We start from the raw sequence: 57,671 nt of genomic DNA, 5'->3' as shown, positions 1-57,671 counted from the left end.
CAAATACACAGGGCCAGATAGAATGGCGCGCTTTGTGAGCCGTAGGTGGGAATGGGGTACATCGTATGCTGGGTCAAAGTCACCGGCGTGGCCAAGAAATTGGCTTCCTTGGCGGCATCACGGCTGAGCAGCTTCAGCAGCTGACTGAGATCAACGGATTTCTCTCCCTTTTGAATAGCGGCCGCGCCCTTTTGAATGGCTTCCTTCAGCGTCGGCCAGTCATTGGTGATCAGTGTTTGGGCGTCATTCAAGCCGCTTTGCAGGACCGGCATTTTGGTATTGGCCAGGGTCAGCGTATTGGTCAATTCATTTTCCACACCCGGCAAATCATTATTGATGAAATCAGTGGCACGCATCAGCTTGGTCTTCAGCGCCGGGAAGTCATTGCGGTACAAATCGGCGGCCGTCGTGATGCCGCTCTTGATCAGCTGCATGTGCCCATTCAGCAAAGAATTGGCATCCGTCAATTCTTTTTGCAGGGCCGGCAGCTGGGTTTGCATTTTTGTCAAAAATTCATTGGCCTGGGTAAGCAGCGATTTTGTTCCTTGCAGCAGTGCCGGCATGGCCGGCAGAACCTGATTATTGATCGTCGTCAGCGTCGTCCCGGCGGCGGCCAATTGGTTGCTGAAGGCTGTGATCAGTTTTTGTACGCTGCTGCTCAGATCGCTGGCCTGCAAGTCTTGGGCAGCCTGGGCAAACTGGCTCGCCGTTCCAGTCAGCGCAGCCAACCGCTGTTGAATCGCCGCCGTGTCCATACTCGGCAGGGCGGCACTCAAATCAGCGGCATCATGCTGAATCTTGGTCGCCAGAGCGGCCACTGTTCTGAGTTGGGTAATGGCCGCCGCCAAGGGGTGCTCCTCTCGGCCCGTCAACTGGTTATAACTGGTTTCCAACCGGGTTAGAGTATCGGCCAAACTGGTCGCATTCGCGGCGGTCTTTTCCTGCCGCTCCGCTAATGCCGTCAACTGAACCGCCATCGCCTGTTTCACCGCAGCCGTATCGCTGCTGCTATCCAGACTTTGCAGTTGATTTTGCAGCGTCGTTAAATCAGCGCTCAGCGCGGTATTGGCAGCCGCAATCAAAGTCAGCCCCGAATCGGCAGCATTTTGCACAATACCCAAGGCGGTCGTCACTTTCGGCAGCACCTCATCTTTGGTTGTCGCAATGGCTGCTTGAGCATTCTTGCCAAACTCATTCAGGGCGGGCAAGGTGCCATCAACTTGATTGATGACCGTCAGACCATTGCTGGTAACAGTGGCGGCCTTTTTCACCGCTGCCGATAGATCACTGAAGTGGGTCACCACCGTATTCAGCTGATCGCCGGCTTGCTGGACCTCAGGTAATTTGCCCTGGACCTGCGTGGCTAAACTGCCCGCATCGGCCACCAGGGGCAAGTAACCATTGGCTGCCGTGAGCTTTTGTGCCATTTGGTTGATCTCCGGTAAATAACCGGCCATATCATTGGCGGCTTGCAGCTTCTGGCGAATCTCAGGCATCTTATTTTGCAGCGCACCGACCTCGGTCAAATATTTTTCAATCGTCGGCAATTGATCATTGGTCGTGGTCACCAAACTGCTGAACCGGCGAATCAGGGGCAAATTGTCCCCCAGTGTGATGCCGGCCTTATTGAAGCCTGTGCCTACCGCTTCCGCCACAGTGGTGACAAACTGGTCAGAAATCGTACTCTGCAAAGTCGCCGCCCCCGTGCCGGTAATCTTGGGGGCAATCGCATTGATCTTTTCGTTGACGTAATATTCCAACTGCGGTTTATGGATCTTGCCCTGCACAAACGTCAGCAAGTCCGCTGAAAAGGTCTTGGGCACGACCACCCCGGCGTAATATTCGCCGCTGCGTACCCCGTCTTGGACCGCCCGTTTGGACTTAACGAAACGCCAGCCCAGTTTCTTGTTTTTCTTCAGCTGGCTCAATAATTCATCGCCAATGGCGACCTTTTTCCCCTGAAAGGTCGCGGGCTGATCGGCGGAGTACACCGCCACGGTCAAATCCTGGGTATTGCTGTAGGGATCCCACAACGCCCACACGTTCATCCAGCAATAGAGACTGGGAATCACCACCAGCGCGGCAATCAGCAGCGCGGCGAGCGGCGTTTTGCCGATCCGCTTCCAATCCAGTACGAAAAGCTTACCCACGTTCCGCATAATATCCTCCATATCATCCTCTTGTGTCACCCGATTGTGCCAGATTTAACTGCCCGGCGCAACTTTTGCGCCGGTATGCTGACAAGCGCTTTTAATAGCATTGGCTGTAAGCGCTTTGTATAATGAAGGCAAAATGGAGGCGACGATCATGGCACGCGGTTGGGCAGTTATTTGGCACAAGCACCACCGGGGGCTGTTTGTGTTTTTGGTTGGGACACTCTTACTGACAATGATTCAGATTGCGTCAATGTACAGTTGGGCCGGCAAGGAATCTCTGCCGGAATTTGTTAAACATATCAGCAGCAGCGGTACGAGTCCGTTCAGTGCAGTGTGGTGGCTGATTTTGTTGATTGTGTTCATGGGCGGCGATGCCAGTGCACTGCAAAAAGAGCTCAGTGCAATCGGTCTAACTGATCAGCAGCGCTGGCGCTTGATGAGCGTGTTTGCGGCTGCGTTGGCCGTTTGGTCTGCCACATTGGCGATTGCCGACCGGACCCTCACCTATTTGTATTATACCGATACCGTCACTGCTCCTTGGCCTTTGCCGCTGTTGGGCGTGACCGCTTGGCTGATTCACTTCGGCTATTACTGGCTGGCCGCACTGCTCTGCCTACGGGCAGTACAATGGCCTGAACGCTGGATACAGTATTTAGCCTACTGCCTGATCGGTTGGATCACGGTGCTTTTACTGATCAGTTTCTTCCCAGCAACGAATATGATTCGTTATCAGGTCACCACTTTTTTGAATCGAACCCCCATCCTAGTCCTAATCGTTGAATTCAGCGCAATCGCTGTTCTTTCTTGGCGGATTCAAGCGCATCCCTTACCGGTCAAGCAAGATCGGCTATTCCATAAAGTATCAAAACCAATGTGACCAGTCTGAATCAACATTTCGCACTTTGTTAATGCTGGCAGAAAAGTTGCCGGCTAGATGGCTATGGTATTCATCTGTACTGGGCGTTATTCTGATAACAAGCAGAACGGAGTGATTTCTATGCGTATCGGTTGGCGGGTTATTTGGCACAAGCACCACTGGAGCATCGTGATATTCATGCTGGCAACCCTGGCGCTCACTGGTTTCTCTGTGGCGGCCTTGTATAGCGCCGCGGCTGAGCAAGGCCAAACACTGCGAGAGTACGTCCGTCAGATCACTTTCGGTCAAACGAGTCCGTTTGCCAATGTATTGTGGTTGCTCATTCTCACGGCGGTAATTGCCAGCAGCCAAATTCATCAAGACTTGCAGCAAGCTGGCGTGAGCGATCAAGATCGTTGGCGTTTAATGGGGCAATTGGCCTTAGGCGGTGCCTTGTGGTCAGCCACTTTGGACATCGTCGAAACAACATTAATGTATCGCTTCTATACCGACACGGTTACTGCCGCGTGGCCATTGCCCTTGCTAGGGGCAGCTTATTGGCTGATTCATTTGGGCTTCTATTGGGCCGCATCCTTATTGACTTTGTGGATCGTCCAGTGGCCCCACGCAGTACGACACCGGTTGTATTATGTCTTTTTGGGTTTCTTAACAATCCAATTAATTGGCACCTCATTCCGTACAAACGCACTCGTCATTACTCTTTCGCATGCCTATACAAGTGTTGAACGCTTCTTGAATCGCACACCAGTGCTAGTTCTGCTGATCATGTTGGGTGTGAGCAGTCTCCTGGCTTGGTGGGTCCAGGACCACCCATTACCGGCTAGCCCCGTTGAACCCAGGCCACACCGGTCATCTAGTCATTAAAAAATCAGGCACCGCCTCAAGAGGGACGAGTGCCTGATTTTTTAATGGTCCTATCTTATTTTTTTACCGCCGCAATAGCGTCTTGAACCGCCTGCTGCTGCATCTTTGCAGTCAATTGTTCAACCAATTGCGCCTGCTGGGCTGCCGTCATCGTCGGGTTCTTCGCCCGGGCCGCGGCGACCTGGGCGGCAATGGCCTGCTGCATCTGGGCCTTTTGTGCCGCGGTAGGCTTTTGCAAGCCTTTCAGCCGCTTGGCCAAAGCTTTGGCCTGGGCCGTGGTCAACGTCGTCCAAGTCTTCGGAATGGTGAACGTGTTTGTCTGTTTAACGAATAGACCGTCATTTTCATTTCCGAAGAGCACACTGTAAAAGTTAGAACTATATCGCCACTCGGTCCGCTTTTTTGTCACCTGAGCCGCAGCAGAACTGCTCTGCTGCACGCGGTTCACCACCGCATAATCCGCTGTGGTGTGAGTCGTTTTATTGTCGTGTTTATAAATATAGACCTGCCGTTTGCCGTTCGTGCCGACATTTTGATAGAGCAGAAGCGGCAGCTGTTTGCTCGGTGACGCCGACGTGATCGTTTGCGTGGTCGTCGTTGTTTTTTGCGTCATGCCAAAGTGACTACGATCATTCAGCGTAATGAGCAGCAGTGCGCCCAGCATGACAATGCCGAAGACGGCGATGAAGATACTGCGCAGCGCGCTTTTCTTCATCATAATGAAGCTCAAGTAAAGCGCCAGAACGCCAATCCCAAGAATCCAGAGAATCATTCTGCCGCCTCCTTTCTATCTGCATCAGCCAGCTCGGCGACGTCCACATCCTTGGAATGTTCCTTCTTATTCAAGAAGAAAGCCAGGATGAAGCCCACGGCACTGAAGCCGGTGGCGATCCAGAACGCCGCGTGATAGCCGGACAAGGTGGCATTGAAGAAATCATGCTTGTAGGCCAGCGGGTCTAACTTCAAAAGGCTCGCCGCTGGTTTGGCACTGTTGGTGACGTTGGTCAAGACAGAGACCATGATCGCCGTGGTCATCGAGGTCGCCACCTGCCGCACGGTGTTGTTCACGGCCGTGCCGTGGCGAATCATTTCACCGCTCAAGGCGTTCATGCCGTTAGTCGTCAACGGCATCATGACCATGGAAACTCCAAACATTCGTACGGCGTAAAGTACCGTAATGTAGATGGACGGTGTTGTCGCCGTGATAAAGGCATAGGGGACGGTGGCAATGGCCAGCAGGAACAGCCCCAGTTGCGCCAAGCGGCGGGCACCGATGCGATCAAAGACCGCGCCAGTGACCGGGCTCATCAAAGCAATCAACAGCGCCCCCGGTAACAGGGTCAGGCCGGATTCCAACGCAGATTTGCCATGGATGATCTGCAAGTACAAGGGAATGACCATTTCAGCCCCCACCATGGCCATGTTGGCAATGGACCCCAGAATCGTGGATAACGTGAAGGTGCGGTTAGTAAAGACCCGAATCTGGACGAAGGGGTTCTTGAGGTGTAATTGCCGCATGGAGAACAGCGCAATTACGATCGCGCCCAGGGCAATGCTGCCGAGAACGATGGGATCACCCCAGCCCTTGTTACCCACTTCAGAAAAACCGTAGAGCAAGGCGCCAAACCCAATCGTGGATTCGATCAGCGATAGGACATCAATGGATGGATTCGTATTCGGCAGCACATCGCGCATAAAGAAGAACGATGCAATGAGCACCAGCGCCGCGACCGGGATGATCATCCCGAACAGTGTCCGCCAGCCGAAATTGTCAATGACAAATCCAGACAAGGTCGGGCCAATCGCCGGCGCCACCCCGATGGCGATCCCAGCTAAGCCCATGGCGGTACCGCGTTTTTCCATGGGGAAAATTGACAGCATGATGTTTTGCAGCAACGGCATCGTCACGCCGACGCCCAGGGCCTGCACCAGCCGGCCAATCAATAGCATCGGGAAACTGTTGGCCATAAAGGCAATGACCGTGCCCAATTCGAACATACTCATCGCCGCAATGTACAGCCATTTTGTTGGTACTTTAGCACTTAAGTAGGCAGAAACCGGGATCATGATCCCGTTCACCATCAGAAATCCGGTCGTCAGCCATTGGACGGTGGCGGTGGAAATATCGAAGGCCTTCATTAAAGTTGGAAAGGCCGTCGCCAAAATTGTTTGGTTTAATACCGTAATGAACACACCCGTGATCAACGTCACGACGAGCATCGCGACGTTGACGGGGCGGCCATTGTTATCTTTTACTTGCACACTCCAAGCCACCTTTTTCAGAAAAAATGTTGTACGACTACTTTACCACATTTTGTGATATTGACAAGACTAAATGTCACATTCATAATAGAAGACAGAACGTGAAAGGTGGCGCAAGTCATTGGATAATGTGATTATGAAGCTCAAGAGCCTGAATATCTCGATGGGGATTGGTGAAACGAGCCGGATTACCGGCGCCACCACGACCCAGATTCGGTATTGGGAGAAAAAGGGGCTGATCCACCCCATCCGCCATGAAGAAGGCGGCAATAAACGTTATAGCCTGAAAACCCTGACGAAAATCATCATCATCAAGAATTTCATCGACGACGGCTATACGCTGGCCAAAGCGGGGGAAATGATCAAAACCCATTATCAGGACGTCGACACCTTCCGCACCATTGTGTCTCAGCGCCTGGTGGGCCTGAGCCATACGGATAACGTGACCCGGGTCAATTTAGGGGAAATCGACAATGACCCCGGTTTCGATTTGGTGATCGAAACGCGGGGTCAGGACGTTAAAGTGTTGAAGCGGGCGCGGCAAGATTAATTCTTATTGAAAAAGCGGTTCAAACTCTTGGGGTACCGAGAGTTTGAACCGCTCAATTTTATTTGGTGCAGATTACGCGCGCAATAACACCACACCATGGGCCGGGACGGTCACGTCCTGGGACGGATCAAGCCGCGTTCCCTGCCACAATTCAGTGCATTGCTCAGTCGGTGCGCTCACCTGCTGGTCTTCATCACTGATATTGAAGAAGGCAAAGTAACGGTGCGCCGCACTTTGGGCCTGCCACGATATGATCGTATCTGTCGCCTGCTCTTCATGGGCGTCAGTGATTTCCTGGCGCATCGTCAAGACAGCCTGATTTGTGATCAAGGCCAGCTCATCGCCAGTCTGGGGCAAATCGCCGCCCAAGAAGAATGGCGCTCGCAACAGTGCCCACAGCGTCAGCATGGTCTTCTGCTCATCCGTCGTGAAGCGGGTGTGGGGCAGCTTGGTCCCACCGTCGACACTGCGCTGGCGGATCGCCCCCAGCGGCAGCATATCCGGATCAGGCCAGGTGCCCGGGCGGACCATGGGCGCCCACTTGGCGGCCACTGGGAACATGCCCTTCAACTGGCGCCACGTATCCCAGAAGTCATCGGTCAGCCGCCACATGTTGGCATTTTCCTGCAAGAAGTACCCATAATTGATATTCGCCGGACCAGGCGACAGGCTCAGGACGATCTCCCGGCCAGTCTTGTCAATGGCCTGACGCAACGCGTGAATCTCAGCCCGATGCATACCGTACAGGGTCGACTCGGCGATATCGTCGCACTTGATAAAGTCCACGCCCCAGCTGGCGTACAACGCTAGCAAGGAATCGTAGTACTCTTGAGCGCCCGGTTTGGTCATGTCCAGTCCGTACATATCCGAGTTCCAGGGACAAATATTATTGGCCGCAATGTCCCGGGCATGGTAGCCGCCAGCGGTAGTCACGTTTTGGGCCACAGCCTGGCGGGGAATGCCGCGCATGATATGGATGCCGAATTTCAGACCCAAGTCATGCACGTATTGCGCCAAGGGACCAAACCCTTGACCATTGGCCGCGGACGGGAAGCGGTTGGCAGCCGGGACCAAGCGGCCCCGATCGTCCATCGCCAAATCGGCAAACGCATGATAGACCGACGAATCGGCGTGGGGTTCGTACCATTGGATATCCACGACGACATACTCGTAGCCGGACTGTTTCAAATGGTTGGCCAGATAATCGGCGTTGGCTTTCACTTCGGCTTCGGTGACAGATGCACCGAAGCAGTCCCAACTGTTCCAACCCATAGGCGCGGTGGGCGCCCAGGATCGGAAGGCTTTTTCTGCCATGATTATTTTTCTCCTCTCGAAACGACGAAGACGATTCCGTAAGTCGGTACGTTTTCAGTCATTTAGATGCTACTTATCGTCAAACCAATGATTCAGAGGACAGTGTTTGTTCTTTAAACTAGCGCGAAAGCGGACATAGCAGCCGCACTGGGTGCAGGTGCCGTTTTGGAAAAAGGGGCATTGCGTACACACGGCCAGCCGGGCATCCCGCACCGCTGCGGGCACAATATTACCCACTTCCAGGGCTAATTGGTCCGCAATGGTTTCCGCGACTTGATTCGGATCGGTCTGGACCAAATCTCCGCAAGTCCAGCAGGGCACTCTATTGGACATGGACCGTCACGACACTCATCGGCGGGATCGTTACCGTCACCTGATGGGCATCATGGGTCAGCCCCGCCGTCATCGCTTCCGGCTGGACTACATCCGGTGCCTCGAAGTCATTATGGGCATCCATGGTACTGCTGTGCAGGATTTCCCCCTGGGCCGCGGTCACGGTGTGGGTCTGGAATGCGTACCGCACCTCTTCTGCCGCGGTTAAACCGTAATTCACCAGGGACAGCAGATACCCTTTATCCGTTTTTGATACTGAGGTGGTCACCGTATCTGGCAGGTCATCTTGGGTATTCAACGCCGTGGCGTCCTGGTGATCCAAAAACATCTTGAAGACGTAATACGTCGGCGTCTTGATCATCTTGGCGCCGTCCGTCAGGATCATCGCCTGCAACACGTTGACCATCTGGGCGATATTGGCTAAATGCACGCGGTCCACGTGGTGCTGGAAAATGTGCAGCGTCAACGCCGCCACACACGCGTCGCGAATGGTATTCTGCTGATACAGGAAGCCCGGATTCGTCCCCGGTTCCACGTCATACCAGCTGCCCCACTCGTCTACGACCAGACTCTTCTTTTTGTCCGGATCATACTTGTCCATGATGGCACTGTGCCGGGTAATCAGTTCTTCCATTTCATTGGCACTCTGCATCAGTGACACCCATTCCTGCTCCGGGAAACTCAGCGCTGCGCCTTTCTTCCCGCTCCAGGTGATTGAGGGCAGGGCGTAATGATGCAGGCTGATGCCGTCCAAGTAGTGGCCGGCGATTTTCATCACTTCATCGGTCCAGTGATAATCATCGTTGCTGGGGCCGCAGGCGATCTTCGTCAGCGGGTGCGCCGGATCATAATTCCGGACAAAGGTCTGGTAGCGGCGATACAAGTCTGCATAGTATTCCGGCCGCATGTTGCCGCCGCAGCCCCAGCTTTCGTTGCCAACGCCGAAGTATTTCACCGGCCAAGGGTCTGGGTGGCCATTTTTCGCCCGCAAATCGGCCATCGGCGAGGTACCGTTCATGGTCATGTACTCGATCCATTCCTGCATCTCCTGCACCGTGCCGCTGCCGACATTGCCGTTGATATACGCCGCTGCGCCGATTTGCTGGAGCAGTTCGAAGTACTCGTGGGTGCCGAAGTGATTATTTTCTGTCACCCCGCCCCAGTTATTGTTGACCATCGTCTTGCGCTGACTATTCGAGCCGATGCCGTCCTGCCAGTGGTATTCATCGGCGAAACAGCCGCCCGGCCAGCGCAGGACGGGTACCTGAATATCCTTCAACGCGGTGACCACATCATTGCGCAACCCATTGGTGTTCGGGATGTCCGAATCCGGCCCGACCCACAGGCCGCCATAAATACAGCGGCCCAGATGTTCAGAAAATTGACCATAAATATCCTTATTAATGCGGCCCAGCGGCCGATGATCGTCGATATAAACTGTTCCCATAATGTATGCAATCCTTTCTAATTGTCCCCCGGAGTACCAAACACAGGGAAGCCGTCGCTGTTCCAGATAAATGATTGGGTGTACGCATGCCGATCTGGATTGCCCAGAAAGCCGCCCTGCAAATGGGCATTATCGTATGGCCGGGCATGATAGACCAGAATGTCCTGCTGTTCGTCCGGACTGGTGGTAAACAAACGGGTCAGCCCGCTGGGCCACGATCGGCTGCTTCTCTGTCGTCACAATTTCCTCCCGAAAAGTTGTCCGAACAATTTGATTACAATCCATATGGTAACGAACGGTGTAAGCCATTTCAAGGGGTAAATGGCTAATGATTGTATTTGAGATTACCTATTTGGATAACTTAAGGCCAAAGAAAAAGGGCCAGCCATTAGCCAGCCCTGCCAATCTATTCGCCTGATGCCTGATCATGTGCCCCCAGCACTGGCCGCACCGAGTCGCCGGTGACCATTTCTGGCGGATAGATTTTAGCCTCCTCGCTGAAATCATGTAACGGATCCTGCAGCATTTTGATCATCAACTCGGCCGCATCCTGGCCCATCCGAGACTTCGGATGGTTGATGCTGGTCAAGCGGATGCCCAACCGCGATGCCAACAGGGAATTATCGAAGCCGACCAGCGAGACGTCATCGGGCACCTGCAAGCCTGCAGCGCGGGCGGCGTTGTACGCTACCAGCGCAATCTGGTCATTGTAGCCGACGATCCCGGTGGGCGGATCGGTCTCCTGCAAGATATGGGTGATCTGCTGTTTCAGCTTGGCTTCGCCGGTTTCGGATTGATACAGCAGCACCTCGCCGCGAATACTGCCCTGACTCTTCTGCAACGCTTCGCTGAAACCGTTCATCCGCAAAATGCCCTGCTGATCATCGGACTTGAAGACCCCGAGAATATGCTCGTGACCGGCGTCGATCAATGCCTGGGCAGCCATCACGCCGCCCTTGAAATCATCCATAATGAAATACGGAATGGTCTCGTTATTCGATTTAGCATCGATGGTCAGGATAGGAATATGGGCATCGGTAAACCGCTTGTAGAACGCCTCATTCTGAATCGTAAAGGCACTCTTCGTCGGTTCCACGATCACCCCTTGAATATCGTCATCCAGGAATTTCTCCAGATTCTTCCGCTCTAGCGTTTCGTCGTTTTGCGTGCTGGACAGCAGCATGGAAATAGCATTTGCCGACAGCTGACTTTCAATACCCGAGATGATGGCCGGGAAAATGTAGTCCGTGATGTGGGTGGTCAAGACCGCCACCGTCTTGGTGTGGGCCTCGCTGCGGTTCGCGTTGTGTTTGTAATCCGCGACGAAAGACCCGCCGCCTTGAATACGGTAGATAAAGCCCTGCACTTCCAAGTCAGATAGCGACTTGCGGACCGTGTGCCGGCTTACTTGGAATTGACTCATTAATTCAGATTCTGTTGGTAGTTTATCTTCGATCTGGTATCGTCCACCCGTGATCCACTCCCGAATGGTCGCGGTAACGATCTCGTATTTTTTCTCCATAACGATTTCTCCCATTGTGTCAACTTGTCAGTACAAATTATAGGGTACAATCGATTTGCTTGCAAGCGCTTTTACTGAATTTGTACCCCTTTTCTTCTATGATATAATGACGGATAGTAAGAAGGGAAGCGATCTGCACGTTCACTGAGGCTTTCAAAACATGGATTCAGCGGTTTCGGCGGCATCAGTTGCCGTTGTTTGCTGATCTCAGCGACATCGGTCTATACATGGACCAAGTGATCAGCGAAACAAATCGTTACACCATGATGGTCACCGGGACGGAAGTCACCAAGTCCATGGTGAACAGCTACGTCAAGCAAGGCTTGGTTTCCCGGCCCGACAAGAAACGGTACGGCCGCACTCAGTTAGCCCAGATCATCCTGGTGACGCTGCTCAAAACACTCTATTCACTGGATGTCGTCCATCACTATCTAACCACTTTGACTGCTGAGCTGTCCTGGGAAGAAGCTTATGATTTATGGGTACGGGCATACAACGCTCAGGCTGCGGCAGAAACTGACGCGGCTGTGCCGCTCACCACACCAACGGCTCAATCCGCATCGCCGGCCGTCCGCGAACTTGTGCACTTAGCCACCAAGGCCCTAGTTGCCCAGCGGGTCAGCGATGCCCTGGTACAGGCGATGTACACCGATGCAGACACCGGGCCGGCGGAAAAATAATTGACTCACAAGGCTTGCTTTTCATTCTGTCTTCCTGTAATATAGTTTGAGCGATAGCAAATGGGGCCTTAGCTCAGCTGGGAGAGCGCCTGCATGGCATGCAGGAGGTCGACGGTTCAAGTCCGTTAGGCTCCACTCAGGTTACACCACCGTCAGGATGCTGAATTTTAGTGTCTTGGCGGTTTTTTGCTGCTCAAAAAATCCCCCGCCGGGTTGGCGGAGGATGCTGATATTATTTAAAATAGGCCCGGGAGAAATCATACGTCTGGCCAAAGGCGTGGGTCTGCACACCCTTGAGCTGCGTATTGATCAACAGATTCGTCGCTGAGTGATACAGCGGTACAACGACGGCTTGGTCCAACAAGATCTTCTGGGCATCCTTCAGATCCGTATACCGTTGTTGGGCATTGGCGGCGTCTTTGCCCTGGGCATCTTTGACCAGCTGGTCATACTGTTTGTTGCTGAAGCCGCCATGGTCGTGGGTGTAGCCGGTGGTGAACTGTTGCAGCAGCACGGACGGATCGGCCTCAGCTTCCCAACCGCCAGTGTCCAGTTGGAAGTTATAGGACATTAACGAGGCAAACAGGGACTTGGCCGGAATATTTTGCACATCAACGGTCACGCCGGGCAGGGCGTTTTGGAAGGCGGATTGCAGGTACTCGGTTGTCCGCTTGCCCGCATCGGTGTCACTGCCCTTCAAGGTCAGTGTGAATTTATCCTTGCCCAATTTCTTCTTGGCCAGCGCAAGATACTTGCGGGCCTTGGCCTTGCTGTAATACGTCAGCGTGCCCAATTCCGTATTGACATCCTTGCCGTTGGCCGGGTTGCGCAGCGCCCCAGGGGCCAGATAGCCCACTGCTGGCACCGAGCCGTCCTTCAGTACCTGACCGGTCAGTGCCTTGCGATCCACGGCGTAGAACAGCGCCCGCCGGAAGTTGACGTTCCCCAGCTCCGGATGCCCCTCAGAAGTCGTATCAATTTCCACATTGCTGGTGCCATAGGAAGAAATGCGGTGATATGCTGGATCTTTAGCGTATTTCTCAATAAATTCACCCGATACCGGCGTGATATCCGCCGTCTTTTGATCAAAGGTCTGGGCCTGGGTAGCAGCATTCGTGACCACCGATACATCGACCTTGGTCAGCTTCACCTGTTTGGCATCATAGTAATGCGGGTTCTTGACGAAAGACCACTTGTCGCTGGTGCCGTTCCAATCCTTGATGATAAATGGGCCGTCAGCCAGGACGTATTGGGCTGCCGTGCCGTACTTGGCGCCAACCTTGTTAACAAATTTCTCGTTTTGCGGGAAATAATTGGTGCCCGTCAATTCCCGCAGGAAATAGGGATTGGCAATCGCTAATTTCACTTGCAGGGTATCGTCCCCCACTGCTTTGACCCCCAAATCGGTCAACGGCTTTTTACCGGCATTGATTTCCTCAGCATTGGCCAGGGAAAACAGCTTGGTCGCGTTCTGAGACTTGGTCTTAGGATCCACCGCCCGCCGCCAGGCGAAAACAAAGTCCTGGGCGGTGACCGGGGCACCGTTGCTCCAGGCGGCGTTCTTTTTAAGCTTGATCGTATAGGTCAGACCATCTTTGCTGACAGTGGGCTGGCTCTGGGCGATTGCCGGCACGACGGCGTCTTTCTTGCCCAATTTATACAACCCTTCCTGGAAATTGAAAATTTGACTGTCGCTGACCACGTCATAACTCTTCGCTGAATCCAGCTGGGGGATCTCGGCGGATACCAGGATCTTCAATGTTTTTTGCTGGCTGGCGGTACTGCTGGTACTGGCCGCGCTGCTGCCCTTGCTTTGGCTGTTGCACCCAGCCAAAACGACCGCTGCTGCCGCCAATATGCCAATCGCGCCTATCACAAACTTGTTCTTTACCATCATTTCATTCCTCCAAATTGTGCTGCCAACAAAAAAACTTTCACCGATTAGATTGTCTCGCCGAAACGGGCTCCGGCCGACAGCGGCTAGGGCATAAGGACCAGGATGCATAAAACCTAAGTGCGGGTTTTCTGCATCCTGGTCCTTATGCCTACGCCGCTAACCGTCGGCCTGCGCCCTCTAACAAAAAAACAGCCCACTTCTAACTTTTGTTAGTTAGAAGTGAGCTGCCCCACGGTACCATTCCACTTGATCGTCAAAAACGATCCACTCGACGGACGAAATCATCCGCGTGCGGGGTAATGGCCGCCAATCATCATAGCCTTGCCTAACGGTTCGGTATGCCAGGTTGCTAAGCCATATTCGCCGCGACTGGCTACCCCGCTCTCAGCAATCCGGGTTTTCTGTACAGTCCTGTCTTGGCTACTCACTTAGTCCGTTTTTCTGTTGCACTTTAATTGAGAAATAGCATAACACCATTTTGCGGAATGTCAACTGTCATTGAACTATCGAATCAGTCCTGGGCTTGATACGCTCCGGCCACAGCCGGCACAAACACATTGGCAGCCACTTGATAATATAACTGACCGTGGAAAGTCCGCAGGCTGGCCACGCGCCAACCGGAACCAGCAGGCAAGGTGCGGGCCAGCGCCTGGCCGTTGCGGTCAACCGTTTCCGTTGCGGCGGCGCCTACGCGAAACACCCCATGGGTACGGCCGTTGCTGATGTCTGCTTGGGTCGTGCTGATCCATTGATTGCCGCCTAGCAAATACGCACTGGTACCGTCGGCATTTTTTGCAATCCCATAGAATTGCCACTGGGAACCAGCGGGTAATTGCCGACTGATTGCGCCGTCCGAGTCAGTCGTACCCTGCCGCAAAGCAGCACCAGATGCGTTCACCGTCACCACGCCGCGCAGTTTCCGAAAGCCTTGCGTGCGGACCACATCTTTGGCCGCGACATAGCTGTCATTGGCTACACTGTAATACACATCGCCGTTGGACGTTACCAGCCGCCACGCAATCTGCCAGCCCGTTCCTTGGTTCAAATCAAAGGCGGCGTCTTTCGGTGTTAACTGATTAGTCTGGGCATCCCAGTGATATTGGGGCGCTGTGCCGCTGGCAATATAAACCGCCCCAGTGACGCTGGTGCGCGGGTCGGCTGGCTGCGGTGCCGGCGTTGGGTCAGGGGCTGGTACTGGCTGCGGCGCTGGAACCGGTGACGGATCCGGTACTGGTACGGGCTGAGGGTCGACTTTAGCCACCGTTAACTTGGTCACGTCGGTCCCCTTTTCACCCCCAAGCAGATTCCAATTCAGTACGCCATCAGTGAACGTATATCCCTCAACCGCCAGGTGATAAATCACCGTCCGCTGGAAGCCCGCGTCAGCGGTTGAAAAAGTGACCAGCCCCTGTTCATTACTTTGCTGGATATCAGCTTCTTGCTCACCGTTGACAATATTTGGAATCGCCCGGACAACGGCTTGCACCGGCTGCCCAGCTTCATCTACCAGTTGAAACTGTTTGACCCCTTTTAACAGTGCAAATCGATCAACGTCGATCTGTGCCGCCTCCTTCGCCGCTGTGAATACAATCGTCCCCGGAACCGCCTGCCACGCCTCGTCCCCCGCTTTGAGCTTGATGGCGTAGGACTTCCCGGGTTGGAACCCATCGGCGTCAGAAATCGTGATCTCTGAATTGGCTGCCGTGGGTGTTTCGTCCTGGGTGGCCGCCAATTCTTTCGTACTGATCGGCTTCTCCGGGGCCTGAGCATCGTAGAATTCAATCGTCAATGGCGTGCCATAACTGGCTGGGGCACCATTTTGCAGGCGAAAGCGCAGGGTCTCACTGATTTTTTGGCTAGGGGTCTCCTGCCCGGCTGGCTGCTTGGCCGCCGTTGGCTCCGCTGCCTGCTGGTCCACCGTGACCGGCGCATTATCCGCTGCTGCGGCACTGACCACCGCCGGACCCGGCCCCGCAGCTAATGTGCCCGCCAGTAATAACGCTGTGCCGGTCCGCAATAATCCATTTCTATTCGTCATAACGATCCTCCCAAAAATAGGTTGCTCAAAATTTGTTACGTTACAAGTATAGGTGACCTAATTGTCAGAAAGATGCGTACATGACCATATGCCTCATTACGAAGAAAACCCCGGCACACTTTGCTTGCAAAGCATGTCAGGGTCATCTGGAAACCGCAGCTAGTCTTGCGGTGCCGCTACGATCAAATGTTCATTCGTGAAAGTACTAAAGCCTAATTCATTCAATTCCCGGCCATAACCGGAGTTCTTCACGCCGCCAAAAGGTAATTCCGGTACGCTGCGCAAGGACTGGTTAATAAACGTCATGCCAGTCTCAATGCGGGCTGCCACCGCTTCTGCCCGAGCTTGGTCTTGGGAGAACACAGCGCCGCCCAAACCATAATTTGAATCGTTGGCCAAGGCCACCGCCTCATCATCACTATCGACCTTAAAGACCTCGGCCACGGGACCAAATATTTCTTGGCTGTACAACGGATTATCCGGCGTTAATCCAGTCAAAATGGTCGGCTGGACAAACTGACCAGGCAAATCAATCGGTTCATTGCCATAATAGACTTGGGCACCATTGGCCACTGCTTCATCAATTTGGCTTTGAATCTTCTTTTTCGCACTCGCTGACGATACTGGCGCCAATGTCGTCAACGGATCCAGGGGATCGCCGGGCTTGCGCAGGGCAAACGCTGCCTTCAGATGCTCCAAGAATTCATCATAGTGACTGGCTGCAATAACGAACCGCTTGGCGGACGTGCAGACCTGACCGCTATTGGCTAGCCGGGCGGCCGGAGCTAACTTGTAAACCCTGTTCCAATCCGCATCATCGAGGGCGATGAATACATCGGTACCGCCCAGCTCCATAGAGGACTTCTTCAAGTTTTTGCCGGCTTCCGCGGCTACGCTTGCGCCGCCCCGTTCAGAACCGGTCAGCGCAACGCCGGCCACACGTGGATCGGCAATGGCTTTACTGACCTGATCGTATGACATGAACAAGTTAGTCAGTGCACCGGCCGGAGCACCGGCACTAGTCACGAGTTCCTGAAATGCTGCAGCTGATCCCGGTGTGATGGATGCGTGTTTCAAAATCATCGGATTTCCCGCCATGAAGTTCGGTGCAAAGACCCGCATCACTTGATAGAACGGAAAGTTCCAGGGTTCCACCATTACCAATACCCCAGTCGCCTGCCGCACGTAGTACGCCTTGCCTTGGTTCGTTGGCAGCGGTTGCGGTTGCAGAAAGGCTGGTCCGTGTTCTGCATAATAATCGGCAATCGCCGCACACAAATCAATTTCGTCCTCCGATTCACCGATCAATTTACCCATGTCATGGGTCATGATTGTTGCATATTCAGTGCGTTTGGCACGCAAACGCGCGGCAATTTGGCGCAGGATCCGCGCCCGCGGAGCAGGATCGGCATCCCGCCATTGCTTGTATAGAGCGTGGCCGGCAGCCAACGCCTGCTCCAGCTCAGCGTCGGTCGCTGGATCATACGTCTGCAATACTTCGTTAGTATATGGATAAACGGTACGATATGCCATGATTGGACCCTCCAATTTTTATTGTGGTAGTAACCATTAGCCACTTGTTCCATTATAATCACTTCGACCGTCTTTTTGCAACAAACCGTTAAGATTGGTATATAAATATCCCAAAACGCATACAATGATTAATCGTTGTGTACGTCTTGGGATTTTTTTGAGCTTTATGTTCTACAACCGTTCTGGTCTAGGCCATTACCTGCCGCGTTGCAGCCAAACTTGCATCTGCCCGTCTGCCCGATTGGCCCAAGCGTAATACGGAATCAGGGTCAATTGCGTTTCTTCAGCGGGTACATCTGGGGCATCCGTGTACAAATCATCCGTCACGTCTTGTTCTGGTTCGCGCTGAGCAGCGACTTCGACGACTTCGACACCGTCCAAGAGACCGGCTTCATAGTGGCTTTCGGTCTTGGCACCGCGGTTAACCTTGTACAGCCACAGCGGGGCTTCGTTATCCTCTTGTTCAGCCGCATAGACGACCGGACCGCGTTGGATAGCGACCTGCCCGAAGTCCGCCCGGACCCGGTTGCTGGCCCGCATGAACTTCACGCTCATGTCCAGCTTCAAATCGAGAGTGACGTTCTCATCGTCGATGGTCAGAAATACAAATCCATCTTCATTGACGACATCGTCAGACCTGCCGTCCACCTTCAAGGCGTAATTGTTAGCTGACCAGCCCGGAATCCGCAGACCCAGCTTGAACGTCCGGCCATGAAGTGGCGGAAGCGGCCTATTTCAATGATCCGAAGGTCTTCATGCGCCACTTCAAAGCCACCACCGTCCTGTCACCGTCCGAGTACCGCTTGGCCAACAGCCGCATCCACTTGAATAACCCCAATGTCGATCCCCAGATTCCGATCCCTAAGCGGATCGCCGATAAAATCAATTACATCCCCGAGAATGGCGACATTCCCGAATAGTCAGTCAGAAAGGTGCTTACCTACTTATGAAAGTTCTCTTTAAACCCGTTGGCGGCCAGTCCCCGGTGGCCTGGCTCTTGCAGATCGGCCTGCTGGCCGTGGTTTGGGCCGTATTCAAAAAAACGATGACCCACACCACGGCGTTGCTTATCGCTGCGGTATTGATCATCGTTTTGTTTGGTAGTTTTGCGTTGACGAAACGGTTTGAGGAAAAGGAATAAGCGGGTTACGCAGAAAAACCGTCTTGGATGCTGTAGGTCACTTCAGCTGCCGTTGTTTGCAGTGTCTGGTGGTACGGAACGTTCAGATATTCGTGAATATAGGGGGCATCGCTGGTGATTCGATAGTGATCAGCAGCAACTTTTTCAGCTTGGCCGTTCACCACATGCAGCTGATTGGCATCGTCCACGTAGACGTAGGTTTTCTGACCAAAGCCGGTCAGATACGCCGCCATTTCTTCACCCATATCCCAATCAGCAGCACCCGTATCGCCCTCGGGAAATAGTCGAGAAAAAATACCGCCGTCTTTGGCAAATGCCGATTGGCCAAACCGATTGCGGGATAGATCCGGCCGATTCAAATTGGGCCCAGCAATGGAATAAGTTGACGCTGCCTCCCCCGGGGTCATGGGGCGATCAATTGTCGTGGCGTTGGCATCATACATGTAGAGTACCCCGACAGTGGCTCGGTACGCACCCTCTAGTAATTCTGCGTCACCTAAGTGCTCGTAAGCCATTAACGCGGATGCGGCGACGATACCGCCCCACAATGCATGGATCATATACGATTGTGCCTCCCACCAACGATCAGGGGCCTGAGCGCGAAAGTCATTGCTGAAACCAATGTTGGCTTTCAACAATTCAGCGTACCGGCGGGCCGCTGCCAGACTGTCTGAAGCAGCTAGTGCCCCGGTAGCTGGGCCAAACCCAGCGTTGTCATAGAAATGTTCCGTAATCGCCGCCTTATATTGCGGGCTATCCTTGGCGACCCGTTGCACTGCCCGCTGCCAACACGTATTGATCACGGTATACTCTTCGGTTAATCCTTTGTCTTTCAAGTCATGGAGCAGATCATTGATGTATAGGAAATACACGCCCAGCATCTGTGCTTCTTCTTTACCCCGCTGAATTGTGTGCATCTCTGGATCAACCCGCAACTCGAAGACTTGTGCCGCCCATTGCAAATACGTTTTAGCTGATTCCAAATGGAGCCACTCGGCAGGACACTTGGACAGCAAGTAATAAATGTGGCCGATGTATTCAAAATCCATGTCCCGATAGAAATCACCATACAAGTTGACTGGCTGAGTGAAATCACCATTCTGGAACCACTTATTGCGGACGTAATGTACAGCGCTGGCTTCCACGGCTTCGACTTGCCGAGCGGTATCAGCCGTGGGCTGCAATAGGTTGGATTGCAAGATGAAGCTCAGCTTACCCAGTGATTCCCCCTGGTTAGAAATGGGGCCAAAAGCGTAAGCCGGTTTTCCTTCGGCGCCTAAATAAGCATGATCCGTCAGCCACTGGGTGCGCCGCTGAATAACCTGATCGATAGCTGCCGTCACATTAAAGACCGCCATATCTTGCCGTCCGTCGGCCAATGTGAGGAGAAGTTCGTGTTCGCCAAGCCCCACTGGGGTGAATGTGACTTGGCCACCATGATACTTAACGGTGATATCCTCAGTTACCACGTCATCTGCTTTATACCGCACAGCAAGTGCCTGGAGGGCACTGCCCTGCGGCAATGTGATGCTGAATGTCACTGGCTTATCGGCAAAAGCCAACGGCGCGTATTGAATCTTTGGCTGGCCCAACGCCAAGGCTGTCGCCTGAAAATCATCAGCGTGATCAAAATCGGTCAATACGAATTGCCAATGCTTCGTTTCCCCTATAGCCAGCTGAATCGGCCGATGGGGATAAATCCAATCCTTTTTAGGCGCCCGGCTGGCGGGATATCCCCCGGCCAAAACGATCTCGTGAAACAGCAGCCCGTCCAGTGAGGGTGATACATTGTCGAAGAAACGATTGGTCCATTCGCTATAAGTGCCCACCGATTGCACTATCCCAGCGGTTTGGAACACCCCTAAGTGCGGACCAGCATTACCCCGTCGAATCGCCGCCAGTTTGGTAAAGTTCTTGGAGATCGACGGGAACACTGCGGCTGAGTCGTCCATATTGACCTGGACGTCTTTGTTGCGAAACATGATATAGGCCAGTGAGGCCCACACTGAGAATTGATCGACCTGAACTGCTTTGTCGGTCGTATTAGTCAAGGCTGCATCCCAAACCAGCCGATCGGTCTGGTCAGTATAAGTTAGAGCGACCTGGGCGTCCGGCAGAGTGTAGTCCACCGTGGTTTTATTCGCCGCCGCCATGATAGTCGGGGATAAATCAATGCTGCGATAGTCACGGCCATTGATTGAGAGTGAAAATTCACCAAAAAGCTTGTCATCATCGTGATAGCCGACGGATGTGAGATAATCCGGTGAGACCACCCAGTTCATGTGTTTGGCGTCGCGGGAATTAGTTAGTTTCACCAAGGCTCCGTGCTGATTAAAGTGTGTTGAGAAGCGTGCTTCTGCCATGTTCATTCCTCCATTTTGAGTCACTAAAACCCGATACCGTGAATTACCGCAGTACCGGGTCAAATTCATATCGTTTCACGCATCACTTGGTATGCCAGTAACCATAGTCGGTCCGGACCCACTGATGCCCACCAAGATTGTAGTAGGAGTGACCGTCGGCCAGTTTTTCACTGCCGTACGTCTGCCAAATTGACCCCGCTGCAATCAACTTTTGCGTGTGCAAGGTGTCATCATAGACTGCGATTGCCCACTTGGGATGGGCCGGATACCGTACCGTGAAGACGCCATTCTGCGGCTTGCTTGCCGGTACCGCCACATCAACTGCCTTAACATACTGATGACCGCCTAAATCATAAGCAACGATTTGACCGGCGGCATCGCGCACAACACCGAAGTACCGCCAACTGCTTTGGCGACTGAGCGTCCGCCCGGCAGCATTGGTCGTTTCCGGATTGGTATAAAGCACTGCCCCAGCATTGTTGGTCACTTTAACAACTCCTTGCTGCGCCTGCTCGGTCAGCTTGGCTGCTACTGTGATTTGCCGCTGCAATTGCGCTGTGTGACCGCCCACTGGATTAGTGATCGTGTAAGTTAAGTGATACACCCCAGGCGTCTGGGTATTGACTTGACCAGTGATTTGCCAATCACTGCTGGGAATCGGCGTTGTCTGATCAGCGTCCGTCCAGGCATGAATACCGGCGGTTTCATCAAATGATCCGCCCTGAATAACCGTCTGATCTTTAACAAAGCCGGTGTCAAACGTGAAGACCGGATCTTTCGCCACGATTACTGGCGGTACAACGTGCTTGCTGACTTTCAAAATCACCACATGGGTAATCGTTACAGCTGGATTGGTGCCGTCGTCGTATGTGTAAGAAACCGTATATTACTGGTCTCCAGCCTGTTGCGTATTCAAGTTCCCAGTGATGACTTTACCTGACTGATCCTTCACCTGAAATTTTGGTTTAGTCACTGGCTTATCGTTCACAGTGACACCCAAATTCTTCGTTAATGTCCCAACCGGTACCGTATCACCAACCTCGGCGTTGACTGTCCACTGATTGCCCTGGTGCCAGGCCACTTGCAGTGTTTGCGTGGTGACTTGTAATTTAACTGTCATGGCAGACTGCCCATCTTCATTTTTGACGGTAACTGGAATCGTGAACACTTGACCGGCCTGTTTATACGTATTGTAGCCAGGATCCTTGCTATTATCGCTGACGAACTTGACGCCAGCCTGCACCGCCGCAGTGCGAATCGCGGCCGGTGATACATCCGCCAATGTACCATTGGCGACCTTTAAAGCGCCACTCTGGACCATCTTTTGATAGGCTTGATCAGTGGCCTCAACCGAGCTGCCAGTGGTAAAAGCTGTTTTGTCGGCTGCGGTAAAGGGGACATCTTTGCCAATGACCTTGTTAGCGGCGAGTGCTTGCCCATTGTATGTTAACTGAGCAATGGGTTTAGGAATCACATTCAATTGCCGGACCAGCCAGAAAGTGGCATAAGCGCCGAGATTGCCTCCACCATCATTGAATAGCGCATAAAGATTCGATTGACCAATGTACCCGGACTTCTCCGATTTCACCATTGTGGTCACAGTACCTTGAACTTTATCTGGTAATTGTTTGAGTACTTGCTGATAGCTACTGTATTCATCGGATTGATCAGGAAGAAGTTGAATAGCTTGGTAGAAATCCCCCTTTGCCACAAACACACCAGTATCGGGATCGCCCTGATTCATATCAACCAAGTGCGTCCCATTAGTCGTTAAATCTTCGCGAATTGCTTCCCACCAGGGGTTTAACTGGCCCTGCTCAGATTGTGCCGCCAAATCTGGCCTTTGGTTCGCCGTTGCATCATCACCGTTCACATAGGATGCGGCAGCTGAATCTTTTAATAATTGTGCCAACACACCACTTGTCAACCCAATCGAATCATCACCAGCCACGTTGGCCAATCCCTTGCCTGGTTCTACTGCTGGCGCACCAATATACAGATTGCCCATATCCTTCGGCTGTTGCTGGCCGTTGCTGACCACAACACCAGCTGTACTCGCCTGTACGGCTGCTGGCGCGATCAGCGGAGCTGCTGCTAAGAGTGCCGCAGCCGCCACGCCAACGTATCGAATCGTCATGCGTAATTTCTTTTTCACCTGTTATCCATCCTCTCTACTGCACCGTATACCCATTCACTTGCCACTCAATGACCCCAATACCCAAATGTCCGGGGGTGAGAATCATCCGGAAAGTCTTGGTGGTTACTGGTGTAAATGTCGTTTTGTTAAACTGATTCAAAGTTGTTCCGGCACCCTGAACATTCTGGCAATCCTGCCACTTGCCCTGGTCGTCTTGATATTGGAAACGTGCTGCGGAGGGGTCAAAATTGCTTCCATCGAAGAAGTAATACGCATTTGTGTCTGTCAGTAAAACTGGCTGTTTCCAGGCATATTGGACCCAGGCATCCGCAGTTTGATCACCATGCCAGTTGTGCCAGACACCATGACTCCGATCATCTGAATTTGCTGGTGTAAACCCGTCATTTAAGCCTTTTACGCCGCCCAAATCTTCCGGTGTATCGATAATTGCCGTTGGGGTAGCCGACTTGGCCAGGTTCTCTTTTTTACCAGCAACCACTTGCACAGTGACTGTTGCTGATAGTGCCTTGCTCTCAGCAATTGTTCCAGTAACCTTAAAGGAGCCTGCTTTGGCATACTGTTCAGGATCAACCTCCGCCCAAGTGACAGCAATCGCTCGTTTGGTGCCATCGCTATAATTGGCCTGCACTTGTTGGGGCAGCTGAGGGGCAGTCTTCACACTGGTCACGGCTGTGGCCGGATCCAAGGATTTAATTGTTAACGCCTCATCGTTGCCATACAGCTTGTTAATCTCGGCTGCGCTTAAGGCTTTGCTGCGCAGTACGAAGTTGTCCAATGCGCCATGGAACCAGGGTGCGGCTTGGCTAGTGGCGCGGCCAATATAATTCTTTTGCACCTTACCTAGTGCACCCAACGTCAAAGTACTTTGGGGCAGTGTCTTGATTACTTTGCCGTTCAAGTAAAGGGCGGCACCGTGGTTGGTCAGGGTCAGCGTGATATTCTCCCACTGATCAGCAGGCAGCGCGACTCCGGTATGAATCTCCTTGGCCGTCTTACCTGCGTCCTTCACGTTTAGATAAAGCTCGTTGCTGCCGTTGACCTGCAGCGCAAGTGACTGCTGCTCATCAGCGAACTGATAAATCGTCGTACCCGTGACCTGCCGACCGCTCAGCCGCACATCGAGGCTGAGCGTTGTTTCCTGCAGACGCTCAGTAACTGCCGCCGGCAGCCGCAAATAGCCCGCGACTTTGCCGCTCATAGCGAGTGCTTTGCCAGTTTTCCCAGCTACCGTACTAAAGTCATCCGTTGTACCATAAAGTTCTGCGGCGGGACCACCGGCGGCTTCATTGGGTAACCGGTGGGCAATAATATCCTGATCAGTCACGTCAAAACCGTAACGGGCCACAGTCTCAGGTAAAGGCTGATCAGCTTGCACATCGACACTGACAGTCTTTGCCGTGCTTTGATTGGCCCCCGTTGCTGTTAACTGCACAACATAATGACCTGCCTTATTGAACTGCGCGGAGGTGATTGCATTGTCGGCTGCTGAGAAGGTTGCTTTACCGCCTTCCGGCGCTTGGACAACTGTCCATTTTGCGGCTGGCTGCTTTTGCAGAGTCGCCTTGTCTTCCGCATGGCCGATTAACCGAACATCATTTGCTTGGCTCATTGAGGTGGTCAGCTTGTCAGGCACGGTCACTGTCGGCTTGGTATTTGTCAGCAGCTTGCCCGGCTGAATCGTAAGCAAGCCCTTCTTCGCCGCGGTCACTGGAATCGTCACCGTTATCTTGGTGCCATTGGCTTCGAAGGAACCCACGGTTTTCCCGTTGTAAATCACTGTGAAGACCTGCGTCTTAGCTTGCGGATGCGTAATCACAAGTTTGGCATCGTGGGCCTCGCCGGCCGTATTTGTCAGCTGGAACTGGGCTTTCTGCGTGGTGGGATCAATGACCGCTTGGGTATACTTGTCATTCGCAAAGGCATACGATAATTTGTCATTAATCAGGTTGACCCGTTGCCGCAGACCATCTTCCGGCTTAATGAAGTAGAGCCTCCCCTGCTTGCGCACAGTCGCCCCATAACCGGTTAAACCGAAGACGGGATCGGTCACCACATCGGCGGACATGGTTTGCAATGCCCCCCAGAGGGCCAGATCAGATTCACCAGACATTTGGCGCCACCCATTGTGCATGTTGCCGCCGCCAGTCCCTAGTGCTTCATAATTACCCAGCTGGGCCTGATACGTCCAGGAGGTCGTCCCAATATTGGCCGGATCTGAATCCATTTGGCCGCTGTTGATCAATGTTAAATTGGCTAGTTTACCAGCATAGTTGGCTCGCTCGGCCAAGCCTAAATCAGCTTGATTCAAGCCATTATTTTGCACCCGCAGCCAATCGTCCATGGCAATACCGACGAGTGCACAACTGTATTGGAAAGTAAACCAGTTTTCACCCGTAATCGGCGTCGTCACCCCATAGCGATACCAAACCGGTTGGACACCCCGGGAGGCTCGCGTCTTCAGATCGATCATGCTCATCATATTCTGATCGTTATTTTGCTGACCCAGCATGTAAACTGCTTCTTCACTGGTATTATCGTAGGGATATTCAGACACATAGGGATACTTGTCCTTAGCAAAGTTCTGGTATTTCTTGGCCATAATATCCGTAATGTCTTGGGCTTCTGCTGCATATCCTCGGTCCTTCAGTGCTTGAATGATGGCCGGCGTACTGCTTTCACCCATCGTCCCGGTTTCCCAGTTGTAACCCACACCATCAGCGTACATGGCTTTCATAATGTGGTAAGCGCGAAGCAGATAAGTATCAGCCTTGTCTTTATACTGAATCAAATCAGGATATTGGCTGGCAATCTTATACATGGCAAAGTACGTATTGTAAATATGCGGATAGGCAAAGCCGCGGTATGTCGGCGTGGTGTTAGGCTGTTTCATCAAGAAATCATTGATGAGGTAATCGTCGTGATGCTCTTGCATCAATCCATTCCAAATGGCCGTATCCAAATACTCATCAATGGCTTGAACTTGCTTAACCTTGGGCGTCATACTGTTCATTTCGGCCAAGAACGTAGCGTGGGTCAAGCCCCAATCGTCACCCCAGCCATAATAACCAGCGAACTCATTGCGCTTGCTCTTGGTATCCATCATCCAGTCATCGAACACTTTGTCCTGCAACTTGCCCGGTGTTTGCCATTGCGTTTTAAGCAAGAAATCAGCATGGTCCGCCAGTGCCGTCTGCGGATTATCAATGACCGTATATTGCAGCGTCGTTTTCTTTTCCTGCCCATCTACTGAGTAATGCACAATGATATTGTTCGGACCAAGTTCAGAAAACTTAACGTTGTAAATCAAGTACTGCTCGCCGTCAATCACCTTACGTTCGGCAAATGTGGCCGACGCGCCGTTTTCAACGTGCTTCACGCCCTTCGTGTCCATAATATTGTGGGTACCGCCGTGAATCGAGCCAGTGTGCATACACTGATAGGTGAAGGAAATATCCTTCTTATCCACCGACGTGTGCAGATACATTTTTTCCCGTGGCCACGCCTTGATCGTTCTTGGTCAGAACCATGCTGGGTACGGAAACAGCATCCATGATTTTCTTTTGATACAAGGTGGCTGCGACCGACTTGTCATATTTCAAATGGTCCTGATCAGCAATCGCAGTGGATTGACCACTTTTCTTGTCTTCTGCCGCATTAAAATTGAACGTATAGGTCTTGCTCTCGCCGGCCTTAAGCGTCAAGGCAGTATTTGGCAAATAGCCTTCATTCTGATTTTTAATTGCCGCTGAATGGATATAAAAGACATTGAGACCGTTAGCCCAATCGCCCTGATCCATGCACCAATTCTTTTCATCGGCAGTGCGGCCGTTGGTCCCGTCAATCCAGTGGTCTTGATATTCAAAGCCAGCGCCGCTCTTTTGGTCCGGTGTCATGACTAAGTAATTGCCGACCCCGCTGGGGCGATTGACGTAGATGTAGGATGCATCCTGACCGACAAAACTGTGAAATAGCGTGCTGCCTTCATAGGCCGTTTGCGATGGGCTTTCGCCCTCCTTGGGCGGATACGTCCAATACTCCCGAAACGGCAGCGGTAACCCCATATCACCAATCGTCAGAGTGTTAGCTGTCGTGTTCTGTACTTTGATCGACCATTGCAGGTTATCCCCGACCAAAGCATACGTCTCAGTCACGGTCATGGATTTAATCCCGCCAGCCGTCCCGGACTTGGTATATGTCACGACGACCCGATTGCCGTCCAGCGAGACTTTGCGGACATCACCGCTTTTGTTGGTATACTCTTTTTGCCAATCCTTGGCACCACTTGGCTTGGTGCGAAACATCAGCTCGCCCACCCATTCATGACCTGGGGTGGCCTGCTTAGGATTATCCGTTTCATTCATTACGTAATTGGTTTTGAAGGCATCGTTAGCCAAATACAACCCGCTGATTTCACCATATTGACCAACGGAAACTTTAAACAGATTATTCTGCATATCATACCCTTTATCAGTCTTAGTTGTCGTTACCTGTCCGCTGGCTGCCGGCTGCTTTACACCGGTTGCGCTGCTGGTGGTCGTTGCGCCTTGTACCGGTTGGCCCTGCGCTGCTTGGTAGCCAACGATGCTTAAGGCCGCGGCCGCTGTCAGCAATACTGTGCCGACCTTAGTCCGCCATCGCTTGTCCATCATTAATCGCTCCCATCCCTAAGTTGTCCGAATTAATTAACCGTTTTCAGTATATGTATCCCCTTTCATTAGCGAAACTGTTATAATCGAAGCATAAGTGGACAATTCCGACTGAAATGGAGATGTATCATGCAATATTTGAATATTCCCCTCAAGACACCCGTGCAGCACATCCGCAGCGGCCAATTTAATGCCGATCTGGGCTGGCGTCACCATCGCTTTATCCACCGTTCAGACACAGAAATTCTAATTGGCTTGGCCGGCCGGGTGGACGTAAACGTTGCCGGCACCGACTACACACTAGCCGCCGGCGATGTGCTGACCGTTTTTCCCCACGAAACCATTGTGGGTACCCGCGGGACTCTGATACCAAGCCGATTTTTCTGGTGTCATTTCATTGCGCCAACCCAGGTCAGCACCCGGCCAATGCGACAAATAGCTGTTCTGCCGCGCTTCTTTCACCTACGGGATCTAGCCAAAGTATTCATCAATATCCAACAGGTGCTCGACGTCGCCCACAATGAGTATTACTTGGCCCAGGCGGCTGATTATCAGACCACGATGCTCATAATTGAGCTGGCCAACCGGGCCTGGGCTGCCCGCCAAAACGTAACCGGGGACCACACTCAAATCAAAGAATGGATCCGGACCCACATGAATGAGTCTCTCACCGTAGGCGCCATTGCTGATCATTTCAATCTCAACCCGGATTATATGACTCGCATTTTCAAGCGTGAGACCGGCATGCCGGTGATTGAATTCTTAAACAGTGTGCGGTTAGACTATGCCCGCTATTTACTGCTAACCACGACAGATACGGTGCACAGTATCTGCCACCAGTCTTTTTTCAATGACGCCAAATATTTTTCGCGCATTTTTAAGAAAAAGTTTCATCTGACACCCAGCGCTTATCGTACGGCCTATACCCATACTTTCGTGAATAATCAGCAGGTCGATCCTGGTGGCGACATCAATCAGTACGTGGCGTTGATTGAAAAAAGTCAAAAAGAAAACAGCCGCCATTAACCAGAATGACGACTGCCCGTTGGCCTAGCCCGCTGAGGAGGTTGCGTGTTAAGCCTTTTATTTATTATGCTTCAGCGACAGTTGCCACCGGTTGTTCATAAATTGCATCGGTCGTTTCTTTGTCAAAGAAATGTGCTTTGTTCAGATCAAACGCCATGGTGACTGTGTCGCCTGGCTTGTGATAATCCCGGGCATCGACCCGCGCCACAAATTCAGTTTGATCAACCCGCGCATACAGCATGGATTCCGCGCCGAGCAATTCAGATACGACTACTTCAGTCTTCGCTGTGGCGTCGGGGAAGGTCTTGATGAAGGCTTCTTCGGCGTGGATGTCTTCGGGGCGGACGCCCAATACCAAATCCTTATCGTTATATCCTTGGTCCATCAACACCTTCAAACGGCCGTCAGGAACCCGCAAGTGGAGGCCTTGACCGTTTGAAATATACCCGTCCTTGAGGTGCCCATTAAAGAAATTCATCGCCGGAGAACCAATGAATCCGGCAACGAATTCGTTCTTCGGCCGATCATAAACTTCGGCCGGTGTACCGATTTGCTGAACTTTACCCATGGACATAACAACGATCCGGTCCGCCATGGTCATGGCTTCAGTCTGGTCGTGGGTTACATAGATGGTGGTTGTCTTTAACCGCTGGTGCAATTTGGCAATTTCTGCCCGCATCGTTACCCGCAACTTGGCATCCAAGTTAGACAGCGGTTCGTCCATCAGGAAGATCGGTGCATCCCGGACGATGGCCCGGCCCAACGCAACCCGCTGCCGTTGACCACCAGACAGAGCCGCTGGCTTGCGATCTAAGTAATCACTCAGCCCAAGAATCTGAGCCGCTTCCTCCACCCGCTTCTTGATGTCAGCCTTTTCGTATTTACGCAGTTTTAGACCGAAAGCCATGTTATCAAACACGGTCATATGCGGATACAGGGCGTAGTTCTGGAAAACCATGGCGATGTCCCGATCTTTGGGGGCCACATCATTCATGACTTGACCGCCGATTTTTAAATCACCTTTGGAAATATCTTCCAATCCAGCAATCATACGCAGCGTCGTCGACTTACCGCAACCCGAAGGACCAACGAATACGATAAATTCTTGGTCTTGGATGTGGAGATCAAAGTCGCCCACCGCATATTGATCTTCTGGGGCCGCGGGATAGTGCTTGTAGATGTGGTCTAAATCAACTTTTACCATTCAAGTAACTTCTCTCTGTTAAGAATTTTTAAACACCGGCGATATAACCGCCGACAAGCAATACGAGACTCACGATCAATAGCCAATTGGCGCCGTTACGCCAAATGGACCCTTTTTTCTGGACTAAGTTATGCCAATCCACCCGCTCTTCAACGGGCATGTGAAAGATTTGCCAGACATACCACACCACTGTCGTAATAGCCGTGATGGTGCCCGCACCGATCAGGCCAATTTCTAAACGCGGCATGCATCACACCTCCACATTCAGCTGCTGCTGAATCTGGTGCAGCGGCTTTTGCGTGATCAGCATAATACCCTGGATCACTAGCGGTACAACAATGAAGATAATGAATTGGGGAATGAACGAGAACGCCATGTAGATGAGGAACATCAAGGCAATCAAACAAACCGAATGCAAGGCATAGTGACCGGCCGCAAAGTAGGCCATCTTCAGACTATTCTTCACGTCGATCTGGAAGTACGACTGAATGCCGATCACCCAACTAAACGCCACCAGCGCAATGATGCTTAATACCAGCACCAAAGGCATAAATAGGCCGTTTTTCATAATGACATTGGCCCCATAGAGGTCTGCCGCCAAAAACAGGAAAACCAGCGTAAAGAGCAGGCCCAGCTTGATGTATTTCCATTTATTGACCCAGTAGTAGTGCCAATATCGCTTGGCGCCTTGAACGGCTTCATTGGTCCATTGATGGTCCCGCAGCAAGTCGCCCATCGCCCCCACTGCGGGATAGGCAATAATTAAAGCAATCAGATACAGCGGCGCGGTAATCACTGTAAAATGCACGGTGAACAAAAGGACCAATAGAAACACGTTCGTTAAGTAAAAACAGGCACTGCAGATCAGAAAGCGCCAGAACACGTTGATCAGGTCATAGACCACATTTTTCTTCATTGTTAGATTTCTATCCTTTCACCCCACCGACGGTTAACCCTTCGATGAATTGCTTCTGGTTGAGGACAAAGACGATCAGGATCGGTACGATGGACATGACACTGCCGGCGAAGAGCAGCTTGTAGTTATTCCCATAAGGCGTCATCGCTGACATTAAGCCGGCGGGAATCACGAAGTTCTCCGTTGACTTCATTACAACCAATGGCCACAGGAAGTCGTTCCACGCATTCATGGTGGTCAGGATAGTCATGGCCCCAAAAGCCGGCTTCATCAGCGGCACATAGATCTGCCAGAAAATCCGGAACTCACCGCAGCCGTCAATCCGGGCAGACTCGGCGAATTCCCGGGACAGGCCCATGCAGAATTGGCGGAAGAAGAAAATCGAAGACGCTGGCACGACATAAGGTAGAATGACCCCGGCATAACTGTCCATTAAGCCCAGCTGCGTCACTAACTTGTACAGCGGCAGCAGCAGAATAGACGGCGGCACCATCATCATGACCAAGACGAGGGCAAAGATGAATTTGCGCCCTTTGAAATCGTATTGGGCCAAACCGTAACCGACCATCGATGTAAAGACTAGAACGAGCACCGTTTCGACCACAGTGATGACCAAACTGTTCTTATACCAGGACCAGTAGATCCCGTTTTGATTGGTCCATAGCGACTTGTAGTTGTCGAAGTTCATCTTGCTGAAATCGATGTTGACGTTGATCCCGTTGGCGAAGATAACTGACACGTCTTTAAAAGACGATACGATCATAAAGTAGAACGGCACCATGACCAGGATAGCCAGGAAGACCATCAACAACACGCTGAGGGTAGTCTTGAGACGATTTTGTGTTTTAATACTTTCCATTTTCTCTCACCCTCCTAAGCTTCATCCTTGAACAGACCCATGGCTTTGGTCTGGACGGCATTGACGACAACCACGATAACGAACAGCGCCACCCCTAAGGTACACGAGTAACCAAAGTTGCCTTGGGAGAAGGCGGCTTTATAAATCAAGGTCACCAGCGTTGTCCCGACATTGTTCGGCGACTGGGCACCCCAGTATACGTATGACTCATTGAACAGGGAGAAACCGGCCATGATAGAAATGGTCAAGACGTAAATGGTGATCGGCTTGAGCATCGGGATCGTCACATACCAGAATTTCTGGAACGAATTGGCGCCATCCATGGAGGCTGATTCATAGAGTTCAGGGGAGATGCCTTGCAGGCCGGAGAGGAAGTAAATCATATTGACCCCCAGCCAGCGCCAGACCGCGATGACCACCAAGGCAAACATCGCAGTGTGCGAGCCGTTCAACCAATCCAACGGACCAGCCCCGAAGACATGCAGCAATTCATTAAATACCCCAGACTTTTCACCACTGAACGCATATTTGAAAATCAACCCAGCGATGACGGACGAAGTTAATACCGGCACAAAGTACACTGACCGGAAGAATCCTTTAAAGGGAATCCCTTTTTGATTCATGATATAGGCCAACAGCATCGGCAGCGGAATCAGAATCAGGATGGTCCAGAAGCCGTAACGGACAACGTTCCACAGCGCAGCATAGAAATCGCCGTCTTTGAACAATTGCTGATAATTGGCCAGCCCAATCCACTTGACGTCGCTGAACCCATTGACTTGCTGGAAGCTCATGATCACGGCACTAATAAACGGATATAACGAGAATACAAGAAACGAAATAATGAATGGCGAGACAAACAGGTACGGGGCAATTCGGTCCCACTTGATCCGCCGGACTTTGGGCCGTGAATCGGCATCTTCGTGATTGGTCACACCACTCACCTCCGAATTTGGCTTTTGCATAGTAAAGTCCTTTCTAAGACAATATGGAATTACCAGGCTCATCCCAGTAATTCCATACTGTCAATGTACTAGTTCAAGGAAGAATCTGCTTTTTCGAGCGCGGCTTTCGGCGTCATCTTGTCATGCAGCAAGGTTGACGGCATCGTGTTCTTCAACAGATAGTCTTGCAAGGCCGGAGATACTTTGGCGGTCTTGGTCACAGAATGGACATCCGGTTCCAATTTAACGAAGGTATCAAAGATATCTTTGCCGAAGTATTCGGTGTACTTGTTGTCAGCCTTCATCCGCTTGGAACTCCAAATATCATACCGGACGGGATCGAAGCCCAGCTTTTCCCAAATCTTGTACGCTTGGTCTTTGCTGGCTTTACCCCAAACAACGAACTGAGCCGCCAGTTTCTGATTCTTAGCCTGATTGGTGACCATTGTGCCAGTACCGCCGCCGCCAGCAGACCGGTAATCGCCCTCTTTAAAGACAGGGGTTGGTTCAATCGCCACTTTACCTTTCAGTTTCGGCATATTATCGGCCATCCGTTCCATGTACCAGGAAGGCATCGTCACGGAAGCCACATTGCCCTTGTTCATTTCAGCAAAGAACTGATCGTTATCCAGGCTGCCGCCAACGGCCGGCCGAGCAATCTTGTCTTTGTAAACCCAATTTTGCAGTTCAGTCAGAGCACGCACGGATGCGGGATTAGCCAAATCAGCTTTGCCGCTCTTCGTGACGTAATCGGCATGTTGTTGCGCAGTCATGGAGTCGAATTGGAAATAGGCGCTGTATTCAACTTCGTTCATCCACTTACCAGTCTTGGCCTTCACTTCTTTACCAGCCTTCACGTAGTCATCCCACGTCTTAATACTGGTCGGGTCAACGCCCGCCTGTTTCATAATATCGGTGTTGTAATAAGTGACCGTGGTCCCAACGTGATAATCCAGGCCGTAAACATTACCGTTCTTCGAGAAGTTGTCCAGCCGCGACTTGACCAGCTTGCCATCATACGGTTTTAATGCTGAATTCAACGGATAATACGGCGGCTTATCGGCTTTCAATTGTGTGGCTGCCTGTCCGAGTTCCACGTCCGCCAGATCTGGTGCGCCGGAACCGGATTGCATGGCCACCGTCAGCTTCTGGTTCATCTGATCGAAGGGCAGTACATTGACCTTCAAATCAATCTTTTGCTTATGCGTCTTGTTCCAAGACTTGGCGGCATCTTTCCAGAAATCCCCTTGGGCATCAACGAACGTCCACATGGTCATCTTGTTCTCACCATTGGCTGACTTGCCGCTGGCCGAGGAAGAATTATTGCCGCAGGCGCCCAAGCTCAACATTGTAACTGCTGCTAACGCGGCTAAGCCAAGCTTTTTACCAAACTGATTCATTGCAATACACCTCTCCTTAATTTTCCTTTTGATACATTAATATACCTTTACACCGCAATCTGTACCGTGTTCCAAGACAGCGGCGGCAATTCAATAGTTAAGCCTGGCGCATCCAGTGTGTACTTCGTATTGGGAGCAATATGCATAGCAGCATCCTGAGCTGTTTGCTTCGGCGCATAGCCGGCAAACTGCGTGGCCCCGGTGACCTGCTTGAAGTCGAAAGTGCCCGCATCCACATGGAGCTGCATGGGCGTATCTAAGGACTTGTTCACTGCGAAGACGGTGACTTGATTGCCGGCATCATTCAATACACCGATGCTGTCGAGGTACGATACGGTATGGAATTCTTTGGTGCTGTATGTCTCGGCGCTGGTAATCGGTGTTAGCACCGTGCCCCGCCCCATCGTCGACGCTTGCATGAACGGGTAGAAAATGCTCTGGGCCCATGCTTTGCCGTTATCATCGGTCATGATCGGCGCAATCACGTTGACCAGCTGGGCCAGACAGGCAATTTTGACCCGATCAGCGTGTTTCAGCAGCGTGATCAATAATGATCCCACAAGAATGGCATCTTCAAAGTTGTAAATATCTTCCAATAAGTGCGGATGTTCCTGCCAAGGTGCGGTTTCATCATCCTGCTGATTGGAGTGGTACCACACATTCCATTCATCCATGGACAGGTTGATTTGCTTCTTATTGTGTCTCCGGGCCTTAATTGCATCACACATTGCAACAACGCCGCTGATGAAATCATCAAAATCCAAGTTTTGGGCCAAATAATTCGGTGTGTCATCGTCCCGATTACCGTAGTAGCGATGCAGGGATAAATAATCCACATTGTCATAAGCAATGTTCAGTACTGTGTTTTCCCATTGCCCAAAAGTCGGCATGTCCAACGCTGATGAGCCGCAGGCAACCGTTTCAATGCTGCTGTCCACCCACTTCAAGGCTTTACTGGTTTCATTGGCCAATTTCCCGTAATCCGTGGCATCTTTGTGGCCAATTTGCCAAGGCCCATCCATCTCGTTGCCAAGACACCACGTCTTAATATTGAAGGGCTGGTCTGCACCATTCTGGCGACGCAGGTCACTATAGTAAGTACCCCTTGGAAAGTTGGTGTACTCGATCAGGTTGCGGGCGGCATCAATACCGCGCGTTCCTAAGTTCACCGCCATCATAGTATCCGCATTGACCTTTTTCGCCCATGCCTCAAACTCGTGCAAACCGAACTGATTGGTCTCCACACTGCGCCAAGCTAAGTCCAAGCGGCGCGGGCGTTGATCTTTGGGACCAACACTGTCTTCCCAATTAAACCCAGAAACGAAATTCCCGCCCGGATACCGAATGATCGGTACCTGCAAGTGCTTAACTAAATCAATGACGTCTTGACGAAAACCATCGGCGTCGGCACTCGGATGATCCGGTTGATAAATGCCGTGATAGACGGCTCGCCCCACGTGTTCAATAAATGAACCGAACAGGCGCGGATCAACCTTGCCCACGGTCGCGTGAGCATCCAGTGTCAAATTTCCCTTCATCTATGTCATCTCCATTCTCGAAAGCGTATGATGTCAATCCGGTAACGCAACACAGAGTGCTTAGTTGAGGGGAACCAAGCCTGTTCTCTACATTCCTGTTCCGGAAAGTGCTATGGTGTTTGCTAACTGAGGAGGTTAACTGTTTCCGCTTTCAAAATGAATGTTAACGCTTTAGAATATAAATGTAAACCCCTAATGCAAAGTTATTAAAAATAATTGCAATTATGTTACCCATAAAGGTATAATAATGACCGTAAGCAAGCATTATGGTCGAGATTGAATTACCATTACGGATAAGAAGAAGGATGAAAGTATGAAATTACCGCTAAACAAAGATGCATTACCCATTCTCTCGGCATTGGCGAGCGACACCCGCATCGCCATTATTGAACAGCTATCGAAGCGTAAAATGAACGTGGGAGAGTTAGCTGAGGCCCTGGGGATCAGCCAACCCGTCGCCGCCAAACACATTAATGTGCTGGCCAAGGCCGGGATCATTAAAACGCAGCGGCTGCCAGGCAAGCAAGGCGTGCAAAAGCAATCAGTTCTGCGGGTGGACAACATCGATATCGAGTTTCCCCGAAAGGTCAACTTGGCCTATGAATCAAGCACCATTTCGCTGCCGGTGGGCCAATATACGAGCTGCCACGTCACGCCAACCTGCGGGCTGGCTACGACCAAAGGCATTATTGGCGAGCTGGATGAACCCCGCTACTTCATGGATCCCCAGCGATTCGATGCTAGCATTCTCTGGTTCACCACCGGTTATGTTGAATACAATTTAGTCAATCCCATCAAGGATACCCAAAATCTGGAGATGATCGACATTTCGATGGAACTGGGGTCCGAGTTCCCCCAGGGGAATAACAACTGGCCCTCCGATATCACATTCTCTTTCAACGGCCAGGACATTGGTCTCTACACCAGCCCCGGCGATTTCATCGATAAGCGCGGCTACTATAATCCCGATTGGTACGATTCCGGCATCAACCAGTACGGCGTCAAAGTCACGCTGCGCATCACTAACGGCGGCTGCTGGATCAATGGCCGGCAAGTCAGCGAGTTTTCGTTTGACGACGTCGCCATCACCAAGCCCCTGTGGACCTTCCGCATTGCTGCTAAGGAAGATGCCGCCAACGCCGGCGGATGTACGTTGTATGGCAAGGGCTTCGGCAATTACGATCAAAACATCGAAGTGAAGTCCTACTACACGGACAAGGATGGCGATTCGCTCACCTATGACGAAGATCGCCAGACAAAACAAACCGAAGCCAACATGGGCATGCCCAACAACCTGGCCGAATAAAAAAATCACCGCCAACGGAAAATCCGCTGACGGTGATTTTTTTAAAACGGCGCAAGCAGCGCCGCCTCCAGCAAATAATGAGTGGTAATATCGGTCATGACGTGCTTCATGCTGAGCAGTTGGTATTTATAAATCCGCGGCACGTCGCCCCGGTCCAAAACCACCGTGACGTGGCGGCCAACAAATGGATTGAATAATTGCCATGTAAACGTGGACCGGCTCTTGCGGACTTGCCAATAGGTCGAAATTAGTCCGGCGTCGACAATCAGGTTCTGAATTACTTTTGCCCGCCGGCCGCGGACGCCCTTGGCTTGAGTCGCTTCCGCCAACGGCGTGAAGTCCATCACCTGATTGGCCGGGACGGCGGTGGCTTCCGGCCAGGCACTGCTCAGGGTATTGAGGTAGTGCGCCGCGGCAGCGTCGCTGATTTCTAATTGCAATAGCTTCTTGGGCGAAACGAACGATGTGACCGGCACATCCGGGATCGTGAGTCCTTCGGTTTCGCTAAAGAGACCCACTGCTGGATCAGTCCCTAACGGCGATAATGTAATCGCCTCCAAGATATCCGCGGCTTTGGCCCGCCGGCCCGTCCCATCAGCGGCCGTAATGGGGGTATAGAAAGTCTGAATGCTGACTTGGCCGCCGGCAATTCGAAAGCTGACGCCAAACGACAGGCACAGATAGGGATTAACGATCAGCCAGCGGTCATCTGCTTCGATTTTAGCAATGACCCAATAGTCGGGGATGAGATCCACCAGGACCAGAGCTTCCTGAACCTTAGCCAGTTGCTGGTGCTCCGTGCCAATCGTTCCTTGCACCCGAGAGACCGGTACGACTTGCTGATCGAGCCAGGTCAGGCCGAGATATTCCGCCCGCACCAGCGATTGGCGGACAGCCGCTACTTTTTCACTCCGATGATTGATCAAGCTCACGATCCATTTCGGCAACATCCCCGCGTCGTGTCGTTGCCCCATTGATTCCAGTCGCATAGCAGTACTCCCATCCATTACGGTTAATATACCGACTATGATACGCTATGTTGTCGAATGGGGCACGTTTTTAAGCAGAAAGGTGGCCGTGCCGGCCAGTTGACCCAGTGTAAAGGACGCGGTACGATGGGCGTCGAATACGTTTTCACTAAAAGTAAGGAGATGTTTACTAAAAAATGGTCACGAATACATTATTGTCCCGCTACCGCACGCCGGACCATTACCTTCAAGGCGCGGACATGGCCCGGGTGACCGTGACCGATCCCGGATTGCAGCACGCGGCGAAACTGGAAATCGCCTATCTGCTTAGTTTCGACCCCGCGCGCCTGCTGGTCGAGTTTCGCGCCACCGCAGGATTGCCCACCGGCGATGCAAAGAATTACGGCGGGTGGGAAAACGGCCCGGCGGCCGACCGCAATCCAGATGGGACTACCAGCCCCACCCGCTTCACTGGTCACTTTGTGGGCCACTATTTGTCTGCCTTGAACGAGGCCTGCACCGCAACGACTGCGACCCCCGAAGAGAAAAAGGCCCTGACGGCTAAATTGACCACCCTGGTGGACGGCCTGGCCGCCGCCCAAACGGCGTATGGTCAAGCGCATCCCGAATCAGCGGGTTTCATTCCGGCCTTTCCAGCAGCCGCCCTGCCCGATGGTGCGGATGGCTTGCTGGTGCCTTTCTACAACTTGCACAAAATTCTGCAAGGCCTGGTGGACACAGCGACGATGGGGCCGACGGAAACGATCCGGGCAACGTCGCTGACTGCGGCCAGCCGTTTCGCGGATTTCATCAATGCCTGGTACGAAGCGCATGCGGCGGTTGATATGCTCAAAACCGAATACGGTGGGATGAACGCGGCGCTTTATGAGTTGTTTGCCCTCACTGGCGACGATCAGCACGCAGCGGCTGCGCATCTGTTCGATGAAGTGCCGTTGTTTGCCCGCTTAGCGGATAACGAAGACGTGCTGCCGGGCTTGCATGCCAACACCACGATTCCGAAACTGATTGGCGCGCTCACGCGGTATGTCGTGTACACGGAGAATCCGCTGTATTATTTCCGCCTGTCTAACAAAGACCAGCTGGCTCTGGATATTCTGTATCGCCAAGCGGCCGAGAATTTCTGGCAGATGGTCATCGACCATCATACTTACGTCATCGGGGATAACTCGCAATCGGAGCATTTCCACTCCCCGGATGCGCTGTGGCAGGATGCCACGACCAACGGCACTGAAGACGGCGGGTATAACGATAATTCCACTTGTGAGACCTGCAATGCCCACAATATGCTGAAGCTGACCCGGCTCCTGTTTCAAGTCACCGGTGATGCCCGCTATTCGGAGTACTACGAGCATACCTTCAGAAATACGATCTTGGCTTCCCAAGATCCAGACACCGGCATGACCACTTATTTTCAGCCAATGCAAGCCGGGTATTCCCGGGTGTTCGGCGTTCCTGGCACGGGCTTAAACGGCAGCACCGCCCAAGGCGAATACTGGTGCTGTCAGGGGACCGGTATTGAGAATTTTGCCAAACTCAGCGATTCGTTGTACTTCATTGATGACCACGATGTGTACCTCAACATGTTTTTCAGCAGTACGCTGATATTGCCGGAACTGAATGCCAAAATCACGCAGACGGCAGACCTGCCCAAGCAGGCGGCCGTGCACATCACGATTGACCGGTTGAATCCTAGCCAGCCCCTGGCCTCGTCCCTGCGGCTGCACTTGCGGATTCCGGCGTGGGCCAATCATGACCTGATTTCTTTGACCGCCGGCGATTTCACCCGCACCGCCGAGGACAAACCGGCGGACGACTGGATCACCACTACTGTGAATGATGGCCCATTAGATTTGCTTTACACGATTCCGGCGGTCTTACGGGCGGTCGCCAGTCCGGATAATCCCAATTGGGTAGCTTTCCAATTCGGCCCCACGATTCTCGCCGGGGCATTGCCCACAGATCAGGACACCCCAGGAGATTACGCTTATGGCGGGGTGAAAGTCCGGGTGGCCAAGTTCTCCCAGACCGCCCATGCGGAAAGTCTGCTGGTCCCTAAAGACGGGTTTACTCCGAAGACATGGTTATCCGTGTTGGATGACCATGTGATCCGGGTGGACGATCCCGACGACGACCAGCCGCTCACGTTCAAGCTCCGCGGCTTGGCCCAGGGGAACGGCTTAATACTGCATCCTTACGCTGAGTTGAACCGCAACTTCTACGCAGTGTACTGGGCCCTCGCCCAAGCCGATTCCGATGCGTATCGCCTGATTCAAAAACAGGCGGCCGCCGCCGCAGCGGACGCCCGCCGGACCATCGACCGCCTGCTCCTCTTCGATAACAACAACGCCGAGGCCGGCAAGCACTATGCGGTCAGCGCCGACGCCACCGTGGGCAACTACGCTGGGCACACCTATCGCACTGCCGGCAGCAACGGCTGGTTCAGCTATAACCTGCAAGTGGATCCGGACAGTGCGGTCAATTACTTGGCTTTGCAGTTCAACACGGCCGACGCCGGTCAGCGGGCGGTCATCGCGGTGGGCGGTGCTTCGATCGACACTGTGACCGTCAGTGCTGAACCAGCGAACGGATTCTATTGGGCCTATCTGACCCTGCCGGATGACGTGCTGGCGTTGGCCGACGCCACTAATCTGGGACCGCACACGGTGACGGTGCAGTTGAATGGGACTGGTGAAACCACGATGCCGCGACTGTTTGGGATTAAGACATTGAGAGAAAAGCCAATTTAATAGAATTAATGTACCCCGACTCGCTGTCCCAATTAGGGAATAGCGAGTTTTTTCAAATGTGCGATAATAGATTTATTGTTTTATTTGGGGGAGGAGTACCATGACGACCGAGGACACATTTCACTGGCAAATCATTAACGGCAAACAACCCGCGGAGCAGACCTTGCTGCGCACGAAATATCACATTACCGAAGAAGTGATCACTTACGCCCTGGACGAGGACGAATCGCCCCACGCGGAGCTGGACCGGGCGACGGGGACTTTCTTACTCATTTACAATGTGCCCCGGAACCAGCCGGAGGATGACGTCTATGACGCGCCGCTAACGTTCATCATCAAGGGCATGACGCTGCTGGTGGTGGACAACGGGACGACGCTGCGGGTATCGGATAAATTGTACCGGACGCTGGCGCAGACTGATACGACGTCCCCGTTCAGCGCTCTGTTCACCTGCTTGGTCAAGCTGACTGACATGTTTGCACCATTAGTGCAAACCGTGGACAACGAGCGCAAGGCAATCGTGCCTGAACTGCGGCGGCATACGACCAAGAAGGCTCTGCTGCGGCTGTCTGACTTGAGTCTGCGGGCGGACTATCTCAGCCGCTCTGCCAAGCAGAACACGATGGTGCTGCGCCAGGTCCATGCCCATCCGATTTACCAGCGTTTCACGGTCGGGGAGGAAGAACAGCTGGCCGATGTCGTCATTGAAGCGGACCAGGTTTTGGAGATGGCGGAGCTGTCTTCCCACACTTTGGATCACCTGTCCCAGACGTATGATTCAATCTTGAACAATAATTTGAACGACGTGATGAAATTCATGACAGTTTGGAGCCTGCTGCTGACAGTGCCGACGATTGTCACCGGATTCTATGGTATGAACGTGCCGTTGCCGGCGCAGCATAGTCCCTGGGGCTGGATCATTACCATCGGCATCACGTTAGCGCTCTGGCTGGTGATGGGTGCCTTCCTGCACCGCTGGATGAAATGACGAATCCCGCGATGGCCCTCAAAGAGCCGACCCGGCACGGGACGCTAACGCTGCCTGTGGCTTGGTACGGTCACGCCCGCCGCAGTTGGGACGGGTTCTTTTTCTTCCCCCATTGGCATGATGAGCTGGAACTATTCACGGTGGAGAAAGACCAAATTGAACTGATCATCAACGGCCACGCCCGGGTAATGGCCGCCGGCACTACCGCGCTGATTCCCGCTCGCGTGATCCACGCGGCCCATGTGGTCCCGGCGTCGCCGGTGGCTGCCCAATTTTCAGCCATCGTCTTTGCGCCGCGCTTTATTGCCAGTGAAACCACTGATGCGGTGCAGGCCGTATTGACTAAGACCCGAACCGTCGCAACGGTCACCCCCGGAATGGTCAATCAGGCTGCGCTGGCCCCGTTGTTGGATCAGTTTGCAACGGTCTATGCCGCGACGGCTCCCGAGCGGCCGTTGCTGCTCAAGGGTTTGCTGCTGCTGATTCTGGCCCAGCTCTTAACGAATCCGATTCCCGACCCGTGGCGGACCACCCAAGCCCGGCTGCAGGAGCAGCGGCAGAAACAAATTTTGACCTATCTCAATGCCCGTTTCGCCGAACCGCTCACCGTCCCCGGGTTGGCCGCCGTCATTAATCTCAGCCCGGAACAGTTCACCCGTTTCTTCAAGGCGGCCTTTCACCGGACTCCGATGGCTTTTTTGCTGGCCTTTCGCCTGCAACAAGCTGCCCTGCTGTTGCGTCAGACCGCCGCGCCGATCACCGACATTGCCTTCCAGGTCGGCTTTCAAAGCGCCAACTACTTTGCGGCCCAGTTCAAGCGGCACTATGGGCTTTCCCCCACCGCTTTCAGAAAAATGACTGAATAATGCTAGTGCGTGCCGGTTCTTTGAAGGCGCGCTTTCTTTTTCTCCGCTAGACTATAGGCATTATCAGTGGAGGAACGTGATTAACATGACGATTTTTACTAAAGGACCGAATTACTTAGAGTGTCAAAACGGTAATGAGCGCTTGCGGATCATTGCGTGGGGCCAGAATAGCTTCCGGGTGGTGGCGACACCCACAGGGCCGCTGGATCTGGCCTGCAGTGCGCTGCTGCCGACCGATACCGCCGCCACGGTGACGGTGGCTGACGGTCAAGCCATGATTACAAACGGCACACTGCGGTGTGTCATTGATAACCATGATTGGTGGGATCGCACCGGCCGTTTGCGGTTTTATAATGCTGCCGGTGACTTATTGCTGGAAGAATTGAATCCTGGCGGTGCCCTGCAGCGTCAGGCCCGCCGCTTCGAGCCGCTTTCTGGTGGCGGCCAATACGCCTTAACCGCCTCGTTTGCCGGTCAACCGGCAGCCCATTTTGCCGGTATGGGCCAGTACCAGCAGACCATCGCCGATCTGAACGGCACCACCCTGGAGCTGGCCCAACGCAACTCCCAGGCATCGGTCCCCTTTTATTTGGCCAGCACCGGCTACGGCTTTCTTTGGCATAACCCGGCAGTCGGGTCCGTGACTTTCGGTAAAAACGTGATCGAATGGCACGCCCAAGCCACCGCGCAACTGGATTACTGGATCACGGCCGGGGATACCCCCGCCCAAATTGAAGCGCAGTACAGCGCCGTTGTTGGCCGGGCACCGATGATGCCGGTCTATGGCCTGGGTTTCTGGCAATCTAAACTGCGTTACGCCACGCAAGCGGACGTCCTGGCGGTCGCCCGCAAGTACCATGAACTGAAGATTCCGGTATCCGTCCTGGTCATCGACTATTACCACTGGCCGCGCTGCGGGGATTATCGCTTTGATCCCCATTTCTTCCCGGATCCAGCGACGATGGCCGAAGAATGTGCCCGTTACGGGATCAAGCTGATGGTGTCGGTTTGGCCGCAAATCGATGAGCGCAGCGAAAATTACGCCGATATGCGGGAACGCGGCCTGCTGGTCCACACAAATCATGGTCTGCCTGTGCAGATGAAATTCCATGGGAATAACGAATTCTACGATGCGACAAATCCGGCCGCCCGCCACTATGTGTGGGATAAGGTGCAGAAAAACTATGGCGCGCACGGGATTCATCTCTTCTGGCTGGACGAAGCGGAACCAGAATTCAGCACCTACGACTTTACCAATTACACATATTACGCCGGCAGCGTGCTGAGCACAGGCAATCTGTATCCCCGGGAGTACGTCCGCGGCTTTTATGAGGATGAAATTGCGGCTAACGGTCATCCCGAAGTCAACCTGGTCCGCTGCGCCTGGGTCGGCAGCCAGCGGTACGGTGCCTTGGTGTGGTCCGGCGATATTCATTCCACCTTCCAAGATCTGCGCAATCAGATCAGCGCTGGCTTGCACATGGGGATTGCCGGCATTCCCTGGTGGACCACCGACATCGGCGGATTCCACGGCGGCCGGCCTGACAACCCGGCGTTCCGAGAATTGCTGGTGCGCTGGTTCCAGTTCGGCGCTTTCTCACCGGTGATGCGGATCCACGGTGCGCGGCAACCGATGACCAAGGTCTACAAGGCCGATGGCGAAGAAACGGAAGCAGCCGGTGCGCCTAATGAGGTATGGAGTTTTGGCCCCGAAGTGGAGAAAATCCTGACGAAGTTTATTCGGATTCGGGCATTGCTCAAACCGTATCTAGAGAAAGTGATGACCGCGGCCCATGAAACGGGCGCACCGGTGATGCGGCCGCTCTTTTATGAGTTTCCTAACGATCAGGCAGCGTGGCCCGTAAACGATCAGTTTTTACTTGGCGCAGATATCTTAGTCGCGCCGATCGTCCATGCTGGCGACCGCCAACGCGAGGTTTATCTGCCGGCTGGTGCGGAATGGACCGACGCGCGGACCGGCCAGCATTATGCTGGTGGTCAGCGGTGGCAGCGGCTGCACCGCTGGATAGTCTGCCAGTGTTCTTGCGGGATGGCCGACAGACGGAACTGCAGGGGCGCCTGTAGTGATCATGGTTCGCATTTTCCACTCTTGACACCGCCCCCTTTTCGCCCTATAGTCAATACCAATAAAGCAAATACGAAAAACTGCTGTGAGAAGATGAGTAGAAGCACGCGGTGTTCTCAGAGAGCCGGTGGGTGGTGCGAACCGGTAATGCCAACGCGTCGAACATGGTCTTTGAGCGATTCCGGTGCCAAGCTCATATGCGAGGCGGCGGTGGGTGCGCCCATTATTGCGTCGGAGTATCGTCCTGATCGTACTAAGGTTACGGTTTGGACTGCACTCGTGAGGCTGGAGGTGTGAACCGTCAGCGAAGATAGGTGGTACCGCGTTTGCCCACAGCAAGACGTCCTTGAAAATATTTTTTCAAGGACGTCTTTTTTGTCCAGAGAGCGCAGGCCCGCGCTTCTGTCGGCCGGAGCTCATTTGCCTACATAAACGAAGGAGCGATCATTCATGACCAATAGCACACTAACGAAAACCGTTTATCCGTACCGTTACGACCAAGTCGGCAGCCTGTTGCGGCCCGCCCGGTTGCACCAAGCCCGAGCAGACTTCGCCGCCGGCAGGATTGACCAAGCCGCCTTGACCCAAGTCGAAGATGACGAAATCAAGCGCATCGTCGATAAGCAAGTGGCCCTGGGCTACAAAGATGTCACCGATGGCGAATTCCGCCGCTCTTGGTGGCACTTGGATTTCTACGCCGGATTGAAAGGTACAGAGTTCTTCACCCCAAAGGAAGGCTGGGCCTTCTCCGGCGGCGAGTCCCGACCGGGCGGCGTGAACGTCACCGGTCCCGTCGCCTACAACCCGGAGCACCCGTTCTTCCGGGCTTTCCAATATCTGCAAAGCATTGTACCCGCTGGCGTGGCGGCTAAGCAAACTATTCCGAGTCCGTCCGTTTTCTTCCCCAGTGAACCGGCCCACATCCTCAATCATTATTATGAGAATGTTCAGGATTTCTACGATGCCTTGATTCCCACGTACCAAGAAACCATCCAGCATTTCTATGACCTCGGCTGCCGCTACCTGCAATTAGACGACACGGCTTGGGGGATGTGGGCCGCCTTCGCACACAATGCCCATGAAAAGGTCCTGCAGCCAGAATGGGCCGCCCAAGCCAAGGAAGCCGTGCGGGTAATCAACGCAATTATCGCCGCCAAGCCCAAAGACTTGACCATCACGATGCACATCTGCCGGGGCAACTACAAGTCCCAATGGGCCGGCGCCGGCGCATACGATCCAGTAGCTGATTACTTAGCTGCACTGAACATTGACGGTTTCTTCTTGGAATATGACGATGAGCGCTCCGGAGGCTTTGAGCCACTAGCTAAGATCAGCGCCAACGGCCAGCATCAGCGGATCGTCTTGGGCCTGGTCACCAGCAAACGGTCGGAATTGGAAGATGAAGACGGGTTGAAGGCCCGGATCAAGCACGCCAGCGAGTTTGTCCCCTTGGCGGACCTGTGTCTATCCACGCAGTGCGGTTTTGCTTCCACTGAGGAAGGCAACAACCTGACGGAAGCCGACCAGTGGAAGAAACTGGCTCTGGTGGCCAAAACCGCCAAGGATGTTTGGCCTGACGCTCAGTAATAAATAATAGAAAGGACCTGTGCAGCATGGCAATCGAATTAACCCCGGAAAACAAAGCGTTTATTAAAACCCACCTGGTGGATCGGCACCACACCAATACTTTGAAGTGGGATGCCTTAGACGACCGGTTCGGCAACCCGGACCTCTTACCGCTGTGGGTGGCGGACATGGAATTCAAAACGGCCCAGCCAGTCCGGGACGCCCTGGTCAAGCGGGTGGAAGAGGGCGTGTTCGGCTATTCCTACATTCCGGACAGTTATAAAGCCGCCTTCATCGACTGGCAGCGGGACCGCCACGGGATTACCGTCAAGCCGGAATGGCTGCGGTTCGACACCGGCGTTGTCAACTCCTTATACGGCCTGGTCAACTGGCTCACCGAACCCGGCGACCCGGTGCTGATTTTTCAACCGGTGTACTATCCCTTTGCTAATGCTGTCACCGACACCCACCGCAAACTGATTTCCTGTAATTTACTGGATACACCCCAGGGGTGGCAGGTGGATTACGAAGCCTTGCACAAGATCATCACGGAAGACAAGCCCAAACTGGTCATCTGGTGCTCACCCCACAATCCGGTGGGCCGAATCTGGAAACCTGAAGAACTGGAAACCATTTTGACGCCATTGGTGGCCAACGGCATCCCAGTAATTTCAGACGAGATCCACGAGGATTTCGAAATCGGCGAGCAGCCTTTCACCTCGGTTCTGGATGTCGCCGACGGCCGCTTTCGGGACGGTGTCATTGTGGTCAATGCCCCGAGCAAGACATTCAATCTGGCAACTTTGCTCCACTCCCATGTGATCATTCCCAACGCGGCCTGGCGCAAAGACTACGACAGTTTCATTAAATCCATCCACCAGACGGAACCCAGCCTGCTGGGCGTGGTGGCCGGCGAAGCCGCCTACCGTTATGGTGCAGCCTGGCTGGATCAAATTCTGCAGATCATTCGCTATAATGACGGGCAAGTCCGCGAGATCTTGCGCCAAGCCCCCGGCGTGAAGCTGCATCCGCTGGAAGGCACCTACCTATTGTACGTTGATCTCGGCCAGTACATCCCCGCGGACAAGATCCGCGACTTTGTGCAGAATCACTGCCACTTGGCAGTGGATTACGGCGCCTGGTTCTCCCCGCAAACACCCACCTTTATTCGGTTGAACCTGGCCACCGACCCGGCCATCGTGGCCCGCGCCGCCAACCAGATCGTCACCGCCTTGCAAGAAACAGTACCGGCCCTGTAACGCAGTTGAGAAAGGATGATTACTTCATGACTAAAGATCAATTTGAAAAACCGCTGGATCCCGAATTTCCTTTACATGATGATTCGCTCACTGTCCAAGGGGCCCCCGCCCGGCACAACGAATACGGGGCGATCATGGCGCCAATTTTCCTAAGTACCACGTATCGGCTCGAAGATATCAACCAAGCCGGCCCATATGAATATATCCGTACTCAGAATCCCACCCGGCAAAAGGCGGAGGACGCCGTGGCCCGCTTGGATCATGCCGATCACGCTCTGGGTTTTGCCTCCGGCATGGCCGCCATCGCCACCGTCTTTGAACACTTCCATCCGGGGGACCACATCCTGTCTTCCGCCAATATCTACGGCGGCACGTACCGGTTCTTCCTCGACATTCTGGGGCCCCGTAAGGTCGATTATGACTTCATCACCGACTTGAGCACCCTCTCGGATGCCGACTTCAAACCGAATACCAAAGCCGTTTTCCTCGAGACCCCCGCCAACCCCACGCTGCGGGTCTACGACATCGCGAAGATCGCCGAGCTGGCCCACCGCCACGGCGCCCTGCTCATCGTTGATAACACCTTCATGACCGGCTACTTGCAGAAGCCGCTAGCCCTGGGCGCCGATGTGACGGTCTATTCCGCCACCAAGTTCTACGGCGGCCACGCCGATCTGAACGCCGGCTTCATTACGCTGAACGACACCGATTTGTACAACGAATTTTTCTTTTATCAAAATACCCTGGGGGCCACGCTCAGTCCCTTCGACAGTTATACCCTGCTCCGAGGTATTCGCACACTAGCGATTCGCTTGGACCGGCAGCAGGAGAACGTCAAGGCTGTGATTGGCGCATTAGAAAAGCATCCGGCCGTCAGCCAAGTCCTGTATCCCGGCTGGTATTCGCCAGATGAAGCCGCTATTCAAAAGAAGCAAGCCAAGGGCCTGGGCGCTGTGATCTCCTTTGCCGTCAAACCGGGTGTTGACCTGGGTGTCTTCTTCGAGAAACTGCAAATGATCGACCTGGCTGTCAGCCTAGGCGGCGTGGAATCCTTAGTCTGTCGACCCACCACGATGACCCACGCGCCCTATCCCAAAGACAAGCTGAAAGAAATCGGTGTACGCGACAATCTGGTGCGCTTCGCCGTCGGTATCGAGAATAAGGATGACATTATCTACGACCTCTCCCAAGCGCTGACCATCGCCCAGGAGAGCGATGAAGTGCTGGATAAGAAAGTGGATATCCAATAACCCTGACATCGAATGGGCCAAGCTGACACAGCCTGACCCATTTGTTATTTTTTAAGCAGTAATCGCGGGGCCGGCCCTTAAAGATTTTGTAAACAGATAGTAATGCAGTGCACGAACTTCACCATGTATACTAGAGGAGATGTATTAAGCATTTCTTAAAACACTTAGGAGGAATTCGCATGCACAGTTCAAGGAAGAAACGGGTCCTGCTGACCGCGTTTCTGACATTCTTCGTTGCTTTGTTCGGTTTCAATTCAATCGCCCAAGCAACGACATACGGTATGTTCGCTGACGTCGCCAGCTATCAACCAGATGACGTTCTTTTCTTCAAGAATCTTGCGACTAATCAAGTGGCCGGCGTTGTCGTGAAGATCACTGAAGGCAGCGGCAGCGGTGCCTATGTTAACCCGAAGGCTGCCAACCAAATTGCCTCTGCGCAAGCAGCAGGCCTGAAGGTCAGCCTATACCACTACGCCCGGTATAACGGGGCGAGTGCGGCGAAGGCCGAAGCTGATTTCTTTGCTGGCCAAGCCGCAAAATATGGTCTGGGTAAAGATACCGTTATGGTTGCCGATGTCGAGGACAATTCCTTGAGCAATCCTTACGGCGACACGGTCACGTTCCAACAGGAATTGGCTCGGCTAGGCTACAACAATCAAGTCACTTATTCCATGGCCTCTTGGTTCTGGGCCAACAAACTGCCCCGCAATTATCCCATTTGGGTCGCCAACTACGGTGTGGACAAGCCCGGTGTGGACAACGCTGCGGCGTGGCAATACACCAGCAACTACAATGGTCAAAGCGTCGATATGAGCTATGACTTCTCAGGCATCTTCACTACCGGCAGCAATACCGGCACGACGGCCCCGAGCACTGGCGATACCGCCACAATCAACTACATTCCCGGCTATGGTATCGCGCTGTGGAACGGTTATGGTGCCAACCGGACTTATGCCGGCCGAACATTATTGACCGGTTCAAAGTGGAAGGTACTTGCCCAGACTTATGCCGACGGTGAATACTGGTACAACTTGGGCGGCAACCAATGGATCCAAGGCAAGTACACGTATGCGCCAACCGGCATGGACGGCGTGACCACGATCAACTCCAACGGGTCATCTAACTCCAAGGCCATCACCATTAAGTATGTCCCGGGCTACGGAATCGCCTTATGGAACGGCTACGGTGCCAGCCGCAAGTACGCTGGCCGGACATTAGCCAACGCCTCCAGCTGGGCTGTCTACGGTGAGAAATACGTGGATGGTGAATATTGGTACAATCTTGGCGGTGACCAATGGGTTGAAGGTCAGTACACTGACAGCCCTAACGGCTTACCTGCTTTCCAATAAAGAGTGTTGATTTGAAGCGACCGCGTGACGGCCGCTTTTTTATTGGTTGAACCAATTTTTGAAAATAAATGGAATATAAGAAACCGGGCGACCAGGTGGGCGCAATCGGCCTAGGAGACTCCCAGAATGTCTGACAAAAAAGTTAAGGAATGGTAATGTAGACCAGCCGATTATCTGTTATCCTTGTGGGAGTACATAAACCTGAGCTGGGCACTCGACAGGCGTCAAGTTGCCAACTCTATGAGGAGGAATTCGATTGCACCATTCACGCAAGATCGTTCAGAAGCTGGGTATTGCCCTGTTACTCGGAATTGGGGTCGGTACCGCCACCTTCGTTTCGAACGCTGACGCCGCGATCGTTGGCCAATTTGCCGACGTCGCCAGCTATCAGCCAGATGACGTTGTTTTCTTTAAGTCTTTATCTACCAATAAAATCGCCGGGGTGGTCATTAAATTGACCGAAGGCAGCGCTGACGGCGCCGCCTACGTCAATCCTAAGGCTGGGGCTCAAATCAAAGCGGCCCAAGCAGCCGGTTTAAAAGTCAGCTTATATCATTATGCCCAGTATAGCGGCGCACAGGATGCAAAGAATGAAGCTGACTTCTTTGCGGACACCGCTGCCAAATATAATTTAGGCACAGATACCGTTGTGGTGGCTGATGTGGAAGATTCTTCACTACCCGATCCCTACAATGACACCGTCTCCTTCCAGAGCCAGCTTGCCGCCCGCGGTTTCAATAATCAAGTCACCTACTCCATGGCCTCCTGGTTCTGGGCCAACAAAGTTCCCCGCAATTATCCGATTTGGGTAGCAAATTATGGCGTCAATATGCCTGGTGTGGACAATGCGACGGCCTGGCAGTACACCAATAATTACAATGGCCAGCACGTGGACATGAGTTATGATTTCGGCGGCCTCTTTACTGGGACTAGTTCGAGCAGCACCGGTGGCACCAATATTGATACTGGCACGCCGACCACCCCGACGGTGACTCAAAACGCGGTGGCTCAGATCAAATATGTACCCGGCTACGGCATTGCGCTCTGGAATGGGTATGCCAGCAGCCGTTCCTATGCGGGCCGCACATTGAAGCACGCTAGCCGCTGGAAGGTCCTCAAGCAAACGCAGGTTGACGGCCATTACTGGTACAACCTAGGCGGCAACCAATGGATCGAAGCACAATATACAGACCATCCTAATGGTTTCAGCTCGCTTTCGTAGTACAATATATCAAGTAAGGAGGTCACACCCATGCTTAAGAAGAAGATCGCGTTACCGTTACTTAGCGCCGCACTCTTGCTCACGTTAGGCGCGTGCAGCGCAGGTAACAACCAGAGTGCTGCTTCCAGCAGTACATCGAAGACTGAAACAGTTAAGAAAGACAGCGGCTCAAAGAAGAGCAGCAGCGAGTCCGAAAGCTCGTCCACGACCAGCAGTTCATCCTCGGATAGCACCAGCAGCAGTTCATCTGCTAGCAGTTCAAGTACTGCCAGCAGCTCAAGCAGTACAACGGCACAGATTACCAGCTCCGACGCGGCTATCAATGCATTGAAGCCCACCGCCGCTGCTAAGTTTGCTGCGGACGCGCCGCTCGTTTATGCATTCGATCAACAAGTCAATGTGAACGGCAAGTCTGGTTACCAGATTGAAGTCGGCAAGAACAACGGCCGCAGCACGGTTGCCTTGTACAACGTGTTCACCGACGGCACGATTCAGCTCGTTAAGGTTTACTAATCGCGTATTTGATTCAGCGACGATCCCGTACCGGGGTCGTTTTTTTGTGTCTCCATTTATAAATGGCTCACGTTGGCTACTCATAGATGCTTTCGTGTCAACGTTCAATAATGTCTCTGTACGTCAAATTGTCAAACGCTTGACAATTATTCTGAAGCCGGTTACACTTCTAAATGAAAAGGCTTAACGGAACGATCAAAGGGAGGATCACCATTATGAAGCATGACGAAGTTGCCAAACGTGTGCTAGCGGACATTGGCAAAGACAACATCCAAGCCGCTGCACACTGTGCCACGCGGTTGCGGTTGGTACTGAAAGACGATAAGAAAATCAACCAGACAGCGTTGGACAATGACCCGGATGTAAAAGGTACATTCGAAACCAACGGCCAGTACCAGATCATCATCGGACCGGGAGATGTCGACAAGGTTTACGACCACCTCATCCAACTGACTGGTTTAAAAGAAGCGACGACAGATGATTTGAAGAAAGTCGCTGCATCAGCCGGCAAACAAAATCCAATTTTGAATTTATTCAAGCTGCTTTCTGATATTTTTATTCCGATTATCCCAGCCTTGGTTGCTGGCGGGTTGCTGATGGCGCTGAATAACGTCCTCACTGCGCCGAATCTGTTCGGCGCCCAATCGGTCGTACAAATGGTGCCTGGTATCAAAGGCTTCGCTGACATGGTCAATGCCATGGCTTCTGCACCGTTTGCTTTCTTACCAATCCTAATTGGCTACTCCGCCACGAAACGCTTCGGCGGTAATCCTTACTTAGGTGCCACGATGGGCATGATTATGGTCCTGCCGTCACTGGTCAGCGGCTACAGCGTTGCCGCTGTGCAAGCGGCAGGCAAGATGCCCTATTGGGACGTTTTCGGAATGCACATTGCTCAGGCCGGTTACCAAGGCCAAGTACTGCCAATCCTCGGTGTTGCCTTTATTCTGGCTACTTTGGAGAAATTCTTCCATAAGCACCTCAAGGGTGCAGTCGACTTTACCTTCACACCGATGCTGGCAATCATTATCACTGGCTTTCTGACCTTCACCATCGTTGGCCCTGTTCTGCGGACTGTCAGTGATGGTTTAACTAGCGGACTGGTTTGGCTTTATAGCACGACCGGTTGGATTGGCATGGGTATTTTCGGTCTGTTCTACTCCGCTATCGTCATCACCGGTTTACACCAGACTTTCCCCGCAATCGAAACACAGTTATTGGCACAAAAAGCCACGACTGGCGGCTCCTTCATCTTCCCAGTCGCTTCTATGGCAAATATTGCTCAAGGTGGCGCGGCTGCGGCAATCTTCTTTGCAACCAAAGATAGTAAGCAAAAGGCGCTGGCTTCTGCATCCAGTGTTTCCGCCATGTTGGGGATCACCGAGCCAGCAATTTTCGGGGTTAACTTGAAATTGAAGTTTCCGTTCATCTGTGCGGCCATTGCTTCTGGCATTGCTAGTGCAATGCTTGGGATGTTCCATGTCCTATCTGTTTCTATGGGACCGGCTGGTTTGATTGGTTTTGTTTCCATTGCTACCCAATCAATTCCTTTATTCCTGCTTTGTGCGGTTGTTTCTTTGGTTATTTCTTTCTCCACCACCTTCGTTTATGCCAAGCGTGTCCTAAAGGCACCGGCACAACAACCTGAAACATCCGACGTGACCGGTGAACCCGTTGCACCGACTGTCAGCGACGAAGTCATCGTTGCGCCTGTCACCGGCAAAGTCGAAGACATTAGCAAAGTCAACGACCAAGTCTTCGCTACCGGCATCATGGGCAAAGGCATCGCAATCGTCCCCGACTCTGATCAAGTTGTTTCTCCAGCGACTGGTATCGTCACCGTGGCTTATCCGACGAAGCACGCTTACGGCATCAAGTCCAATGACGGTGCTGAGATTCTGGTTCACTTGGGCATCGACACCGTGAACTTAAAGGGCGAACACTTCGCGAGCACCGTCCAACAGGGCGATCAAGTCACCGCTGGCGCTGAACTCGGTACATTCGACCGCACTGCGCTGAAACAAGCCGGTTACGATGACACAGTCATGGTCGTCATCACCAATACCGGCAACTACGCTGACGTCCAGCCGATCTCGCAGGATACTGTCCAGGCCGATCAGCAGCTCATTGCTCTGACCGCGCCGTCCGCCAACGCGCCCGTTGCTGCCAACATTTAATTCGAAAGGAGTGCTCATATGATTGACGAATGGACCACTGAATTACGCTATCGGCCCTATAGAGACTGGCCGGCCAAATACTTGGTTAATCTCCGCAACCAGGTACAGGCGTCGCCTTGGCGTCTGCACTACCACATCCAGCCAACCACCGGCCTCCTCAACGATCCCAACGGCTTCAGCTTCTTCAACGGCCGCTGGCAGCTCTTCTATCAAGCCTATCCTTTTGGTCCAGTACACGGTCTGAAATCATGGGTCCGGATGAGCAGCACCGACCTCATCCATTGGCACAACGACGGCGAAGCCCTCATTCCAGACACGCCCTACGATGCCCAGGGGGCCTTCTCCGGGTCTGCTTTACCGATGGACGATAAGCTCTTCCTGATGTACACCGGCAACGTCCGCGACCACGAATGGCACCGCCATTCGTATCAAGTCGGCGCTTGGCTGGATACAGCGGGCAAGGTCACCAAATTGCCTGAGCCGTTGATCAGCACCCCGCCGACTGGATTCACCAATGAGTTCCGCGACCCGCAGATCACTCGGACAACCGAAGGCGGCTATCGTGTTCTGATCGGCGGCCAATCTGATCAAAAACAGGGTTTTCCATTGATCTATGAAGGCCCAAGTATTGATACGCTGCGCTTCAAGGGTATCCTCCATACCGGCCGGGATGCCGGTTACGGCTTCATGGTGGAATGTCCCAACTTAGTAAGTGTTGACGGTCACCAAGCGTTCATCTTCTGTCCCCAAGGTCTCAACCAGGGAATCGCTGCCTATCAAAATATCTTCCCGAACATGGTCATCACCGCGGACGATGTGAACTGGGACACCCGGACGCTGATCAATCCAACCACGCCCGTCAATCTCGATGAAGGTTTCGACGTCTATGCCTCCCAGGCATTTGTCGCACCAGACGGCCGCACGCTGCTGAACAGCTGGATTGGTCTGCCGGGCGCGGACGCACCGGACACCAAAGACGGCTGGGCTAACTGTCTGAGTCTCGTTAAGGAGCTTCACTACCGCGACGGCCAACTCTATCAATATCCCGTGGCCGAAACCAAGAGCCTGCGCGGCGAAGCCCGGCCGCTGACGATTGCCGGCAATGATGAGACCTTCATCGGCACCGGCGACCACTATGAGCTGGCCTTGCATTCAGATAGCCAAGTGCCGGTGACGCTGACCATTGCTGGCGTGAAGGTCACCATTGACCAGACCAGCGGTACCGTCATCGTTGACCGCAGTCATGCCGGTGTCCCGTTTGCTGAGAAATACGGCACGACTCGCCGCTTCTCTCTCCCCGCCGGTCAGCCTGTCCTGCTGAACGCATTCGTCGATACCTCCGTGATGGAGTTATACTTTAACCACGGTCAGAAAGTCTGCACGGTCCGGTTCTTCCCGAAGACTCCGGCAGACCTGCTGCGAATCGAAACATCAGCGCCCAACGCGGTGCACGCGACGCTGTATCCGCTGACGGCACTGAATATCAACAACAACTAGGAGTGGGATTATGGCAACGCTGAACGATGTGGCCAAGGTGGCAGGAGTTTCTCCCACCACCGTGTCCCGCGTGATCAATAACTATGGTGCGTTAAGCGAGAAAACAAAGACCAAGGTCTTCGCCGCCATGCGCGAGCTCAACTATGCGCCAAACAACCTGGCCCGCTCGCTTTCCGGTAAGAAAACCCAGCTTGTCGGCCTGATTTTTCCTTCCGTGAGCAACCCCTTCTTCGGCGAACTGGTGGCAACGCTAGAGAACTCTCTCTTCGCCGCCGGCTACAAGACGATCCTCTGTAATTCGGCCAACAACGCCGACAAGGAACGGGCTTACCTGCGCATGCTGGCCGCCAACCAAGTCGACGGCATCATCACCAGCACCCACAACTTAGGGATTACTGAGTATCAGAAAATTGCGCTGCCCATCGTCGCCTTCGACCGGAATCTGGCGCCAACGATCCCCATCGTCATCAGCGATAACTATCAGGGCGGCCGTATCGCCAGCGAAGCACTGATTGCCCAGGGCTGCCGCCACATCGTCATGCTGGTCAGCTCTGCCGGTACCAGCGAACCGACCAATGCCCGGCAGCAGGCCTACGCCGATGTTATGGCCCAACACGGTTTAACACCCACAGTCACACCGCTAGGTTTCAACACCGTCGCCAGTGTGAAACGGATAACGATTCGCACTATGCTGCAGAATCAACCCATTGACGGCATCTTCTGCAGCGACGACCTCACCGCGCTGCTGGTCCTGGAAGAAGCGGCTAAACTCGGTATTGACGTGCCCACTCAGTTGAAAGTAATCGGTTATGATGGCACACAGTTCATGCGGGACTACCATCCAGAGCTGGCCACCATTCAACAGCCCTTCACCGGCCTCGGCCAGTTGCTCATTGCTACTTTGACAGCCTGCATCAACGACCAACCGCCTAAGCACCTTGCTCCCTTGCCGGTACAACTCCGCCCCGGCGAAACACTGAACGCTGATTGGGCATAAGAATAGCGCATTGCTTGAGAACTTTCCCGAGCAATGCGCTATTTGTCTGCACTTTACTTCTTTTCGAGCCGATGTTTAATATTGTAAACGGTCTGTCGAGCAACACCAGTGCGGTGCATGATCTCACTCACACCGACCCGCGGCGTCGCTTGCAGCAGCGAAACAATCTGATGGTAAATCTCCCGCTTCTTCGGATCCGGCGCGGTATCCGAATACTCCAGCTGCTTACCGCGATAGCGTCCCGCCGCCTGAGCAGAAATGATGCCCTTACGTTGCTGTTCGCGCCGCCGCTTGCGTTCCATCTTTTGCGCATAGCGCAGTGACTCTAACACCGTCGCCGTGAGAATACGCTGCATCTTCAACGTTGTGTTCTGTTGAAATGTCCTAAGATCCAAGACATCCAACACAGCATTCTTTTGATAAATTTGATCAATAAGTTCAATAAGCTGAGTATTGCTTGCGCTTAATGCTGCCAGCGACGGAATGACCACTACATCATCTGCCTGCAAACTGTCCAGCATCTCGTGTAATTGATTGCCAATCGTACCAGGGACAGCGGTCTCTTCTAAAAAGAGCCTATCAACACCGGTTGCTGTCAGTGTCACAATCTGCTGTCGAAAATCACAATCAGCAGGATCCCCTTGAGTAAAGCCAATCCGCATGCAAAAATCCTCATTTCCTGTGTCTATTAGATGCCCGTCATTATTATACATTATTTTATAGAAAAAGGCGAATATAATGATTTGGTATCACTGTGCAATATCAACTTCGCCGGATTCGTCTAATTAGGATGTATCTAACAAAGATTTATAAGTTGGTAGATGATTGAAAACATGTGTTACTGAATATCTACTCTATGGTAATAATGGTGCCATGTCAAGGAATTAAACTGCCGGATTTAAAATTGAAGTGCAACACCGATTGAGTTAGACCAATCGACCGGGTTGATTTAACAAAATAGGCCATGAAGACCTATCCTTGAAGCGACTAAACTACCAAGAAAGGTGACCTTCATGACCCACAATCAGTCTAACAGTCTCGGCTCGTACACTCAACTCACAGAGGGCGAGCGCGGAATAATTGATGCGCTTTGGCACTCCCATGAATATTCCATTCGCGATATTGCACACATCATCCATCATTCCCCTAGTACGGTAAGCCGTGAGCTTAAGCGCGGCCGAGTCCAGCAAC

General features: G+C 52.9%; 46 protein-coding genes, 1 tRNA gene and 2 pseudogenes (1 of these 49 running past the window's edge). 23 read left to right on the top strand and 26 right to left on the bottom strand.

Features of this window, described 5'->3' with window-relative positions; translation table 11 throughout:
* Positions 1-2,159 carry the 5' portion of a YhgE/Pip domain-containing protein gene (locus tag H627_RS0102425; RefSeq protein ID WP_027827642.1) on the bottom strand. Its footprint begins 574 nt before the window's first position, so 2,159 of the gene's 2,733 nt are visible here — the first part of the coding sequence; the start codon lies at positions 2,157-2,159; its stop codon lies beyond the left edge, outside the window.
* A gap of 148 nt (positions 2,160-2,307) precedes the next feature.
* On the opposite strand from H627_RS0102425, the gene H627_RS0102420 reads away from it, so the two are divergent.
* Together H627_RS0102420 and H627_RS0102415 are read left to right on the top strand one after the other, a co-directional pair.
* Positions 2,308-3,033 (top strand): hypothetical protein, encoded by a 726-nt coding sequence (locus H627_RS0102420; protein ID WP_027827641.1) that lies wholly within the window; start codon positions 2,308-2,310, stop codon positions 3,031-3,033.
* Between the two features lie 120 nt (positions 3,034-3,153).
* Positions 3,154-3,897, top strand: a complete 744-nt coding sequence (locus H627_RS0102415) for a hypothetical protein (RefSeq protein ID WP_146994810.1) — start codon at positions 3,154-3,156, stop codon at positions 3,895-3,897.
* Positions 3,898-3,952: 55 nt separating this feature from the next.
* Here H627_RS0102415 and H627_RS0102410 read toward each other — a convergent pair whose 3' ends face one another.
* Positions 3,953-4,669 (bottom strand): DUF4811 domain-containing protein, encoded by a 717-nt coding sequence (locus H627_RS0102410; protein WP_027827639.1) that lies wholly within the window; start codon positions 4,667-4,669, stop codon positions 3,953-3,955.
* Positions 4,666-6,159 carry an MDR family MFS transporter gene (locus tag H627_RS0102405; RefSeq protein ID WP_027827638.1) on the bottom strand — a complete coding sequence of 498 codons (1,494 nt, stop codon included), beginning with the start codon at positions 6,157-6,159 and terminating at the stop codon, positions 4,666-4,668. Before H627_RS0102405 ends, H627_RS0102410 begins: the two co-directional genes overlap by 4 nt.
* 130 nt (positions 6,160-6,289) lie before the next feature.
* Here H627_RS0102405 and H627_RS16665 point away from each other — a divergent pair, with 130 nt between their 5' ends.
* Positions 6,290-6,709: a MerR family transcriptional regulator gene (locus tag H627_RS16665; protein ID WP_226999230.1), complete on the top strand. Its 420-nt coding sequence runs from the start codon at positions 6,290-6,292 to the stop codon at positions 6,707-6,709.
* 72 nt (positions 6,710-6,781) lie between these two features.
* Here H627_RS16665 and H627_RS0102395 read toward each other — a convergent pair whose 3' ends face one another.
* The 5 genes from H627_RS0102395 to H627_RS0102375 all read right to left on the bottom strand — a co-directional run bounded on the left by H627_RS0102395 (position 6,782) and on the right by H627_RS0102375 (position 11,325).
* On the bottom strand, positions 6,782-8,023 hold the full coding sequence (locus H627_RS0102395) for a glycoside hydrolase family 27 protein (RefSeq protein WP_027827637.1): 1,242 nt from the start codon (positions 8,021-8,023) through the stop codon (positions 6,782-6,784).
* A gap of 69 nt (positions 8,024-8,092) precedes the next feature.
* Positions 8,093-8,320, bottom strand: coding sequence for a DUF6171 family protein (locus H627_RS0102390; protein WP_027827636.1), 228 nt, complete (start codon positions 8,318-8,320; stop codon positions 8,093-8,095).
* 25 nt (positions 8,321-8,345) lie between these two features.
* Positions 8,346-9,803, bottom strand: a complete 1,458-nt coding sequence (locus H627_RS0102385; RefSeq protein WP_035439827.1) for an alpha-N-arabinofuranosidase — start codon at positions 9,801-9,803, stop codon at positions 8,346-8,348.
* A 17-nt stretch (positions 9,804-9,820) separates the two neighbouring features.
* Complete coding sequence (locus H627_RS19920) at positions 9,821-9,997, bottom strand: hypothetical protein (RefSeq protein ID WP_155827887.1); 177 nt, start codon at positions 9,995-9,997, stop codon at positions 9,821-9,823.
* Positions 9,998-10,209: 212 nt separating this feature from the next.
* Positions 10,210-11,325 carry a GntR family transcriptional regulator gene (locus tag H627_RS0102375; protein ID WP_027827634.1) on the bottom strand — a complete coding sequence of 372 codons (1,116 nt, stop codon included), beginning with the start codon at positions 11,323-11,325 and terminating at the stop codon, positions 10,210-10,212.
* Between the two features lie 188 nt (positions 11,326-11,513).
* On the opposite strand from H627_RS0102375, the gene H627_RS19005 reads away from it, so the two are divergent.
* Together H627_RS19005 and H627_RS0102365 are read left to right on the top strand one after the other, a co-directional pair.
* Entirely contained in the window at positions 11,514-12,005 is a 492-nt protein-coding gene (locus H627_RS19005) for a DUF1836 domain-containing protein (RefSeq protein WP_051225108.1), read from the top strand.
* A 62-nt stretch (positions 12,006-12,067) separates the two neighbouring features.
* Positions 12,068-12,140 (top strand) — tRNA-Ala (locus H627_RS0102365).
* 97 nt (positions 12,141-12,237) lie between these two features.
* Here the strand turns inward: H627_RS0102365 and H627_RS0102360 are convergent.
* The 4 genes from H627_RS0102360 to H627_RS0102345 form a co-directional block, all read right to left on the bottom strand.
* Positions 12,238-13,902 carry a peptide ABC transporter substrate-binding protein gene (locus H627_RS0102360; RefSeq protein WP_162143215.1) on the bottom strand — a complete coding sequence of 555 codons (1,665 nt, stop codon included), beginning with the start codon at positions 13,900-13,902 and terminating at the stop codon, positions 12,238-12,240.
* 511 nt (positions 13,903-14,413) lie between these two features.
* Positions 14,414-15,940, bottom strand: a complete 1,527-nt coding sequence (locus H627_RS20455) for a hypothetical protein (RefSeq protein WP_027827632.1) — start codon at positions 15,938-15,940, stop codon at positions 14,414-14,416.
* A 159-nt stretch (positions 15,941-16,099) separates the two neighbouring features.
* Positions 16,100-17,473 carry an NAD-dependent succinate-semialdehyde dehydrogenase gene (locus H627_RS0102350; RefSeq protein WP_027827631.1) on the bottom strand — a complete coding sequence of 458 codons (1,374 nt, stop codon included), beginning with the start codon at positions 17,471-17,473 and terminating at the stop codon, positions 16,100-16,102.
* A gap of 195 nt (positions 17,474-17,668) precedes the next feature.
* The gene (locus H627_RS0102345) at positions 17,669-18,121 is read right to left on the bottom strand and encodes a glycoside hydrolase family 127 protein (protein WP_235808961.1); all 453 of its coding nucleotides are present in this window, start codon (positions 18,119-18,121) and stop codon (positions 17,669-17,671) included.
* 68 nt (positions 18,122-18,189) lie between these two features.
* On the opposite strand from H627_RS0102345, the gene H627_RS0102340 reads away from it, so the two are divergent.
* Positions 18,190-18,393 (top strand): AraC family transcriptional regulator, encoded by a 204-nt coding sequence (locus H627_RS0102340; RefSeq protein WP_027827629.1) that lies wholly within the window; start codon positions 18,190-18,192, stop codon positions 18,391-18,393.
* Between the two features lie 26 nt (positions 18,394-18,419).
* A complete protein-coding gene (locus H627_RS0102335) occupies positions 18,420-18,614 on the top strand; it encodes a hypothetical protein (protein ID WP_027827628.1) in 195 nt (64 codons plus the stop codon).
* Positions 18,615-18,619: 5 nt separating this feature from the next.
* Here H627_RS0102335 and H627_RS0102330 read toward each other — a convergent pair whose 3' ends face one another.
* From H627_RS0102330 to H627_RS16650, 5 genes are all read right to left on the bottom strand, one after another.
* Positions 18,620-20,977, bottom strand: a complete 2,358-nt coding sequence (locus tag H627_RS0102330; protein WP_027827627.1) for a hypothetical protein — start codon at positions 20,975-20,977, stop codon at positions 18,620-18,622.
* A gap of 82 nt (positions 20,978-21,059) precedes the next feature.
* Positions 21,060-21,803, bottom strand: coding sequence for an immunoglobulin-like domain-containing protein (locus H627_RS0102325; RefSeq protein ID WP_162143214.1), 744 nt, complete (start codon positions 21,801-21,803; stop codon positions 21,060-21,062).
* Between the two features lie 60 nt (positions 21,804-21,863).
* Positions 21,864-23,132: a hypothetical protein gene (locus tag H627_RS0102320; protein ID WP_027827625.1), complete on the bottom strand. Its 1,269-nt coding sequence runs from the start codon at positions 23,130-23,132 to the stop codon at positions 21,864-21,866.
* Between the two features lie 16 nt (positions 23,133-23,148).
* On the bottom strand, positions 23,149-26,619 hold the full coding sequence (locus H627_RS19000; protein WP_051225107.1) for a DUF5695 domain-containing protein: 3,471 nt from the start codon (positions 26,617-26,619) through the stop codon (positions 23,149-23,151).
* On the bottom strand, positions 26,594-27,784 hold the full coding sequence (locus H627_RS16650; RefSeq protein WP_152319362.1) for a DUF5695 domain-containing protein: 1,191 nt from the start codon (positions 27,782-27,784) through the stop codon (positions 26,594-26,596). The genes H627_RS19000 and H627_RS16650 overlap by 26 nt, the downstream gene beginning before the upstream one ends.
* A gap of 126 nt (positions 27,785-27,910) precedes the next feature.
* Between H627_RS16650 and H627_RS0102310 the strand changes: the two genes are divergently transcribed.
* Positions 27,911-28,807: an AraC family transcriptional regulator gene (locus H627_RS0102310; protein WP_027827624.1), complete on the top strand. Its 897-nt coding sequence runs from the start codon at positions 27,911-27,913 to the stop codon at positions 28,805-28,807.
* 64 nt (positions 28,808-28,871) lie between these two features.
* Here the strand turns inward: H627_RS0102310 and H627_RS0102305 are convergent, their stop codons facing one another.
* The 7 genes from H627_RS0102305 to arfA all read right to left on the bottom strand — a co-directional run bounded on the left by H627_RS0102305 (position 28,872) and on the right by arfA (position 35,668).
* Positions 28,872-30,011, bottom strand: a complete 1,140-nt coding sequence (locus H627_RS0102305; protein WP_027827623.1) for an ABC transporter ATP-binding protein — start codon at positions 30,009-30,011, stop codon at positions 28,872-28,874.
* Between the two features lie 28 nt (positions 30,012-30,039).
* On the bottom strand, positions 30,040-30,258 hold the full coding sequence (locus tag H627_RS0102300; RefSeq protein ID WP_027827622.1) for a hypothetical protein: 219 nt from the start codon (positions 30,256-30,258) through the stop codon (positions 30,040-30,042).
* Between the two features lie 3 nt (positions 30,259-30,261).
* Positions 30,262-30,927: a YesL family protein gene (locus tag H627_RS0102295; RefSeq protein ID WP_027827621.1), complete on the bottom strand. Its 666-nt coding sequence runs from the start codon at positions 30,925-30,927 to the stop codon at positions 30,262-30,264.
* Positions 30,928-30,937: 10 nt separating this feature from the next.
* Positions 30,938-31,786 carry a carbohydrate ABC transporter permease gene (locus H627_RS0102290; protein ID WP_027827620.1) on the bottom strand — a complete coding sequence of 283 codons (849 nt, stop codon included), beginning with the start codon at positions 31,784-31,786 and terminating at the stop codon, positions 30,938-30,940.
* 14 nt (positions 31,787-31,800) lie between these two features.
* Complete coding sequence (locus H627_RS0102285) at positions 31,801-32,721, bottom strand: carbohydrate ABC transporter permease (RefSeq protein WP_027827619.1); 921 nt, start codon at positions 32,719-32,721, stop codon at positions 31,801-31,803.
* Between the two features lie 98 nt (positions 32,722-32,819).
* Entirely contained in the window at positions 32,820-34,130 is a 1,311-nt protein-coding gene (locus tag H627_RS0102280) for an ABC transporter substrate-binding protein (RefSeq protein ID WP_027827618.1), read from the bottom strand.
* A gap of 47 nt (positions 34,131-34,177) precedes the next feature.
* Positions 34,178-35,668 carry an arabinosylfuranosidase ArfA gene (gene arfA, locus H627_RS0102275; protein WP_027827617.1) on the bottom strand — a complete coding sequence of 497 codons (1,491 nt, stop codon included), beginning with the start codon at positions 35,666-35,668 and terminating at the stop codon, positions 34,178-34,180.
* A 313-nt stretch (positions 35,669-35,981) separates the two neighbouring features.
* Here arfA and H627_RS16645 point away from each other — a divergent pair.
* Positions 35,982-36,881: pseudogene (locus H627_RS16645) on the top strand (ArsR/SmtB family transcription factor); the annotation flags it as partial.
* 134 nt (positions 36,882-37,015) lie between these two features.
* On the opposite strand, the gene H627_RS0102265 reads toward H627_RS16645, so the two are convergent.
* The gene (locus H627_RS0102265) at positions 37,016-37,963 is read right to left on the bottom strand and encodes a hypothetical protein (protein ID WP_027827616.1); all 948 of its coding nucleotides are present in this window, start codon (positions 37,961-37,963) and stop codon (positions 37,016-37,018) included.
* A gap of 176 nt (positions 37,964-38,139) precedes the next feature.
* Here H627_RS0102265 and H627_RS16640 point away from each other — a divergent pair, with 176 nt between their 5' ends.
* The 13 genes and pseudogenes from H627_RS16640 to H627_RS0102200 all read left to right on the top strand — a co-directional run bounded on the left by H627_RS16640 (position 38,140) and on the right by H627_RS0102200 (position 56,480).
* The gene (locus H627_RS16640) at positions 38,140-40,710 is read left to right on the top strand and encodes a beta-L-arabinofuranosidase domain-containing protein (protein WP_051225106.1); all 2,571 of its coding nucleotides are present in this window, start codon (positions 38,140-38,142) and stop codon (positions 40,708-40,710) included.
* Positions 40,711-40,810: 100 nt separating this feature from the next.
* Positions 40,811-41,698 (top strand): magnesium transporter CorA family protein, encoded by an 888-nt coding sequence (locus H627_RS0102255; protein WP_027827615.1) that lies wholly within the window; start codon positions 40,811-40,813, stop codon positions 41,696-41,698.
* An 11-nt stretch (positions 41,699-41,709) separates the two neighbouring features.
* Positions 41,710-42,564, top strand: a complete 855-nt coding sequence (locus tag H627_RS0102250) for an AraC family transcriptional regulator (protein WP_162143213.1) — start codon at positions 41,710-41,712, stop codon at positions 42,562-42,564.
* An 85-nt stretch (positions 42,565-42,649) separates the two neighbouring features.
* Positions 42,650-44,515 (top strand): annotated as a pseudogene (locus H627_RS16635) (glycoside hydrolase family 31 protein); the annotation flags it as partial.
* Between the two features lie 585 nt (positions 44,516-45,100).
* The gene (locus H627_RS0102240) at positions 45,101-46,237 is read left to right on the top strand and encodes a 5-methyltetrahydropteroyltriglutamate--homocysteine S-methyltransferase (RefSeq protein ID WP_027827613.1); all 1,137 of its coding nucleotides are present in this window, start codon (positions 45,101-45,103) and stop codon (positions 46,235-46,237) included.
* A gap of 26 nt (positions 46,238-46,263) precedes the next feature.
* Positions 46,264-47,475 carry a MalY/PatB family protein gene (locus H627_RS0102235; RefSeq protein ID WP_035439821.1) on the top strand — a complete coding sequence of 404 codons (1,212 nt, stop codon included), beginning with the start codon at positions 46,264-46,266 and terminating at the stop codon, positions 47,473-47,475.
* Positions 47,476-47,501: 26 nt separating this feature from the next.
* Complete coding sequence (locus H627_RS16630) at positions 47,502-48,725, top strand: trans-sulfuration enzyme family protein (RefSeq protein ID WP_051225105.1); 1,224 nt, start codon at positions 47,502-47,504, stop codon at positions 48,723-48,725.
* Positions 48,726-48,904: 179 nt separating this feature from the next.
* Complete coding sequence (locus H627_RS18995) at positions 48,905-50,074, top strand: GH25 family lysozyme (RefSeq protein ID WP_051225104.1); 1,170 nt, start codon at positions 48,905-48,907, stop codon at positions 50,072-50,074.
* A gap of 256 nt (positions 50,075-50,330) precedes the next feature.
* The gene (locus tag H627_RS18990) at positions 50,331-51,296 is read left to right on the top strand and encodes a GH25 family lysozyme (protein ID WP_051225103.1); all 966 of its coding nucleotides are present in this window, start codon (positions 50,331-50,333) and stop codon (positions 51,294-51,296) included.
* 30 nt (positions 51,297-51,326) lie between these two features.
* Positions 51,327-51,809: a hypothetical protein gene (locus H627_RS0102215; RefSeq protein ID WP_027827611.1), complete on the top strand. Its 483-nt coding sequence runs from the start codon at positions 51,327-51,329 to the stop codon at positions 51,807-51,809.
* Positions 51,810-52,024: 215 nt separating this feature from the next.
* A complete protein-coding gene (locus H627_RS0102210; RefSeq protein ID WP_027827610.1) occupies positions 52,025-53,986 on the top strand; it encodes a sucrose-specific PTS transporter subunit IIBC in 1,962 nt (653 codons plus the stop codon).
* Positions 53,987-54,004: 18 nt separating this feature from the next.
* The gene (locus H627_RS0102205) at positions 54,005-55,483 is read left to right on the top strand and encodes a sucrose-6-phosphate hydrolase (RefSeq protein ID WP_027827609.1); all 1,479 of its coding nucleotides are present in this window, start codon (positions 54,005-54,007) and stop codon (positions 55,481-55,483) included.
* A 7-nt stretch (positions 55,484-55,490) separates the two neighbouring features.
* Entirely contained in the window at positions 55,491-56,480 is a 990-nt protein-coding gene (locus tag H627_RS0102200; RefSeq protein WP_027827608.1) for a LacI family DNA-binding transcriptional regulator, read from the top strand.
* Between the two features lie 53 nt (positions 56,481-56,533).
* Here H627_RS0102200 and H627_RS0102195 read toward each other — a convergent pair whose 3' ends face one another.
* On the bottom strand, positions 56,534-57,142 hold the full coding sequence (locus tag H627_RS0102195; protein WP_027827607.1) for a recombinase family protein: 609 nt from the start codon (positions 57,140-57,142) through the stop codon (positions 56,534-56,536).
* Between the two features lie 351 nt (positions 57,143-57,493).
* On the opposite strand from H627_RS0102195, the gene H627_RS20850 reads away from it, so the two are divergent.
* Positions 57,494-57,671, top strand: a 178-nt coding sequence (locus tag H627_RS20850; RefSeq protein ID WP_155827886.1) for a helix-turn-helix domain-containing protein, incomplete at its 3' end; no start/stop codon positions are given.

The sequence above is a fragment of the Schleiferilactobacillus harbinensis DSM 16991 genome (assembly GCF_000425885.1).
Taxonomy (GTDB): domain Bacteria; phylum Bacillota; class Bacilli; order Lactobacillales; family Lactobacillaceae; genus Schleiferilactobacillus; species Schleiferilactobacillus harbinensis.
This window is presented reverse-complemented; position numbering and strand designations above follow the sequence as displayed.

Coding starts and splice junctions, on each gene's coding strand:
- H627_RS0102305 (WP_027827623.1), bottom strand. CDS start 30,011: ATGGTAAAAGTTGATTTAGACCACATCTACAAGCACTATCCCGCGGCC.
- H627_RS0102195 (WP_027827607.1), bottom strand. CDS start 57,142: ATGCGGATTGGCTTTACTCAAGGGGATCCTGCTGATTGTGATTTTCGA.
- H627_RS0102250 (WP_162143213.1), top strand. CDS start 41,710: ATGGCCCTCAAAGAGCCGACCCGGCACGGGACGCTAACGCTGCCTGTG.
- H627_RS0102235 (WP_035439821.1), top strand. CDS start 46,264: ATGGCAATCGAATTAACCCCGGAAAACAAAGCGTTTATTAAAACCCAC.
- H627_RS0102350 (WP_027827631.1), bottom strand. CDS start 17,473: ATGGCATATCGTACCGTTTATCCATATACTAACGAAGTATTGCAGACG.
- H627_RS0102205 (WP_027827609.1), top strand. CDS start 54,005: ATGATTGACGAATGGACCACTGAATTACGCTATCGGCCCTATAGAGAC.
- H627_RS0102360 (WP_162143215.1), bottom strand. CDS start 13,902: ATGATGGTAAAGAACAAGTTTGTGATAGGCGCGATTGGCATATTGGCG.
- H627_RS0102385 (WP_035439827.1), bottom strand. CDS start 9,803: ATGGGAACAGTTTATATCGACGATCATCGGCCGCTGGGCCGCATTAAT.
- H627_RS0102295 (WP_027827621.1), bottom strand. CDS start 30,927: ATGAAGAAAAATGTGGTCTATGACCTGATCAACGTGTTCTGGCGCTTT.
- H627_RS18995 (WP_051225104.1), top strand. CDS start 48,905: ATGCACAGTTCAAGGAAGAAACGGGTCCTGCTGACCGCGTTTCTGACA.
- H627_RS16640 (WP_051225106.1), top strand. CDS start 38,140: ATGGTCACGAATACATTATTGTCCCGCTACCGCACGCCGGACCATTAC.
- H627_RS0102255 (WP_027827615.1), top strand. CDS start 40,811: ATGACGACCGAGGACACATTTCACTGGCAAATCATTAACGGCAAACAA.
- H627_RS0102375 (WP_027827634.1), bottom strand. CDS start 11,325: ATGGAGAAAAAATACGAGATCGTTACCGCGACCATTCGGGAGTGGATC.
- H627_RS0102410 (WP_027827639.1), bottom strand. CDS start 4,669: ATGATTCTCTGGATTCTTGGGATTGGCGTTCTGGCGCTTTACTTGAGC.
- H627_RS0102240 (WP_027827613.1), top strand. CDS start 45,101: ATGACCAATAGCACACTAACGAAAACCGTTTATCCGTACCGTTACGAC.
- H627_RS0102395 (WP_027827637.1), bottom strand. CDS start 8,023: ATGGCAGAAAAAGCCTTCCGATCCTGGGCGCCCACCGCGCCTATGGGT.
- H627_RS16650 (WP_152319362.1), bottom strand. CDS start 27,784: ATGATGGACAAGCGATGGCGGACTAAGGTCGGCACAGTATTGCTGACA.
- H627_RS0102280 (WP_027827618.1), bottom strand. CDS start 34,130: ATGAATCAGTTTGGTAAAAAGCTTGGCTTAGCCGCGTTAGCAGCAGTT.
- H627_RS16630 (WP_051225105.1), top strand. CDS start 47,502: ATGACTAAAGATCAATTTGAAAAACCGCTGGATCCCGAATTTCCTTTA.
- H627_RS0102300 (WP_027827622.1), bottom strand. CDS start 30,258: ATGCCGCGTTTAGAAATTGGCCTGATCGGTGCGGGCACCATCACGGCT.
- H627_RS0102335 (WP_027827628.1), top strand. CDS start 18,420: ATGAAAGTTCTCTTTAAACCCGTTGGCGGCCAGTCCCCGGTGGCCTGG.
- H627_RS0102215 (WP_027827611.1), top strand. CDS start 51,327: ATGCTTAAGAAGAAGATCGCGTTACCGTTACTTAGCGCCGCACTCTTG.
- H627_RS0102415 (WP_146994810.1), top strand. CDS start 3,154: ATGCGTATCGGTTGGCGGGTTATTTGGCACAAGCACCACTGGAGCATC.
- H627_RS20455 (WP_027827632.1), bottom strand. CDS start 15,940: ATGACGAATAGAAATGGATTATTGCGGACCGGCACAGCGTTATTACTG.
- H627_RS0102330 (WP_027827627.1), bottom strand. CDS start 20,977: ATGGCAGAAGCACGCTTCTCAACACACTTTAATCAGCACGGAGCCTTG.
- H627_RS0102210 (WP_027827610.1), top strand. CDS start 52,025: ATGAAGCATGACGAAGTTGCCAAACGTGTGCTAGCGGACATTGGCAAA.
- H627_RS0102310 (WP_027827624.1), top strand. CDS start 27,911: ATGCAATATTTGAATATTCCCCTCAAGACACCCGTGCAGCACATCCGC.
- arfA (WP_027827617.1), bottom strand. CDS start 35,668: ATGAAGGGAAATTTGACACTGGATGCTCACGCGACCGTGGGCAAGGTT.
- H627_RS19000 (WP_051225107.1), bottom strand. CDS start 26,619: ATGTATCTGCACACGTCGGTGGATAAGAAGGATATTTCCTTCACCTAT.
- H627_RS0102290 (WP_027827620.1), bottom strand. CDS start 31,786: ATGGAAAGTATTAAAACACAAAATCGTCTCAAGACTACCCTCAGCGTG.
- H627_RS0102265 (WP_027827616.1), bottom strand. CDS start 37,963: ATGCGACTGGAATCAATGGGGCAACGACACGACGCGGGGATGTTGCCG.
- H627_RS0102420 (WP_027827641.1), top strand. CDS start 2,308: ATGGCACGCGGTTGGGCAGTTATTTGGCACAAGCACCACCGGGGGCTG.